We start from the raw sequence: 52,409 nt of genomic DNA, 5'->3' as shown, positions 1-52,409 counted from the left end.
TTCGCTCGCTTGCGTGCATGCTTGGCGTTCGGCCTATCTTCGTCGACATCATAGGGCAGGCCTATCGTCTCTGCCTCGCGCATGGCGTCACCAAGGCGCTGCAACTCTTCGTTTGTCAAAAAGCGTTCGCGCCCATCCTCCTTGAACTTGCGAACGCCCTTCACCGGATTGTCCATTTTAGCCCAGTTAAACACCGCAGACGCCACGGCAAGCGCGCGGTTAGCTATGTACTTCCCTCCCGTCTTGCCAATCGCACGGTGCATTGCGCCGATATCATCAGCGGTGATCGTGTTCGCGCGCTTACTGCCGATGTGCGGCGTAAGATGCTTGTCGATAACGTATGTGTAATAGTCAGCCGTAGCGGACTTGCGGTGGGTCCTCATGTGATCCTCCACGTAAGTCGCGGCCAGTTGCGAAAAAACCTGTGTGGCGCGCTCCTCCGCCTTTGCCTTGGCGGGATCCGCACCTAATTCCACACCGGCTAAAATCTTCTTCGCAGCCTCGCGCGCCTTGTCCGCCTCGAGCTTATCAAGCCGTCCAATTTTGACGCGCTTCTTCGCGACTCCTCGTCCGCCTGCACCAGGTCGGTATTCAACGATCCAGGTAGCGACACCGGAAGGCATGAAGCGCAAACCGAAGCCTTTTAGATCTTCATCCCAATAAAAAACCGGTGCCGCGCTACCTGGCTTTTCGATAGCTTCGACGTTCCGCTTGGTCAGCTTCAAAATCGGCATCTCACCCCTCCGTGTAACCACAATGTAGCCACCGTGTACGGGTTTGCCAAAATAAAATCAACGGGCCTTCAGTCACACATCATTGGATAGAGTTGCATTTATCATGGTAGTTCAATGTCTTAAAACCAGCTGCGTGCAACCATATGCAACGCAATATGTAGCCACGCAACGCAGATGATATGATTTGGGATCAGGGGGTCGCGTGTTCGAATCACGCCACTCCGACCAGTTTTCCTGAACATCCTAGAGCCCGCGCTTCGGGAACCCTGTCGGCCTTCAGAAGTTCTGTTGCCATGGCCGACACTCCAAGGACCCCCACCATCGCCCGCATCTGGCGCGGCAGGACCTTGCCGGAAAAAGCGGACGACTATGAAACTTACAATTACGAGACCGGCATCAAGCCACTCATCGAAAAGGCACTCGGCGTCCAGACATTTCGCGAGGACACGGCGACCCATTCCGAGTTCGTGACGATCTCCTATTGGGAGAGCATCGAGGCAATGGCGCGCTTCACCGGCGGCGGGCCGACCCAGGTCCACCACCTCGACCGCGACGCGGAATTCCTGATCGAGCTGCCGAAGAGCGTGCAAGTGCTGCGCTTGCTCACCAGCCATGGCAAGACGGGCTGAAGGTGTCCAGCATCGAGCAACAGGCCTTGATCTCTGAAGGGAGCCGTCGGCGTGGAACCGAGTAAACCCGCCGGGCGAGTCCCCAACAACCTCGAGCCCGGCGAGCCTACAACCCGATCTGCAATGTGACCGGGACCGGGATCAACCGGCGTCTTCCACGCTGCAAGATGGATGCCAGGGAAGTGGCTCGAAATGGGACAGCCACGATCGTCCCGCAACTCCGGACGGAAAACCGCTACGCGCTTTTCCCGGAGTTGCTCTAAACTCCGGGCAAACGGGGCAAGGGGGACTCTGGATGCCTATTCTCGAGGCGCTGCTGTCGCTGATCGGCCCGGCCTATTTGGCCTATTATGGCTTCGCGGTTCCGGTGGCGGTCGCCTGGGCAATCCTGTGCGCTGCTCTGTGGGTTTGGAACAACCGGCCGAGCAAGAGGCAGAATGGCAGCGTCGCCCGGTCGCGGATCGGCAGCCTTGTGTTCTTCGTCTTTGTCGCCGCATGCTACGTGGCAGCGCATACGGGAGTCTATCTGCTGGCTCGGCATCTGGCGGGATTATGGGCGTAGAGAGCGCACAATCCCGGAGCAGCCTTCCTCGACATCCTAAATATCGAACTCGCCCTGGCCCTCGTCCATGGCGCTGACGGTCTCGGCGGCGAGCGCTCGGGTGATCGGGGTCTTGCGCTCGAGAGCGGCGCGGTCGAGGCGCTCCACGACCCGCATGGCAGTCGCCAGCGAGCGTTCGATGCGCCGCACCAGATATTGCACGACATGCGGCTCGACCTCGACCTGGCGGTCGGCGAAGAGCTTGGTGATAACGCCGGCGAGCAGCAGGTCGTCCGGCTCGTGGATCTCGATGGTCGCCGCCGCTTTCAGCCGCGAGATGAGGTCCGGCAGCGCGACGCGCCAGGCCGAGGGAAAGCGCCGCGCCGTCAGAAGCAGCGTGGAGCCGGCGCCGCGCACGGTGTTGATCAGGTGGAACAGGCCTTGCTCGTCGATCGGGAGCTTGTCGATGTCGTCGATCAGCGCGGGGCTCGCGCCTAGCCCGCCAATGTGCTCGCCGATGTGATCGGGAGCGATGGCGACAGCGTGCGCATGCGCTTGCCAGATCTGGGCGAGATGCGTCTTGCCGGACCCGGGAGGGCCGGCGAGCACCACCACCGGCGCGGGCCAGTCCGGCCAGCGGTCGACCAGTGCTGCGGCCTGCGCGTTGGCCCCGGAGACGACGAGCTCGTCGCGCGAGTAGCCGGTACCGTGGCCGAGATCGAGCGGCAGCTGGCGCGGTGGACCGGTTCGTTCGCCAGCCATTTCAGCCACGCGGCGGTGAGCGGTGGCCGCCGCCGCGATCCGCCGGCAAAGGAGGTGCGGGCTCGGTGGCATGGCCGTTGTAGAGCGGCGATTCGAGGTAGCGGGCAATCGCAAAGCGCACCAGCACGGCAATGGCCGCCGAAGCCGGCACCGCAATCAGCAGGCCGACGAAGCCGAACAGCGCACCGAAGGCAAAGAGCGCGAACATCAGCCAAACCGGATGCAGTCCGACGCTTTTGCCGACCAGCCTCGGCTGCAGGATATTGCCCTCGATGAACTGGCCGACGAAGAACACGCAGGCCACCGCCACGATCATCGTCCAATCCGGCCAGAACTGGACGAAGGCGACGCCGACCGCCAGCACCAGCCCAGTCAGCGAGCCGACATAGGGGATGAAGGAGATCAGCCCGGCGAAGAAGCCGATGAGGATGGCGAAGTTCAGCCCCGTCAGCGTCAGGCCGGTGGCGTACATGGCGCCCAGCACAAGGCAGAGCGTGCCCTGCCCGCGCACGAAGCCGGCGGTGGCGGTGTTGATCTCGCGGGCAAGCGCCCTGACCGTCTCGACGTAGTCGCGCGGAACCCAGCTGTCGACCACGGCCACCATGCGGTCCCAGTCGAGCAGCATGTAGAAGGCCACGACCGGGGTGACGACGAAGAGGCTGACCACCGAAACCAGCGCCACGCCCGAGCTCCAGATCGAGGTGAAGACGGTGGTGAGCAGCCCGAAACCGGTGGTGAGCAGCGAGTTCAGTCCGTCGCGCAGGCTGGCCGCGTTGACGCCAAAACGCTGCTCCAGCCACTTCGGGTCGAAGCTGGTGATGAGCGACTGCAGGCGGGTGAGATATTCCGGCAGCTTGCGCGCGAAATCGGCCATCTGCGTGGCCAGCACAGGCACCAGGATAACGAAGGCGAGCACCACGACGACGACGAAGGCAATGAGGATCACCACCGTCGCCATCAGCCGGGAGAGGCCGAGCCGCTGCAGCCGATCGGCCACCGGATCGAGGAAATAAGCGAGTACCATGCCGGCGACGAAGGGCAAGAGGATGCCGGAGAAGACATAGAGGAACAGCGCCAGAAGCACGGCGACGATCAGCCAGAACGCGATCTGCCGGCGCAACGCGGTCGAGGCCGCGGCCGTCCAGGCTTCGCCGTCAGGTGTCCGTGCTGGAATTGCCCGACTTGGTGTTGCTCGTCCGGGAGCCTTCGCCATAGCCACTCATATGCCTTAGCCAGGCCACGAGATAGGCCGCGGCCGAAGCCACGGTCAAGACCCCGGAGAGCAATATGAGCGCCGGCCGGAGCGGATAGAGATGCATGGAAAAGGCAAGCTCGCCCAGCACAAGCGCCGCCAGCGCGATCTGCACGGCGGTGTTCACCTTGGAGACCAAGAGCGGCTTCATCTCGACCGGCTGCGCCATCACGCTGGACAAAAGCACGGCGCAGACGATCAGCGCGTCGCGCGAGACCATGGTCACGACAAGCCAGAGCGGCAGTTCCCTGGCATAACCCATGACGACGAAGACCGAGACCAGGAGAAGCTTGTCGGCGACCGGATCGAGATAAGCGCCGAGCCGCGAGAACAACCGGTAGCGGCGAGCGATGAAACCGTCGATGCCGTCGGAGATGCCGGCGACGAGGAAGCCGGCAAAGGCCCAGTCCCAGCGCGCCTGCAGCATGGCCAACACCACGGCCGGCACCAGCAGCAGCCGCATGATCGTGATCATGTTGGGTATGGTCACGTGATGTCCCGTCATGGGTTTTGTTGGAAGATAGTTGATGGAGATGAGAGGTGCGCGCAAGGGAGGAGTTGCTGATCTCCCCTCTCGAGGGGGAAGATGGCCGGCAGGCCAGTCGCCTCACGCGTCGATCGCCGACCTCCATTTCTGGCGCACAAGGCGCTGGAGCTCCACGCGAGGCGACCCCCCTCTGTCGCCTCCGGCGACATCTCCCCCCTCAAGGGGGGAGATTGGCTCTCACGCGCCTTGCCCCCCGAAACCATTCATGCGATGAGCCCGCAATGGAAACAGGGATGAGCCGAAGATGAGCAACGGCGACAAGGCCAAGCGCAAGAACGGGCTCACCTATGCCGAGGCGGGCGTCGATATCGATGCCGGCAATCTCATGGTCGAGAAGATCAAGCCGCTCGTGCGCGCGACGCGCCGGCCGGGTGCCGACGGCGAGATCGGCGGCTTCGGCGGCCTGTTCGATTTGAAAGCCGCCGGCTTCACCGATCCGGTGCTGGTCGCGGCCAATGACGGGGTCGGCACCAAGCTCAAGATCGCCATCGATTCCAGCAAGCACGACACCATCGGCATCGACCTCGTCGCCATGTGCGTCAACGATATCGTCGTGCAGGGCGCCGAGCCGCTGTTCTTCCTCGACTATTTCGCTACCGGCAAGCTCGATCCGGACCAGGGCGCGTCCATCGTCGGCGGCATCGCGCAAGGCTGCCGGCAGGCCGGCTGCGCGCTGATCGGCGGCGAGACCGCCGAGATGCCCGGCATGTATCACGACAAGGATTACGACCTTGCCGGCTTTGCCGTGGGCGCGGCCGAGCGCGGCCAGTTGCTGCCCACCGACGACATCGTCGAGGGCGACGTGCTGCTTGGCCTCGCGTCCTCCGGCCTCCACTCCAACGGCTTTTCGCTGGTGCGCCGCATCGTCGACGCCAGCGGGCTCGGCTGGAGCGATCCGGCGCCGTTCAACGATGAGCTCAGCCTCGCCGAGGCGCTGCTCGAGCCGACGCGCATCTATGTGAAGTCGATCCTGAAGGCGATCCGCAACACGCATGGCATCAAGGCGCTGGCTCATATCACCGGCGGCGGTTTTCCGGAAAACATTCCGCGCGTGCTGCCCAAGGATTTCTCCGCCGAGCTCGACCTCGAAGCGATCGACGTACCGCCTGTATTCTCGTGGCTCGCCAGGACCGGCGGCGTGGCGCCGCAAGAGATGATGCGCACCTTCAACTGCGGCATCGGCATGATCCTCGCCGTTGCTTCCGGCCAGGCGGCGCAGGTGGCAGCGGTGCTGCAGGAAGCCGGCGAGACGGTGACGCCGATCGGTCGCATCGTGCCGCGCCGCGACGCCGGCGTCATCTACCGGGGCTCGATCGAACTATGAGCAGGAAACGCACGGTCGTCCTGATCTCGGGTCGCGGCTCCAACATGACGGCGCTGATCGCGGCAGCCAGCGACCCGACCTATCCGACCGAGATCGTCGGCGTCATCTCGGATCGTGCGAACGCCGCGGGCCTCGGCCTCGCGCAGTCGCGCGGCATCGCCACCAAGGTGATTCAGCGCGCCGACCATCCGAGCAAGGACGCACATGACGCTGCGATCGATGCCGCGCTTACCGGCTTCGGCGCCGAGATCGTGGCTCTGGCCGGCTATATGCGCATCCTCGGCCGCGGCCTGGTCGAAAAATGGCAGGGGCGCATGGTCAACATCCACCCTGCCCTTCTGCCTGCCTTCAAGGGGCTGGACACGCATGCGCGGGCCATCCGCGCGGGCGTGCGCATCCATGGCTGCTCCGTGCATTTCGTCACGCCCGAGATGGATGACGGGCCGATCATCGCCCAGGCCGCCGTGCCGGTGATGGTCGGCGACAACGAGGACACTTTAGCCGCGCGGGTGCTGAAGGTGGAGCACCGGCTCTATCCGCTGGCGCTGGGGCTGGTCGCCGAAGGCAAGGCGCGCATGGAAAAGGGCCACACCGTGCTTGCCCATTTCGCCGACGACGCCGACAACGCCACTTCAGTGGTGATGGCGCCCGACCCGCTGCGCGAGGAAACCGACCTCGAACAGCTGGCGCGCATCACGCCGTAGGACTGCCATGGCGACGCCCAGACAACTCCTTGTGCTGCGCCATGCCAAGTCGAGCCGGGACGATCCCAAGCTCGCCGATTTCGACCGTCCGCTCGCCCCGCGCGGGCTGAAGACGGCACCGCTGATCGGGCGCGAGCTTTCGCGGCGCGGCTGGCTGCCGGATCTGGCACTGGTCTCGCCGGCGCTGCGCACCCGCGACACCTGGCGGCTGGTCGCCGCCGAATTGCCGAAGCATGGGCCGGCGGAATTCGCCGAGGAGCTCTACGAGGGGGCGCCGGCCGCCATCCTGGCGTGCGTGCGGCAGGCGAAAGCCACCAGCCTGGTCGTGATCGGCCACAATCCCGGCCTGCAGAATTTCGTGCTGCGGCTCGCCGGCACCGGATCGGACGAGGGTGTGTTCAAGAAAGTCGAAGCGAAGTTCCCGACGGCGGCACTGGCCCGGTTCACGGTGAAGGAGGATTGGGCGAAGCTCGACTTCGGCGGAGCGCGACTGACGCATTTCGTCAGGCCGAAGGATTTGGAATAGAGCGCCTCTGTGCGCAGCCGGGCCTATAGTCACGACACAAGCCGGCCCGCGGATAGCCGGCTCCAAAAACAGAGCGGCGGGACAAGCCCGCCGCTTTGAGATCCATCGAGGATCGACCGTCTAGTGGTTGCCGAACAGATCGCGGTCGGCGCCCTGGGTAACCGGCTTCTGGACGTTCGCATCAGACTTCTTGACCGAAGCGGTGTACGAGGTGTCGACCGAAGCAGCCGGCTGGTTGGCGTTGGCCGAACCGTAGTTGTCGGAGCCGGCGAAAGCGGCACCGGTGGCAACGAGAAGGGCGGCGGCGGTAAGAGCGATCTTGGTCATTTCAGTTACTCCGAAATTGAGGGGGGATGTTGGCAAGGTTGCCCTGACAGGCCGGTTAGTGGTTGCCGAACAGGTCGCGGTCGCTGCCCTGGGTGACGGGCTTCTGGACATTCGCATCAGACTTCTTGACCGAAGCGGTGTACGAGGTGTCGACCGAAGCAGCCGGCTGTTTGGCGTTGGCCGAACCGTAGTTGTCGGAGCCGGCGAAAGCGGCACCAGTGGCAACGAGAAGGGCAGCGGCGGTAAGAGCGATCTTGGTCATTTCAGTTACTCCAGATTTGAGAGTTGTGGTTCTGATCGGTTCGGGACGGAGGCCTAGCGGCCCCAAATGCCCTGGCCGGATTCCGGCTGGTTCTGATCGGGCGTGATCCTGAGATCGCGCTGCTCGAACTTGCGGATCGAACCGGTGATGCTGCGGTCGATGTTGTCGCCCGAGCGCGGCGCAACCGACTGGGTGACGGCCGGCTGGTTGACGTTGTCGGAACCGTAATGGTCGCTGCCGGCGAAGGCGCTGCCCGTGGCAACGAGAAGGACCGCGGCGGTAAGAGCAATCTTGTTCATTTTACGTACTCCAGATTTTCAAAATCCTGTCCGTCAAGTGGCGTGCCGTAATGGAAATTCGCGTCGCTCGGACCACCCCGAGATGGGTCGGTCCTGTTGCCATTTCCAATCACGAAGATGTGCAAATCGAACCGTTCGGTTCGACCTTGAAATCGCGTGAACAGCGCGGCTGCCACATTCTTTTGTTTGAATATCAACTACTTGCAGTATTAGCGGACGAGGTCTCACGGTCTGGACAGCGAGCCAGCGTTCACCTGAGTTACACGAACCGTCAACATAAATTGAACCGAACCGTTCGGTTTTATCCATCACGCGAGCGAATTGGGCCTCCAGGCCGACCGACGGAACCGATTTCAGCCGGCGTTTGCCTTGTCGGCGGATCGAGACTATCGATTGCTTTCAAACTTTCCGTTCGGACCGCCCGCCGCGCTTGCGAAAGCCCGGCGCCACCCGGATGGAGGCATTTGCCGAACAGCGATGGACGATGCGGCTCCTGCTTGTCGAAGACAATCGCGAACTGGCCGATTGGCTGAGCAAGACGCTGCGCCAGGCGAGCTACGTCGTCGACGTCGTGCATCACGGCGAAGACGTCGAGCATGCGCTGGCGGCCGGCGACCATGCGCTGATCATCCTCGACCTCGCCCTGCCGCGCATGGGCGGGATGGAGGTGCTGAAGCGGCTGAGGGCCCGCGGCAACCCGGTGCCGGTCATCGTGCTCACCGCCAATGCCAGTCTCGACGGCCGGGTGAAGGGCCTCAACGAGGGCGCCGACGACTATCTGGCAAAACCCTTCCAGATCGAGGAACTGGAAGCGCGCATCCGCGTGCAGCTGCGCCGCGCCAACGACCGGACAGCGCCCGTCATCTCCTGCGGCGACCTCGTCTTCGACACCAACACCAGGCTGTTCTCGCTCGGCGGCGCGGCGCTTTCGCTGACGCCGCGCGAACATGCGGTGCTGGAACAGCTGGTGGTCAAGGCGGGGCGCACGGTGAGCAAGGCGGCACTCTCGGCGGCGATCTACGACTTCGACACCGACGCCGATCCCAGCGCCATCGAGATCTACGTGCATCGGCTGCGCAAGAAGCTGGAAGGCTCGCGCGTGCAGATCGCCACCTTGCGCGGCCTGGGCTATCTGCTCCGTCATGAAGATTAGGGGCCATGAAGATTAGCAGCCTCCGCCTGCAATTGCTGGCATGGGTGGTGCTGCCGCTTGCCGCGCTGGTGACGGTCAATCTGTGGACCAGCCAGCGCAACGCGCTGGCGACGGCGGATCTGGTCACCGACCGGATGCTGGTCGGCTCGGCGCGCGCGATCGCCGAGCGGGTGGCGATGGCCGAAGGCGTGCTCGACGCCACCATTCCGCCGGCGGCGATCGAGATGTTCGACACCGGCGACCGCGACAGCGTCTACTACCGGGTCGAGACCGCCAACGGCCGGCTGCTGACCGGATATCCCGACCTCCCCCAGGCGTCGCAGAGCGGCAGCATCGAGGCTTCCTATCGCGATCGTCGGCTGCGTCTGACAACGCTCAGCCATGCCGTGATCGGCGCCGGCACGGATTCGCCGATCAGGGTCACGGTGGGCGTCACGCTCGCCGGCCATGACGCGATGGTGCAGCGGCTGTGGTTCAGCGCCTTTGCCCAGCAGCTGGCGCTGGTGGCGATCGCCGGCCTCTTCGTGCTGCTTGGCCTGCGCCGCGGGCTGGCGCCGCTGATGCGCCTGCGCGATACGGTGCGCTCGCCGGATCGCAGCGATCTCGACCCGGTCGAGGTGCCGGGCGCGCAAAGCGAGATCCGGCCGCTGATCGACGCGCTCAACGCCTATATGGAGCGCGTGCGGGCGCAGATGGCGGCGCAGCGCCGCTTCATCGCCAATGCCGCGCACCAGCTGCGCACGCCGCTGGCGCTCATGTCGACACAGGCGAGCTATGCGCTGCGCGAGAGCGCCACCGACCGGCGCGAGGAGGCGCTGGTGGCCCTACAGGCAGGCTCCGGCCGGCTGGCGCGGCTGGCCGAACAGCTGCTCACGCTGTCGCGCGCCGAGCCGGGCAGCCGCCGGCCGCGTGCCGACCGCATCGACCTCACCGAAGCCGCCCGCGAGGTGCTGGAAACACATGCGCCGAAGGCCGTCGAGCGCAACATCGATCTTGGGCTCGAGGAAGCCGGACCTGTTCCCGTCATCGGCGACGGCACCATGCTGCGCGAGATGATCGTCAACCTGGTCGACAACGCGCTGCGCTACACGCCAGCTGGCGGCACGGTGACCGTCAAGCTGGCCGCGATCGGTCGCGAGGGCGTGATGACGGTCACCGACACCGGTCCCGGCATTCCGGCCGAAGAGCGCGAGCAGGTCTTCGAGCGCTTCTATCGTATTGCCGGTGCTGCCGAGGAAGGCAGCGGGCTCGGACTCGCGATCGTACGCGAGGTGGTCGAGAATGCCGGCGGCAGCGTTGCGCTCGGCGAGGCCGCCGGCAGCGGGCTCAGGGTCGAGGTCCGGCTGCCGCTCGCCGCACCCCAGGACAGGCCGAGTGGAGCGGTCAGGTCCCCTGCTCGTTGAACGGCGCCGGGCGCCATTTGACGACGTAGTTCTCGAAGCGGGTGATGATGAACTCCACCACCAGCGCCATCACCGCCAGGATAATCATGGCGGCGAAGACGCCATTGGCGTTGAACGCGCCCTGGGCGGTCGAGATCAGCAAGCCCATGCCCTGCTTGGCGCCGAGGAACTCGCCGACCACGGCGCCGACCAGCGCGAAGCCAAAGCTGACATGCAGGCTCGCCAGGATCCAGCTCATGGCCGATGGAATGATGACTGTGGTGGTGATCTGGTAGGGCGAGGCGCCGAGGATCTGAGCGTTGGCGATCATCGCCCTGTCGGCCTCGCGCACGCCCTGGAAGGCGTTGGCGAAGACCACGAAGAACACCATGACGACGGCCAGCGCCACCTTGGAGGCCATGCCGAGGCCGAGCGCTATGATGAAGACCGAGCCCAGCACGACGCGCGGCACCGAGTTGGCGATCTTGATGTAGATCGAGAAGACATCCGCCAGGAGCTTGTTGCGGCCAAGGATGATGCCGGCGGCGATGCCGCCGACGGCGCCGATGGCGAAGCCGAGGAAGGTTTCCTCGAGCGTCACATAGATCTGCAGCCAGAGCGGCCCCTGCGAGGTGCCCTCGGTGACCCAGGACCAGATCTGCTCCCAGATGCCGGAGGGACTTGAGAAGAAGAACGGATCGATGACGCCGTGATCGGCGCCAAGTTCCCAAAGAGCGAGGAAGACGATCAGGATGGCGAGCCGCAGGCCGATAACCAGGGCATGGCGGCGGCGCAGCCGCGCCCTCGCCCGGGCTTCCGCGGCGACGATCGAGGTCGCGCGGGCGGCTTGGTGAGAGGCTGGAGAGATGGCGGTCATGGCAAGTCTCCTTTCAATGGCCGGTCTGCAGGCCGCGGCTCTGGCCGAGCTGCACTTCCTCGCGCAGGTCGTTCCAGATCACCTTGGCGATCTCGATGAATTTCGGATCGTAGCGGATGTCGGCCATGACACGCGGGCGCGGCAGGTCGATGCGGTAGACACTCTTCACCGTGCCCGGCCCGGCGGTGAGCACATAGACCTTGTCGGCCAGTGCCACCGCCTCCTCGAGATCGTGAGTGACGAAGACGACGGAGGATTTGAGTTCCGACCAGAGGCCGAGCAGCTCGTCCTGCATGGCGGTGCGGGTCTGCATGTCGAGCGCGCTGAACGGCTCGTCCATCAGCAGAATCTTCGGCTGGTTGATGAAGGTTTGCGCTAGCGCGACCCGCTTGCGCATGCCGCCAGAGAGCTGGTGCGGATAGTGTTTCTCGAAACGCGCAAGGCCGACGCGTGCGATCCAGTCGCGCGCCCGGTCATAGGCTTGCGCCTTCGGCGTGCCGCGATAGAGCGGGCCGGCGGCGACATTGTCGATGACGCTGCGCCACGGAAACAGCGCGTCCGCCTGGAAGACGAAACCGATGTCGCGGCTGATCTCGGTTACGGGATTGCCCATGACGCGGACATTGCCGGTCGTCGGCCTGAGCAGCCCGGTGACGAGGTTGAGCGTCGTCGATTTGCCGCAGCCGGTCGGGCCGACGACGCAGGCGAACTCGCCGCGCGCCACCGTCATGGTGAAATCGCGGATGGCCGTCATCATGTGGCCGTCGGGGGTGACGAAGCGCAGCGTCACATCGTCGATGGCGATCGCGGCATCGGCCGGCGCCGCGGCCGGAGACAATTTCTCGGCCGCCATGGTTTGCAACTGCATGGCACACTCCTGTAGCGATGGTGCGAGGATGGTTGGGGCTCGAGCCCATGGGCCCGCCGCGCCTCGGTATCCGGAAAGGCGCCGCTGCCGAATTGATTCAGGCAAGCGGCGCGACTTGTTGTTCTTCAACGACCGAGCCGGCAGGCCCGGCTCCCTGTCGGCGCTACTTGGCGGCGTCGACGAATGCCGTGGTATAGGTCTTCGACAGATCGATCTGCTTGCCCTGCAAGCTCTTCGAGAAGATCGACAGCACCTTCAGCACCGTCTCCGGGCCATCGGCGGGCATGCGGCCGTCAGGCGTGAACATCGCCTTGCCGCCGGCCAACCCTTGCACATAGAGGTCCTTGTTGCCGGCGTAATAATCCTTCGGCATCTGGTCCGCGATCTCTTCGGCCGAATGGCTGGCGATATACTTCATCGTCTTGACGAAAGCGTTGGCGAGCTTCTGCGCCTCGTCCTTATGGCTCTCGATCCAGGCGGACTGGACATAGAAGGATGCCGCCGGATAGTCGCCGCCCAGCGCTTCCCTGGTCTTTTCGGGCGTGCGCATATCGACCAGCACCTTGGCCTCGCCGGTCTGAAGCAGCTTGGCGATGGTCGGCTCGGTGGTCATGCCGGCCTGGATCTGGTCCTGCTTGACGGCAGCGATGAAAGTGTTGCCGGCGCCCACCGGCAGCAGCGTGTAGTCGCCCGGCTTAAGGCCGTTGCGCACGGCGAGATACTGCGTCAGGAAATCGGTCGAGGAGCCAAGACCGGTGACGCCGAGCGTGGCGCCCTTGAAGTCGGCCGGCGACTTGATTTCCGGATGCTTGGCCGAAACCAGCTCGACCTCGCCCGGCGCCTGGCTGAACTGGACGATCGACTGGATGTATTTGCCCTTCGACTGCAAGTCGACGGTGTGATCATAGAAGCCGACGACGCCCTGCACGGCACCGGCCAGCAACTCATTCTCGGCCTCGACGCCGGCGCGGGAGTTGACCAGCTCGACATCGAGCCCCTCATCCTTGAAGTAGCCGAGCTGCTGGGTGAGCACGGCCGGCAGATAGATCTGCTTTTCCATGCCGCCGACGATGATGGTGATCTTGTCGGCAGCCGATGCCGCCGTGGCGCCCGCGGCGACGATGGCAAACGAAAGCACCGCCGAACGCAAGACGCACTTCGAGATGAAACCGGTCACGTAACTTCCTCCACCTGGGCGGCGTGCCACCAGGCCACGCCGCATTTCCTCCTTGCCGGCCCGCTCCCGGACCGATCCCGCGGCGAACGCCGCAAAACTGTCATGGCATGGCCAAGCTTTCAGCTGGCTTTCAGTCATTTTAGCGGCCGAAAGAGCGAATTCCGCAGCTATGGCTGGTCACGAAGCGGCGAAGCCAAGCACATCGCGCATGCCGTATTCGCCTGGACACTGTCCGGCCACCCAGAGTGCCGCCGCGATGGCGCCGCGAGCAAACATCGAGCGGTCGCCAGCCGAGTGCGAGAGCGTCAGCGCCTCGCCCTCGGCGAGGAAGCTGACGGAATGCTCGCCGATGATGCTGCCGCCGCGCAGCACGGCGAAGCCGATCTTGCCGGCAGGGCGTGTGCCGACAATCCCGTTTCGAGCGCGCCGCGCCACTTCGTCCAGCCCGACGCCGCGTCCGCGCGCCGCCGCCTCGCCCAACATCAGCGCCGTTCCGGACGGCGCATCGACCTTGAAACGGTGGTGCGCTTCCAGGACATTGATGTCGCAATCGTCAGGCCCAAGCGCCCGCGCCGCCTGCTCCACCAGCCCGATCAGCATGTTGAGACCCAGCGAGTAGCTGCCGGAGCGCACGATCGCGATCGTCTTCGCCGCGTCGGCGATCGTCTCCAGCTCGGAACCATCGAAGCCGGTGGAGCCGATCACCAGCGCCGGACCGCCGCGCGCCGCGCATGCCTGTGCCAGTTCGACTGACGCCGCCGGCGTGGTGAAGTCGATGACGACGTCGGCAAGCGCCAGCGCCTCGTCGCGCGCGACCAGCCCCTCGCCCGTGCTGCCCGGTCGATGGAAGCGGGCGACAAGCACCAGCCGCGGATCTGCCTGCACCACCTCCGTCATCTGCCGGCCCATGCGGCCGAGCGCGCCGGCGATGGCTATTTTCAATGGTTGTCGCGGCAAGGGACACCTCGCCCGTCGCTTCGCTCCTTGCTCCGCGCCAGGGTGACGAAGCAACGGGCTTTTTCGGCTAATCTCCCGGGCATGTGACCTGCCGAGCTCGCGCCACAGACCATCACAGCGCGCGCAGCCAGACCTTGTTGTCGTGGAGGGCAGCACCGCCATAGGGCGCCGGGGCGTCGGCACCGGTCAGCACGTTGATGCCTTCGCCGCGCTCATGCGCACTGTTCGGCCAGATGCCTTCCGCAATCACCACGCCGCGCTTCACGCCGTCGAAGAACCTGGCATGCAGCACCACGTCGCCGCGCCGGTTGCCGATCTCAACGCGGCCGCCGTCCTCGATGCCAAGCGCCGCGGCATCTTCCGGGTGCAGCAAAAGCTCCGGCCTGCCTTCCTTGGCTTTCGACACCGGCGTCTCGGCAAAACTGGAATTGAGGAAGTTGCGCGCCGGCGAAGTTGCCAGCCGGAACGGATGCTCTTCGTCCGCGACCTCGATCAGCTCGACATGGTCGGGGAATTGGGGCAGACGCTCGACCGGTCCGAACAAGCCCATGCTCTTCGGCGGCCGGTTGGGCGCCGACTGCCCGGTCCAATTGGGCCGGAAGTGGAATTTCTTGTCGGCATGGCCGAAGCCGTTGATGAAATGCGCGTCGTCGAAATCGGGTTGCAGGTCGACCCACTTCTGTTCCTTCAGGCTGTCGAAGCTGCCTAGCCCGCGCTTGCCGAGGATGATGTCGATATGTTCCTTCTCGGTCAGGCCAAAGCCCGGCCGGTCGCCAACGCCCAGCCGTTTGCCGAGTTCTTCATTGACGTAGTGGTTGGTGCGCGGCCCCTCCGGCGGTTCGATCAGCTTGGGGCCGAGCGTGATGTGCTGGTTGCCGCCACCCTTGTAGATGTCGTCATGTTCCAGAAACATCGTCGCCGGCAGCACGACGTCGGCGAGCTTGGCCGTATCGGTCATGAACTGCTCGTGCACGCAGGTGAACAGGTCCTCCCGCAGGAAACCCTTTCTGACCAGCCGCTGCTCGGGCGCGACGTTGGCGGGATTGGTGTTCTGGATCAGCATCGCCGTCACCGGCGGGCCGCCGTAAAGCGCATCCTCGGCACCGGTCAGCACCGGGCCGATGCGCGAATGATCGAGATAGCGCACCTTCGGGTCGCGCATCGCGGTGCCTTCGAGCACGTCCTGGTTCAGCTTGAAGATCCCGGAATTGGAGTGAAAGGCGCCGCCGCCCTCATATTGCCAGGCGCCGGTAACCGCAGCGATGCATGAGGCGGCATGCATGTTGACCGAGCCGTTGCGCTGGCGCGCAAAACCGTAGCCGAGGCGGAAGTAGGTCTTCTTCGTTGTGCCGACCAGATGCGCGAAGGTCTCGATCTCGGTGACTGTCAGACCCGTGATTGCCGCCGCCCATTCGGGCGTGCGCGTCCTCAGATGTTCTTCCAGCCCGCGCGGATCGTCGGTGTATTTTTCCAGATAGGCGCGGTCGGCCATGCCGTCGCGAAACAAGATATGCATGACCGCGCAAGCCAGCGCGCCGTCGGTGCCGGGTTTTAACACCAGGCCGAGATCGGCCTGCTTCATGGTGGCGTTGTCGTAGATGTCGATGGCGACGATCTTGGCGCCGCGCTCTTTTCGCGCCTTGGTCGCATGGGTCATGACATTGACCTGGGTGACCACGGCATTGGTGCCCCAGATCACCACGCAGTCGGACTTCGCCATCTCGCGCGGATCGGGGCCGCGCAGAGCGCCCGCCCCCATCATCCAGCCGGTCCAGGCGAGATTCGTGCAGATCGAGCCGAAGAAGCCCGAATATCTCTTCGCGTGCCGCAGCCGCTCGATACCGTCGCGCTGCACCAACCCCATCGTGCCGGCGTAAAAATAGGGCCAGACCGTCTCCGAGCCGTATTTCTCTTCGGCCGCGATGAACTTCTCCGCGACGAGGTCAAGCGCCGCTTCCCAACTGGCTTCCTTCCAGGCACCCTCACCCTTTGCGCCCGCGCGCACCAGCGGCTTCAGCAGCCGGTCGGGGTGATGGACGCGGTCCGCATATCGCGCGACCTTGGCGCAAACGACTCCTGCCGTGTAGCTGTTCGCTTTCGCGCCGTGGACGCGGCCGATGCGGTTATTGTCGAGCAGCTCGACCTCGAGCGCGCAGGTGGAAGGACAGTCATGCGGACAGGCCGAATGGCCGATCCCGAGCTTGGCGTGCTGGTTCATGCGAGGCTGTGTAGCGGGTTTTGCGGGAGAGGTGTAGGGCCAGATGGGGCTCCTCCTTCTCCCCTTGTGGGAGAAGGTGGCCGAGCGAAGCTCGGTCGGATGAGGGGTGTTGGAAGGATCGCTACGACAAAGAAATGGGCGATCGAAGCAGCCTGTTCTTCGGCGCCTCACTCCGTCCAACACCCCTCATCGGTCTCGGCGCCTCGCGCCGATCCACCTCCTCCCACAAGGGGAGAAGGGGAAGCCGCCCTACTCCGCGATCCCCTCCTCATATTCCGCCGACATCGTCAGCCACTTGTCCTCGTTTAGGGCAAGTGTGTGGGCAAGCTGCGAGCGCTCCTTGGCCAGCCGCGTCGCGGTCGAGGGGTCTTTCTCGTAGATCGCCGGGTTGGCGAGCTCGTCCTCGATCAGGTCGATGCGCTTGCGGATGCGGTCCATCAGCGCCTCGGTGGCGCGGATCTCCTTGGCTAGAGGCTCGAGCGCCGAGCGCCGGGCGGCGGCCTCGCGGCGACGGTCGGCCTTGGATGCCTTGTCCGCCTCCTTCTGTTCCCGACGATTTGAGGAAACGCCGGTGACCAGCGTTTTGTAATCCTCCAGGTCGCCGTCGTAAGGATTGACCGCGCCATCCTTGACCAGCCACAGCCGGTCCGCCGTCGCCTCCAGAAGATGCCGGTCGTGCGAGATGAGGATCACCGCGCCAGGGAAATCGTTGAGCGCATGGATCAGTGACTCGCGGCTGTCGATGTCGAGGTGGTTGGTGGGCTCGTCGAGGATGAACAGGTTCGGCCCGTCGAAGGCCGAGAGCCCCATCAAGAGCCTCGCTTTCTCGCCACCGGACAGATCTTTCGCCGCGGTGTTCATCTTCTCGGTCGAGAGCCCGAACTGCGCGACGCGGGCGCGCACCTTGGCTTCCGGCGCATCCGGCATCAGCCGGCGCACATGCTCATAGGCGCTTTCCTCGGGACGCAGATCGTCGAGCTGGTGCTGCGCGAAGATCGCCACCTTCAGGCCCGGCGCCACCGTCATCGTGCCGGTCTCGGCTTTGAGGCGGCCGGCTAGCATCTTGGCGAACGTCGATTTGCCGTTGCCGTTGGCTCCGAGCAGCGCGATGCGATCGTCGGCATCGATGCGCAGCGTCATCTTCTTCAGCACCGGATTGCCCTCGGTGTAGCCGACATTGACGCCGTTGAGCGCCACGATCGGCGAGGCCACCGTCTTCACCGGCTCGGGGAAGGAGAACGGCCGCACCGTGTCGTTCACCACCGCGGCGATCGGCTTCATCTTCTCCAGCGCCTTCAGCCGCGATTGCGCCTGCCTGGCCTTCGAGGCCTTGGCGCGAAAACGCTCGACGAAGGATTCCATATGCTTGCGCTGCGCTTCCTGCTTGACGCGGCTCTTTTCCTGCAGCTCGCGCTGCTCGGTGAGCTGGCGCTCGAACTGGTCGTAGCCGCCGCGCCAGAAGGTCAGCTTCTTTTGGTCGAGATGGACGATCGAATTGACCGCGCGGTTGAGCAGGTCGCGATCGTGCGAGATGAGCAAAACCGTGTGCGGATACTTTGCGACATAGTTCTCGAGCCAGAGCGTGCCTTCGAGGTCGAGATAGTTGGTCGGCTCGTCGAGCAACAGAAGATCGGGTTCGGAGAACAGCACGGCGGCCAAGGCCACGCGCATGCGCCAGCCGCCGGAGAAGGACGAAGCCGGGCGCTTCTGCGCCGCATCGTCGAAGCCGAGGCCGGCAAGGATGGTGGCGGCGCGGGATTCGGCCGAATGCGCATCGATGTCGGCGAGCCGCGTGTGGATTTCCGCGATGCGGTGCGGATCGGTCGCGGTCTTCTCCTCTTCCAGCAAGGCCTGCCGCTCGACATCGGCTTTCAGCACGATGTCGATCAGCGGCTCCTCGGTGCCCGGCGCTTCCTGTGCGACCTGGCCGATGCGGGTGTTTTTCGGCAGGCTGATCGAGCCGGTCTCGGAGGGGAAATCGCCGGTGATTGCCTTGAACAGTGTCGTCTTGCCGGTGCCATTGCGGCCGACGAGACCGGCCTTGGTGCCGGCCGGCAGGGTCAGCGAGGCATGATCGAGAAGCAGGCGCCCCGCCATGCGCAGCGAGAGATCGTTGATGATAAGCATGGGCGGGCTTTTGCACCGGACGTCGGCGCTTCGCAAGAGCCGGGCCTGGAGGACGGCTCGCCGTGGTTCCGGGCGCCGGTCCCGAGCCCAATCAGGGAACCAGTTGCCGGCCGAAGCGTTGTGAGCCCCGTGATCCGCTATTTCGCCCTCGCCTTCATCTTCTTCCAGGTCGCCACGACCGCCGCGCTGGCGACACAAGTGGTGCTGTTTGAGGGCGAGACGGCTGCAGTGCTCCCCTTAACCGGCCCGGCAAGCGGGGCGCCGACGCTGCCAGTCTCCGCCCAAGTGGGGGAGATGACCGGCAGGCCAGAGGCGGACGCGACGAAACACCTGCTGATCCAAATTTATCCTGGAAAACAATCCCAGACGTTGCCTACGCAATAGACCGATAGGCCGGCGGCGCGGCGCCGCTCTGGCCTGCCGCGCGTCGAAAGCTTTTGGCCCAGGCCTGATGCTTTCCGAAAATTGACTTCAGTTTTGTCGTGACCCTGCGAATTTGGAATTGCGCTGTGAGTGGCGCGTAAGCGCCAAGAACGATCAAGAAGAACAACAACAATAACTTGGCTTGTTTAGGAGCTCACGATGGACAGGGCGGCAAACGATCTGCGCATGCTGAGATATGTGGCGGAGATCACGCGCAGGCTGGCGAAGATGCTTTCAAGCACGCGCTGTCAAATGCTTGTCTATTTCCTGGAAATGACCGCCGTCGAGGCGGACAGCCTCGCCGCCGACCAGGATCGAGGCACCGGGGCGGGCAAGCTGCCGCGCAATTGAAGGCGGCCCGGCGGGTCCGGCTTTGACAGGTACTAACGCTGAATACCGCTCCTCCCGGATTCCGGAAAACCGCTGCGCGGTTGTCCCGGAACCGCCTTGACCATGCGCCTTTTCAGCCGCCGACGATGCCGTCCAGGACCGCGAGGCATCTCAGCCGTCGCGCAGCGACGACCGGCCGGTCGTCATGCTCGACGATGGCGCGCTCGAAATTGTCGAGCGCGTCGAGCGCGGTACGCGGATCGATGCCCGGCAGGTCCAATGAAAACAGGACGCGCCGCGCCTTGACCCCCTCGCCGGCATCGGCGCAAGACTGGATGGCCACCCTGCGACGCAACGCGTCGAGCGCGGCAAAGCGGTCGGCCGACGGCGTGGCGCCGTCCGTTGCGGGCAGCATGACCTTCGGCTCAGGCCTTGGCTTTGCGCTTGCCCCTGCCGGAATCCGCGGCCGGCTTGCGGCCCAGGCCGGAAGACTTGGCGAGCGCCGAGCGAGTGGCCGAATAACTGGGCGCCACCATGGGATAGTCCGCCGGCAGGCCCCATTTCGCGCGATATTCGTCCGGCGTCAGCCCATGGTCGGTCGACAGGTGCCGCTTCAGCGACTTGAACTTCTTGCCGTCCTCGAGGCAGACGATGTAGTCGGGGAATACCGAACGCTTCGGATTGACGGCCGGCGTCTGCGGCGCGCTTTCCTTCACCGGGGCGCCCCCGGCGAGCTTGCGCACCGAAGCGCTGACGCTGGCGATCAGATCGGGCAAGCCGGATGCCGGAAGCGGGTTGTTGCCCACATAGGCCGAAACAATGTCGGCGGTCAGCTCGATTGCAGTCTTGTCGTCGATATTGGACAATTTTTTCACCTTCTGCTGGCTCTCAAATGACCAGCTGTTTTTAAGACCTTAGTCTAGGTATCTTATTGGACCTGTCCCCCAACGGACGTCCAGAGTCAGTAAACGTACGAGGCTCAATACCGAAGGTATGTTTTCACCGCGGGCCGCGACCGCGCAAGTTAGGAATTCTAATACCTACAACAAACACTTTACAGCACCGAAGCTCTGCACGGGCGAGTAAATGACGCAACAGCACTTCAATTTCTACGAGTAATTCCTGCAAAAATTGGAATTCTGGACGGAAAGCCAATAATTGCGAGCAGCGCTAGCTCTCCGATCATCGATCATGCCCGATTCGTTAGGGCAAGTCGCTTATTTCGCGGCAGCGCCGCGCCGGAGATCGGTCGGGCCGTCGGCCAGAATCTCCAGCACGCGTTTCCAGCGGGCGCAGCGGCCGAAATCCTTCTGCTCGATGGCCTTCTCAGCCTTCATGGCGGCATAGAGCTGCGCCTCGGCGCCGAATTCCTTGACCAGCCAATGCGCCTCCTGTCTGGCCCGGCGTTCGTCGTCGTCAAGCCCGCTCCCTGGCATCTTTCCTGGTACGATCCCTGGCATGGTCTTCAGCCCTCCGGACGTTCGATGCCGACAGCAATGCAACTGCCGATGACAAGGACGGCGCCAGCCATGGCCGTCATCGACAGGCTTTCGCCCGACAGCGCCAGCAGAAGCGTGGAAGCGATCGGCGTGAGATACGCCACGACCGCGAGCCGCCCATCCTGATCGAGGCCGAGCGCGCGCGACCAGAAATAATAGCCGAGCCCCATCGGCCCGGCGCCGAGATAGAGTCCGAGCAGCAGGTCCAAGCCGCCCAGGGCGGCGACGCCGTCATGCAGACACCATGCGAAGGTCAGCGCCACGCCGATCAGCGCCGAAGGCAGCAGAAGCCGATCCGGCGGCACGGCAAGGCGGCCGACGGCAAGCGAGTAGAAGGCCATGCAAAGTGCCGAGCCGAAGGCGGCGCAATACCCGGCGGGGCTGCCCGCGAACCAGGCACGCGCGTCTCCGCCGGAGATCACCAGCGCGACGCCGGCGAAGCCAAGCGCGGCGGTCAGTCCAAGCAGCATTGGCCGTCTCGGACGGCCGAGCACGATGACCGCGGCGGCGACCATCAGCGGCCAGGTGTAGGCAACGAGATTGGCCTCGATGACCGGCATCGAGGCGAAGGCGATGTATTGCAGCACCATGGTGCCGACCAGGCCGATGAAGCCGACGGCGCAGGCGAGCACGGTACTCCCCTTCTCCCCTTGTGGGAGAAGCTGGATCGGCGCAGAGCCCCGAGACGGATGAGGGATGTTGGAAGAAACTCCTGCGTCGGCGATCCGTCCCGCCCCCTTGATCCGATCTCGCTTGGCGAGGCCACTGCCCGGGCGCGAGCCACGGGTCTCGCCCCCTCCTTCGGACTTCACAAGGGGAGAAGGGAAGAACCTGATCAGCGCAAAGACCAGCGCGGCGCCTGAGAACTGCAGGAACTGCACCTCCGATACCGGGTGATTGGCAAGCAGCGTCTTGCCGACCAAAGCGTTGGTTGCCCAGAGCGCCACGGCGCCGAAGGCAAAGGCCAGCGCCACCGGGGGAGCGGCGCTGGAACGGTCCTTCCGCCTTCCGGCGGTGACCGGGCCCAGGCTTAGCGATGCTGAAGGCGGCTGGCGACCGGCCGGATCGTCAGCCACTACCACGATTCCCTGGCTCCGCCGGAGACCGGATCGACAGCCGGCTTCGGCACGGGATGTTCTTCGGCATGGCGGCGATAGGCCGGCAGCTGGTTCGTCCAGACGTCCTCGGCGAGTTCGTTCACCCAGCCGCGGTCCTGGTCGTTGTCGGCGGCGAGGTAGAACATGCGGTTGTCGTCGACATAGGGCTTCGCCACCGAACGCTGGTTGAGCACCAGGGTGACGCGCGAGCCGAGCTGGATCGGCGCGGTGCGATGGAGCACGCCGAGGAACTGGCCGAGCGTGGCGTAATTCATCTTGTGGTCGATGCGCATGACCCTGTTGCGCGGCAGGTCGCTGCCGGATTCGAGGATGGCACGCCCCGTCTCGGAATCGTCGCAATAGATTTCAAGATGGCCGCCGATCAGAGGATCGCTGATCGAGAGCGGAATGAGTTCCGTCACCGGAACGCCATCGCAGTGCCAGTCGACGGCGCCGTCCTTGGGGTTCATGAAGGTGACGGTCGAGCCGACGATAGACAGCGGATAGGGTTCGAGCTTGGTGCCCATCATGTCGGACAGCCGTTCCAGCCGCAGCTTGTCGTTGAGCAGTTCCTTGATCTCGGGAATGTAGCGGTCGGCGCCGGTGATGAAGGTGAGGTCGAGATGCTTGTGCACGGCGTGGCTGGCCTTGAGCTTGAGCGCCGCCTCCTCGATCGCGGCGAGCAGTTGCGGGTCGTAGCCGTGAAGATACTGGGCGACGCCGAAGCTCGACACTTTCCACGCCGTATCATGACCGATGATGGCTTCACGGCTCATCGCATAGCGCAGTTCGGGGATTGTATGGGCGTTCATTCTACTTCTCCAAGGTCGGGGCAACACTTGGTAAACAGTCGATTGAGCACCCTCCCCTGTAAATTTAGGAATGCTGGTGCTACTTTAAGCATAGCTAAAGGTCGAACCCCGTGCGTCTGCTCAGCCAGGTCAACTTAAACTCGCTGAAAATCGTGGAGAGCGCCGCCAGGCACCGCAACTTCACGCGCGCGGGCGAAGAGCAGTTCATCACCGCCTCCGCCGTCAGCCAGCGGGTGAAGAGCCTGGAGGACCAGCTGCGCTTCAAGATCTTCCAGCGCGGCGGCAACGCGGTGTCGCTGACGCCGGAAGGCGAGACCTACGTGGCGCGCGTGCGCGAGGCGCTGGAGCGGATCGTGGCTGCCAGCATGGAGGCGACCGGCCAATCCCAGGCGCATGTGCTGAAGATCTGCGTCTTGCCGACCTTCGCGGCGCGCTGGCTGTTTCCGCGGCTTTCCACCTTCCAGCGGCAGTATCCGGATATCGAGATGCGGGTCTCGACTTCCTATGCCACGCATGAATTCGCCACCTCCGAATACGATCTCGAGATCCGCTACGGCGATGGCAATTTCCCCGGCCTCAACTCCGCGCTGCTGTTCAAGGAGGACCTGACGCCGGTGTGCAGCCGCAAGCTGTTCCGCGAGGTGCTTGGCGACAAGCCGCTGTCCAAGGTGACGCCGGAGGACCTCAGGCACTTCACCCTGCTCCACTCCGACACCTGCACCCAGAACTGGCAGTCGTGGCTGGCTTTTGCCGGCGCGAGTTTCGTGCTTGGCGAGACCAAGAGCATCTATTTCGATTCCTGCATGATGTCCTACGAGGCGGCCAATGCCGGCATGGGCTTTGCCGTCGCCAACCGCGCCTATATGGCAAGCGACATCCGAGCCGAGCGGCTGGTGGCCCCCTTCGCGGTCCACCATCCCAACACCGCCGGCTGGTATTTCGTCAGCCCCATCAAGGCGCTCGGCGCCCGCAAGGTGGAGCTGTTCAAGCAGTGGATCATGGCCGAAGCGGCGCTGACGCAGCGCCAGCTGGACCTGGAGATCGCCAACGTGCCGCTGGCGCGCGCCGCGATGGCGTGACGCGCAAGCGACGCAAACACACCCCTGAGATTCTCCGATCTTTGAAGGCCGACAAAGCGTTTGGACGAATACCTGTAGCCGGCTAGCGCGATCGCCCCATGACGCGGCGGAGAGACTCAGCTATCTTTGATCCTGCGGCGGGCCTGATTTTCCCGCTTGGCCGGCGCTTTCCAGCTTCCTCCCAAGCAGCGCCGGCCTTCTTCTGCGGCGGCGCCGCTTCGCCTCCCGACAACACCGTCCGCTTTCATTGCTTCGGTGGCGTGCCGGGCTGGTCGCCGCCGGTGGTCGATTGCGGCACCGGGTTCTTGTCGACCTGCGGGTTTTTGTCGACAGTGTCGCTCGGCGCCTTGGTGGGCTGCACGCTGTTGTCGCAGGCGGCGAGCGCGAGCCCTGCCGCGAGTGCCAGCAGCACAGGAAGTTTCATCATGACGACCTCCTCTCGTTCGCCCCTTTCTTCGAAGCAAACGAGGCGGCGGCGGTTTGGTTGCGCCGTCCGGCGGGAACCAACGCGGCTGTCTCCGGTTGAACCTCGATAACTCACGAGGAGATGTCATGATCCGTCTGCTGCTCGTCGGCCTGTTCGGCTACACGGCCTATCGCGTCACGATGAGGATCATCGAGGAGGCGTCCGGCGAGCTCGCGCCGCCGGACGGTCGGCGGTCGCTGCGGCGCCAGTCCGCGGCGATGGGTGTCGAGCCGAAAAGATAGATCGGCCAATCTCCCGCTTGTTGGGAAGATGGCCGGCCTATCCAGCACATGCCGGCGCGTGCATCGTCCCCTCTGCCCTGCCGGGCATCGCCCCCCACTTGGGCGCCTGTCGGGAGATCAGCTGTATTGCGAACAAAGCGGAAACGATGCTTGATGGGCGATGAACATCGCCGCCCGTGATTCGTCCTTCGAAACTCCTGCCTATCTTGCCCGGCTGAACGACGAGCAGCGGCTGGCGGTGGTGCATGGCGACGGCAAGGTGGCCGCGCCGCTGCTGGTGATCGCCGGCGCCGGCTCCGGCAAGACCAGCACGCTGGCGCATCGCGTGGCGCACCTCATCGTCAAGGGCGCCGATCCGCGCCGCATCCTTTTGATGACCTTTTCGCGCCGCGCCGCGGCTGAAATGGCAAAGCGTGTCGAGCGCATCGCCGGCGAGGTGCTGGGCCGCGATGCCGCGATCATCGCCGATGCGCTCTCCTGGGCCGGTACTTTCCACGGTATCGGCGCCAGACTCTTGCGCGACTATGCCGAGCAGATCGGCCTCGATCCGGCTTTCACCATCCACGATCGCGAGGATTCGGCCGACCTGATGAACCTTGCCCGGCACGAGCTCGGTTTTTCCAAGACCGAAAGCCGCTTCCCGACCAAAGCCACCTGCCTGCAGATCTATTCGCGGGCGGTGAACGCGCAGGCGCCGCTCGGCGAGGTGCTGGGCTCGGCCTTTCCCTGGTGCTCAGGATGGGCGGAACAACTGAAGGAGCTGTTCGCGGCTTATGTCGAGGCCAAGCAGGCGCAGAACGTGCTCGATTACGACGACCTTTTGCTCTACTGGGCGCAGATGGCGGCCGAGCCGGAGATCGCCGCTCACCTTGGCTCCCGCTTCGACCACGTGCTGGTCGACGAATATCAGGACACCAACAGGCTGCAGGCCTCTATTCTGTTGGCGCTGAAGCCGGACGGCGCGGGCTTGACCGTGGTGGGCGATGACGCACAGTCGATCTATTCCTTCCGGGCCGCGGAAGTGCGCAACATTCTCGATTTCCCAAAACAGTTCGCGCAAGGCGCCGAGATCGTCATGCTGGAGCGCAATTACCGCTCGACCGAGCCGATCCTGGCCGCCGCCAACAAAGTGATCGGAGAGGCAAGCGAGCGTTTCACCAAGAATCTCTGGACCGAACGCCGGTCGTCGCACAAGCCGCAACTGGTAAGCGTGCGCGACGAGGCTGAGCAGGCCAATTATGTCTGCCAGGCGATCCTTGCCGAGCGCGAGGCCGGCACGGCGCTCAAGGCGCAAGCCGTGCTCTTCCGCGCCTCGCATCACAGCGGGCCGCTGGAGGTGGAGCTCACGCGGCGCAACATCCCCTTCGTCAAATTCGGCGGGCTGAAATTCCTCGATGCCGCGCACGTGAAAGACATGCTGGCGATGCTGCGCTTTGCCGAGAACCCGCGCGACAGGGTCGCCGGCTTCCGGGTGCTGCAGTTGATGCCCGGCATCGGCCCTTCGGCCGCCTCGCAGATCGTCGAGGCGATGGCGACGTCGCTCGACGAGACGCTGGGCCTTGCCCGCTTCCGGCCGCCGCAGCGCGCGGCCGCAGACTGGCCGGTTTTTCTCGACATCTACAGCGGACTGCGCGCCGGCGCCAAATGGCCGGCCGACCTCGAGCGGATCAGGCTCTGGTACGAGCCGCATCTGGAGCGTATCCACGAGGACGCCATCACGCGCCGGGCCGACCTGTTGCAGCTCGAGCAGATCGCGTCGGGCTATCCCTCGCGCGAGCGTTTCCTGACCGAGCTGACGCTCGACCCGCCCGACGCCACCAGCGACCAGGCCGGCCCGCCGCATCGCGACGAGGATTACCTGATCCTGTCCACGATCCATTCGGCCAAGGGCCAGGAGTGGAAGAACGTCTTCGTGCTCAACACGGTCGACGGCTGCATCCCGGCCGATCTCGGCGTCGGCACTAAGGAGGATATCGAGGAGGAGCGGCGGCTGCTCTATGTGGCGATGACGCGCGCCAAGGACAGCCTGCACCTGGTGGTGCCGCAGCGCTTTTATCCGCACAACCAGCCGGCGCGCGGCGACCGTCACGTCTATGCCTCTCGCACCCGCTTCATCCCGGCTTCGATGCTTTCGGCTTTCGAACAGTCATCCTGGGCGAGCGCGGCGATCACGGACGATCCGCGCCAAAAGCCGGGCGTTAAGGTCGATCTCGGCGCGCGCATGCGCGGCATGTGGAAATAGGCGCCTACCCAAAGGCGGGGACGACGCTCCACTCAACCAGAACCACTGGTGAGGGCGCTCCGTTTCCTGCAGCGCGGGTTCGTTCAGTGGAAGGTGCCGGCGGCCTCGCCGGATAGCCTGCTGCGCGGGCTTTCGAAGCTCACCTGGTCGCGTCCGTTCGACTTCGCCTTGTAGAGATGCCTGTCCGCGACTTGAAACATGTGGTGATAGGTGGTGGGCCCGCTGAAGGCGACGCCGCCAATGCTGACCGAAAGCGGGCACGGCTGCCCGCCTGGAGCGAACTCGGCCTCGCGGATACGCAGCCTGATCGACTCGGCGACCAGGAAGGAGCGCGTCGCGTCGGCGCCCGGAAGGAAGACCGCGAATTCCTCGCCGCCGATGCGTCCGACGATGTCGGCGCCGTGGAGCTGGCTCCGGATCGTGCTCGCGATCAGCTTCAGCGCCTGATCGCCGCAATCGTGGCCGAGCCGGTCGTTGATCGACTTGAAATGGTCGGCATCGACGATCAGCAGCGCGCCGGCTTCGGCCACCGCATGGCTGCGAGCCTTGTCGAGATAGGCCTCGACCAGCATCGAGAAAGCGCCGCGGTTGAAGACCGCCGTCAGGCTGTCGGTCGCGGCAATGATGCTGAGCTCCTTCTGGGCGATGGCCAGCTGGCGCATCTTCCACATCAGGAAGAACAGGAAGGAGCCGCCAAGGATGAGCGGCAGGAACAGGTCGGTGAGCTTGGCCCAGAGCAGCGCTTCGGGTGACAGCGAGGGAAAGTTGAAGGAATCGACAAAGAAGGCCGCGGCAATGAAGAATGCCGTGCCGGCAACGGTAACCAGCGCGACCCTGCCCCAACTGGTGGGGGACAAATCGATGCGCATGGCATTGCTCCCACTACAACTGGCATATTGTGGAGCGCGAGCGCAAACGAAGTCCTAATATATTGGCTTCAATGGGAATGTGGTTAACCAGGCGTCGAGCGCGCCGCACCGCGATACCAGCTGAAGAAGGCCCGCCGACGCAGCGGCGGGCTTTGCGATTGGCCGGAGGCGCTCGTCAGCGCGCCGTCAACGACGCGAAATCATCAGGCAGAGCGCCCTCAGATCACGATCATAGGTGCCCTCGCTGCTGAGCACATCGACGCAGCGCTTCTTCATCCGCGACAACTGGCTGCTCGACATCTGGGCGACGGCGGAGGACAGGTTCGTCGTTCCCGGCGGCGTCGCGCCGACGGTTCCAGGAACGGTGGCGCCCGCGCCGAGGGCGACGCCAGCGCCGCTCGTGCCGCCCGTCGTCACGTTGAGCGTGCTATTGGTGCCGTTGCCCAAAGTCGCATTGGCTCCAGCCCCGTTGGTGCCGCCGATCGATGCCGTTGCGGTGGAACTGCTGCCGCCGATGGTGGCGGTTCCGGTGCCGCCGCTTGCGCCGCCGATCGAAGCCCTGGCGCTGGTGTTGCTGCCGCCGAAGGATGCATTTGCGTCAGCCCCATTTGGGCCGCCCGCATTGGCGTCGGCGCTATTGCTGCCTACGGATGCGCCGCCGAGGCCACCGAGCCCGACGCTCTGGGCGTTCGCCGGCATGGCAAGAGCAACGACGATTGCACCACTCGCCAATGTGCTGGCGAATCTTTTTACGATACTGGCCATGACACTCTCCATGTGGTTTGTATTTCCGCCTTGCATCATTTGTTGCGCTTTTCTAGCGCGCGTAGCTTTTGAGACAGAAATACGCCGAGAGTGCCCTTTCGGTTTCTTTAGCTATTGCGCATATGACGAATCCTAGTTTTCAAAAACGATACTTCTGCTTTAAAAATATAGACGAAATTGAAGTGTTTTTTAGTTTTCCGGAATTGGCCAACCGGAATCCCGCAAGCTTCAGGCGTAGGCGCGGCCTTCTTCGGAGCGCTGGAACTGCATCAGGTCAAGCGGCACCGAGGGCCTGCCGAGGACGGTAAGGCACATATGCGCCTGGCCGCGATGGTGGGTCTGGTGATTGAAGAGATGGCTGAGCGCCGGCGCCAGCCGCTGCGAAACGGTGCGCATGTCAGTGGTCATATAGGAAAATCGCCCGGTGAGCGCCTTATCGGTCATGCCGTCCATCCAGTCGACGATCCTCCTGTCCTCGGCCTCGCGTGCCAGGCGCAAGCCCGGGAAGGCGCGATAGAGGATCGTCGCAAGGTTTGAGGGCGCGTCCCCCTCGCCGGTAAAGCGCTTCATCCAGACGCGGTCGGTGACGAGCAGGTGATTGAGCGTGCCCAGCATCGAGCCGAAGAAGGCGCCGACATCGCGGCCGAGTTCCTCTTCGCTGAGATCGGCGGCGGCATCATAGATGCGCGTGTTGGCCCATTGATTGTAGGCCGCAAACATCATGAAATGCTGTTTCATTCTTCCACCCGGCTCGCAACGAATCCCGGCTCTTCGTAACCCGCAGGAACCGTAATGACCATTCTGTTCTATGATCTCGTCGGCCACGACGCAAAACGCCCCTTCAGTCCGCATTGCTGGAAGACGAAGATGGCGCTGGCCCACAAAGGGATCGACGCCACCAAGGTGCCGACGCGCTTCCTGGAAGTCCCCAAGGTGGAAGGCGGCGTGTCGAAGACGGTGCCGGTGATCCGCGATGGCGAGCGCGTGGTGGCCGATTCCTTCGCCATCGCACTCTATCTCGACGAAGCCTATCCCGAGCGGCCGACGTTGTTCGGCGGCGAAGGCGGCAAGGCGACGGCGCGCTTCATCGAACGCTGGTCGCAGCTCACCATCCATCCTTACCTCACGACGGTGCTGCTCACCGATCTGCACAGCATGCAGGACGAGGCGAACCGCGCCTATTTCCGCGAGAGCCGCGAGCAGCGGCTCGGCAAGCGGCTCGAAGAGGTGGTGGCCGGCCGCGACACGGGGCTTGCCGGCTTTCGTGCCTCGCTCGAGCCGCTGCGCTCGATGCTCATCTACCAGCCTTTCATCGGCGGGACATCGCCGCTGTTTGCCGATTACATCGTGTTCGGGGCGCTGCAATGGGCGCGCGTCGCCTCGCCCTACCAACTGCTCGAGACGGGCGACGGCGTTGCCGAATGGTTCGAACGCTGCCTCGACCTGCATGGCGGAATCGGCCGGCAGGTCGCCGCGGCGGCGTAAGCGCTAATCTTCCTCTTGTGGGAAGATGTCGCCGAAGGTGACAGAGTGGGCGCCTCAACAGCTGCGGTGCCTACTTGAGAGAGAAGAAGTCGGCGTTTCACGCGCGGCGCCCCGCTCTGGCCTGCCGGCCATCTCCCCCTCAAGGCGGGAATTTTCCGGCTTCATCCTTTTCGACCAGCCTGACGCAGATCGGATCGCCCTCTCCCATGCGGGCGCATTGCCATTCCGGGCCGAAGCCGAAATTCTGCTGTCCGGTTTGTGGAAAGAACAGCAGGACGAAGACGATCACGGCAAGAACCACGGCCGTCAAGAAAATGCCGGCGACATCGTCGCGTCTGAGGTAGAGCCGGTTCATCGCCTCCTGCTCCGCTGCCGCGGTGCTCCGGACTGCACGCGAAGCGCGCTCTCAGCCGTCTAATTATCCCGCAAACAGCCGGCCTTGACCAGAAGCCGCCTCCCCTTGGCAAGCCGCCAAGCGGCTTGTATAGAGCCCGCCACTCCAATTTCCATTCCCAGAACAAGGACGACCCAATGGCGATCGAACGCACCTTCTCCATGATCAAGCCGGATGCCACCAAGCGCAATCTGACCGGCGCCATCACCAAGATGCTGGAAGACGCGGGCCTCAGCGTCGTCGCGTCGCGTCGCGTATGGATGAGCCGCCGCGAGGCCGAAGGCTTCTACGCCGTCCACAAGGATCGTCCTTTCTTCGGCGAGCTGGTCGAATTCATGTCGTCGGGCCCGGCCGTCGTGCAGGTTCTGGAAGGGGACAACGCCATTGCCAAGAACCGCGAAGTGATGGGCGCCACCAACCCGGCCAATGCGGCCGAGGGCACCATCCGCAAGGTGCATGCGCTGTCGATCGGCGAAAATTCGGTGCACGGCTCGGACGCGCCGGAGACCGCCGCGCAGGAGATCAGGTACTGGTTCTCCGACACCGAGATCGTCGGCTGAGACGCTTCGGTCCTGGCAATGAAGGCGGCTCTCGGGCCGCCTTTTTGTTGGAGCGGGCGGCCGGGCAGGCTTTAGGAACGGGCGATTGCCCGCGGCAGCGCCGGAGGCCTCCGAGCCGGCGAGAAGTGCCATGCTCTCCTCCCTGATCACCTGGTGATCGGCAAGCGGTTGAACCTGGCCGCCATGAGATGGCCGAGCCAGGCCGACGCAAGCGACAGCACCACCACACTGACAAGATAGGTCGCCGCAAGGCCGAGGTCGCCCTCGAGAAGCAGAATGAAGGTGTCGAGGCTCATCGACGAAAAAGTGGTGAGACCGCCGCAGAAGCCGCCGGTCACGAACTGGCGGCCGGCCGGGCCGATCATCAGGCGTCCATCCGGCCGGGTCAGCGTGGAAAAGAACATGATGACCCAGGAGCCGACGACGTTGACGAACGCCGTTGCAAGCAGCGCGCTCCAGCCCAGCAGGGAGACGACGACGTAGCCGCACAGGAAGCGCGCCAGCGAACCGATGGCCGCGCCGCAGCCCACCGCCAGATAAAGCCGCATGGCTGTCTGTCTATCGTTTCCAAGCATAGGCCCTACCCTGCCATCCGCTCGACGGTCCAAAAGCCAAAGGCGACGGCAAGCACGCAGAGCGCCGCCGAGGCGACGACGTTGAGAGCGGCGAGCCGCCTCTCGTCGTCGAGCGCGAGGTTCAGCGTCTGTAGGCAGAAGGACGAAACCGTGGTGTAGCCGCCGAACAGCCCGACCACGATCAGGTCGCGCACGAGTTCGGCGGAAAAGATGCCGCCGACGGCCCGCGCCGCGCCGGCGAAGGCGCCGATGGCAAGCGCGCCGGAGACGTTGACCACCAGCGTGCCCCAGGGAAAGGTCTCGCCGACGCTGCGGCCGACAAGGTCCGACAGGAAGAAGCGGGAAATACCGCCGAGGAAGCCGCCGATCAGGACCAGGGCGCAGGCCGCAAGGCTCATCGCTTCATTGCCTTTCCACAAAGCGATTCCTCGCGGGAATCGCGCCATCAAGACAGGCATGTGCGAGCGGAAAAAACAAATCCTGCCGCGCGAAAGCACGCCTGGCAGGAGTCATCAGCCCGAATGCGAAAAGCTCGGGCGGTTTCGGGGGAACCCCATCCCCATTTGACGAGGGAAACTAGGTGGTCGCGGGGTCGCGGTCAATCGGGGCAACTATGGTTGCGCCGCGTTCCTTTCGCGCCCCCTTAACATTTGCCGAATCCGCTATGGTGGCGGACGAGAGACCGGAACTCCAGGGGCGGCCGCTGACGCAGAAGCAGCCGCGATCCCTCGTCTCTATGCGTTTCCGGCGTGTCGGGAATCTTGCGAACCAAGCCAGGTTACGACGTGACCTTCTTCAGCACGATGGTCTGTGGCTTGCCGTCCAGCGGATCGACCTGGTGGCGAGTGTCGGTGACGAAGATCAGCCGGTCATCGACCGTTATGCGGGCCTGCAGAGCGTAGGTCCTGCCGGGCTGGATCGCCTTGGGATCGAAGCCGATCTCGAATTTGATCGGCACTTGGCCGGCCAGCACGATCTTGCGCTGGCCGAGGAGCGTCGCCGGCGCGTCGGCCAGCGAGATGTCGGCGAGCTCGACCGAAAGCACGGCATTGGGCGGCAGCGCGATGCGCTCGCGATAGGTCACCTCGCCGGCAATCGTCTTTTCGGCGGCACTGGTGAACTCCGGTACGGCAAGCACGCCGACCACCAGCGGCACAAGGCCGAAGATGAAAAATTCCGCAATCCTGTCCAGCATAAGATTGCTCCCGCCCAGCAAATCAAACCGATTTGCAAGGTCGGGAAGGATTGCGGTCGTTCGATGGCCTTGGGGAGGAAATTTCGCCGGCTTGTCCCTCAGGCGGATTGCCAACCGAAATTGCGAAGAGCAGTTCGGGGCGACCCTCTTCTCCCCAAGGGGAGAAGGTGCTGCGAAGCGCGCCAGATGGGGCGATCGCCAAGGCAATGCCGTCCTGGCTTACTTGTCCGGGGTCTTCCAACGATCCGCGGCTTCGTCGTCGGCTTCCTTGGCCTCGACCCAGCCGCCTTCGGAGCCGTCGGCACGGTGCTCCTTCTTCCAGAAGGGCGCACGCGACTTCAGGTAATCCATCAGGAAATTCGCCGCCTCGAAGGCCGCCTGGCGATGCGCGGAGGCCGCGACCACCAGCACGATGTTTTCGCCCGGCGTGATTTTTCCATGGCGGTGTACGACGGTGAGCCCCTGCAGCGGCCAACGCCCGATGGCCTCAGTGGCGATGCGGCCGATCTCGGCCTCGGCCATGCCGGGATAGTGCTCGAGCTCGAGCGCGGCGAGCGCGCCTTTTTCGTCACGGCAGAGGCCGGAGAAGGTGACCACGGCGCCGATATCGGCGCGGCCCTCGGTCAGCGCGGCAATCTCGGCGGCGACGTCGAAATCCTCGCGCTGGACGCGGATGGCCGGCACGACCGTGCTCGCCATCTCAGCCCCCGGTCATCGGCGGAAACAGCGCGATCTCGCGCGCGCCCGCGATTTTCTCGCGGTGGCCGACATGTTCCTGGTTGATGGCGACGCGAATGACGTCCGGATATTGCAGCGCGTTTTCGTATTCCTCGCCGCGCGACTTCAGCCAGCGCAACAGGTCGGCAACGGTCTCGACGCCGGCGGGCAGCTCGACATGCTCTTCCGGCTTGCCGATGCGCTCGCGCACCCAGGCGAAATAAATAAGCTTGGTCGACATCTCACTCGTCCATGATGTGCTTCAGGCCGGCGCGGAAATAGTCGTAACCGGTGTAGAGGGTGACAAGTGCCGCGATCCACAAGAGCACCAGGCCGATTTGGGTGGTCAGCGGGAAGATCTTGTCGCCGGCCGGGCCGACGAGCAGGAAGGCGATGGCGACCATCTGGATGGTCGTCTTCCATTTGGCGAGCTGCGTCACCGGCACCGAGACCTTCAGCGCCGCCAGATATTCGCGCAGGCCCGAGACAAGAATCTCGCGGCACAGGATGATGATCGCCGCCCAGAGCGACCAGCCGGCAATGCCGGCATGGCGGTCGGTGTCGGCCGCGAGCAAGAGCAGGCAGGTGGCGACCAGGAGCTTGTCGGCGATCGGGTCCAGCATCTTGCCGATGTTGGAGGTCTGCTGCCAGGCGCGCGCGAAATAGCCGTCGAAATAGTCGGTGATGGAGGCGAGCAGGAAGATGGCGAGCGCCGACCAGCGGGCGAAGTCGGAGGACTTCAGATGGCCTTCGAGAAAAAAGCACAGCACCACCAGCGGCACCGCGATGATGCGGGCGTAGGTGAGGATGTTCGGCAGGTTGAAAGCGCGCTGGGCCATATCTGATCGGGATCTCTCTCCGCCTGCCTACTCAAATCAGAAGCCAATGTGGGGGGTCAACAGGCGAGATTCGATTGGTCAACCCAAAATAGGCGCAAGAATGGTCAGCTGTCATGAAAATGGTTGTAGACCAGCTTCGCCACGTGCTCGGAGATGCCGTCGACCTTGACCAGGTCCTCGACCGCGGCGCGGCTGACCGCCTTGGCGGTGCCGAAATGGTGAAGCAGCGCCCGCTTGCGGCCGGGGCCGATGCCGGCGATCTCGTCGAGCGGACTCTTGACCATCTCCTTCTTGCGGCGGGCGCGGTGTGAGCCGATGGCGAAGCGATGCACCTCGTCGCGCAGGCGCTGGACGAAATAGAGCACCGGGTCGCGCACCGCCAGCGTGAAAGAGTCCCTGCCCTTGACGAAGAAGCGCTCGCGCCCGGCGTCGCGGTCCTGGCCCTTGGCGATGCCGATGGCGACGACCCGGTCCTCGATGCCGAGATCGGAGAGGATCTTGCGCACCGCCGTCATCTGGCCCTGGCCGCCGTCAATCAGGATGACGTCCGGCCATGCCGGGAAGCTGCCGTTTCCCTCGACAAGATCCTCGGCCGCATCGTCCTCGGCCTCCGCGCCCGCTCCGATTGAAGGCTGGACGTCGCCATGCTCCCTGAGCAGCCGCGAGAAGCGGCGCTCCATCACCTCCCGCATCATGCCGAAATCGTCACCGGGCGTGATCTCGGTCGAGCGGATGTTGAACTTTCGGTACTGGTTCTTCACAAAACCTTCCGGCCCCGCGACGACCATGGCGCCGACCGCATTGGTGCCCATGATGTGCGAGTTGTCGTAGACCTCGATGCGCACTGGCGGCCTTGCGAGGCCGAAGGTCTCGGCAAAGCCTTGCAATAGCCGCGCCTGCGTCGACGTTTCCGCCAGCCTGCGGCCGAGCGCCTCACGCGCGTTCTGCAGCGCGTGATCGGTGAGATCCTTCTTCTCGCCGCGCTGCGGCACCGAGATCGCTATCCTGCGCCCGGCGCGGGTTGACAGCGCCTCGGCGAGCAGCTCCTGCTCCTGCACCGGCTGGGAAAGAAGCAGCGTACGCGCCGGCAGCTTGTCGTCATAGAACTGCGCGAGGAAGGAGCCCAGCACCTCGGCCGGCTCCAGCGCCGGATCGGCCTTGGGAAAATAGGCGCGGTTGCCCCAGTTCTGGCCGGTGCGGAAGAAGAACACCTGGATGCAGGTCTGGCCGCCTTCCTGGTGGATGGCAAAGACATCCGCCTCCTCCACCGTCTGCGGGTTGATGCCCTGATGCGCCTGCACATGCGACAGCGCCGCGAGGCGATCCCGGTAGATAGCGGCCCGCTCGAAATCGAGCTCTTCGGAGGCTTGTTGCATGGCGGCCGAGATCTCGGTCTTCACCTTCTGACTGCGGCCGGAGAGAAAATCCTTCGCCTCGGCAACCAGCTCGGCATAGCCCCGATGCGATATCTCGCCGGTGCAGGGACCGGCGCAACGCTTGATCTGGTAGAGCAGGCAAGGTCGCGTGCGGTTCTCGTAGAAGGAATCCGTGCAGCTTCGCAGCAGAAAGGCGCGCTGCAGCGAATTGATGGTGCGCCCGACCGCGCCGGCGGAAGCGAAGGGCCCAAAATAGTCGCCCTTGCGCGAGCGCGCGCCGCGATGCTTGTAGATGCCGGGCGAGACATGGTCGCCAGTAAGCAGGATGTAAGGGAACGACTTGTCGTCCCGCATCAGCACGTTGAAGCGGGGCCTCAGCCGCTTGATGAGGTTGGCCTCGAGCAGCAGCGCCTCGATCTCGGTGCGAGTGACGACGAATTCCATCGTCGCCGTCTCGCGCACCATGCGGCCGATGCGGGCGGTGTGGAAGCGCCCCTGCGCATAGTTGGTGACGCGCTTCTTCAGGCTGCGCGCCTTGCCGACATAGAGCACGTCGCCGGCGGCATTCATCATTCGGTAGACGCCCGGCTGGTTGGGCAGCCGCTTGACCAAGGTCTGGATCACCTCGGCACCGACCATGCCGTCGGCGTCGCCGGCATGCGGCGTCCAGTCGATCGCGGTGAAAGCAACGTCGGGACCGGCGACAACCGCCTCCGGCTCGACGATCTCCTCCGACGCCTCGTCCTCGATATCGAGATCGGGCGGCAAATCATCGCCGGCGCCGATGGGGCTGTGTTTTTGGGCAGGACTCATTCCACCATGCCTGTCACATCGGGCGTCTGCCATGCAAGATGCTGGCCGCCGTCGAGCGCGATCATCTGCCCGGTGACGGAGCGCGCCTCCCAGAGATAGCGGATGGTGGCGCCGAATTCCGGCAATTGCGGGCCGCGCTTCAGAATCAGTCCTTCGACCTGCCTGCCGAAATCTTCGTCGTCCTGGCGCTTGTTCTTCAGTGTCGGGCCGGGGCCGATGGCATTGACGCGAATGCGCGGCCCCAGCGCCTGCGCCAGCATCTGGGTCTGTGTCCACAGGGCCGATTTCGACAGCGCGTAAGAGAAATAACGCGGCGTCGGCCGCCAGACACGCTGGTCGATGACGTTGACGATCAGTCCCTCCGCGCCTTCCGGCAAGGCGCGAGCAAAGTTCTGCGCCAGCAGCGCCGGCGTCTTCAGATGAATGGCGAAGTGGCGGTCCCAGGCCTGCCAGTCGAAATCCTCGATACGGTCGTCGACGAACAAGGAGGCGTTGTTGACGAGCAGCGTGACCGGGCCAAGGGCAGCCTCGGAGCGGCCGACGAGATCGCCGACGGCTTTCATATCGGTGAGGTCGGCAACGAGCACGGCGGCACGGCCGCCCTGGTTCCTGATGCGGCTGGCCAGCGCCTCGGCTTCGGCTCCGGAACGATTGGCATGGATGGCCACGGCAAAGCCATGCGCGGCAAGGTCTTCGACGATCGCCTTGCCGATCCTTTTCGCTCCACCCGTCACCAGCACCACGCCAAAGGCTTCTTTCATGTCGTCAATCCTCTATCGGCTTCACGATTCCGGGAAGCCGGCACAATATGACGGGCCAAGCGTTAAATGCCATTTCTACCTGGGGCAGGAATGTGGCGAAGCGGCCCGTACGCACGCTGCCGACCCGGATTGCGGAAGTTTCATAATGCAATATATGTCCCCGAACCCCTTGAACCAAGCGGTGTGCAGCGCAACATGATTAGCGTGCTGACATTCGCTGTTGCGAAGATGCAACGTCACCTTTTGGCCTCATTCGCGCCAGGGAATGACCCAAGTTCAGGTTCGCTTCAGCCGTATTTCAGCACGACATTTGGAACCGTTGAACGCCAGGCCCGTTTATCCCCCCGGACGGGCCGGGGGCATTCATGAACATAAAAAGCCTCGTGTCTTGTGGCTTAAGGAGTAAACAACAATGCAAGCTAATCTCAAGTTTGCGCGGCCGCTGGCGGTTGCGCTCGGGCTCTTCGCCCTCGGTGGTACCGCTTATGCTGCAGACGCCGTCACCGAAGAGCCGCCGGCACCGGCCCCGGTCGCCGAACTCCCCGTCGCTTCCTGGGCCGGCCCCTATGCCGGTATCAGCCTCGGCTACGGCTTCAGCGGCCATGCCGACGCCCGCGACATCGGCGTCAATGTGAAGACCAAGGGCTTCATCGGCGGCGTCTTCGGCGGCTACCAGTGGCAGCAGGACAACTTCGTCTACGGCGCTGAAGCCGATCTCGGCTACAATGGCGTCAAGGGCGACAGCGCGGGCATCGATGCGAAGGGCGGCCTCGAAGGCTCGCTGCGCGCTCGCCTCGGCTATGCCGTGACCCCGGAAATCCTGCTTTATGGCACCGGCGGTCTCGCCGCCAAGAACCAGAAGATCGACGATGGCGTCAGCAGCGACAGCAAGGCGATGCTGGGCTGGACGGCCGGTGTCGGCACCGACATCAAGATCACCGACAACGTGTTCGGTCGTGTCGAGTACCGCTACACCGACTACGGCGACAAGAATTTCGACAATGTCGGCAACGTCAAGTCGAAGGACAACCGCGTCCTCTTCGGCGTCGGTATGAAGTTCTAAGTCGTCCAAGCCACGACACGGAAAAAGCCGGGCCGCGCGCCCGGCTTTTTTTGTGGCTGGCGTTGCCCCAGGCCGACACGTTTGGCCGCGCCTTCAACGCAACCCGGTGAATGGCGCCTGCTGGAAATCCTCATGGGCTGAAATCGACTGCAGCTGGTCGAGCCAATTCGCGCGCGAGCGCACGAAGACCTGGGCGTCCGGACGGTAGTCGGCCGGGTCGGTCATGGTCGCGGCGTGAACGTGGATCTCGTCGGGCCATCTGTCGGAGCGGAAGTAGAGCCTGGTGCCGCAGGACGGGCAGAACCCGCGAAAGGTGTTCGGGCTGCTTTCATAGCGCCTGATGACGCCGGCCCAGTTCAGCTGCTCCGGCCTCATGCCGAGGAAAGCAGTGAAGGGAGCGGACGTGGCGCGCTGGCAATCGGCGCAGTGACAGACAAGATTTCGCGTGAGCTCCCCGGAATAGATCCAGGTGACCGCGCCGCACATGCAACGTCCCGCCAGAGATGCCATCGCTTCCTCCGCCGACTGCGTGCCCGGGCCGACCCCGCCGACACGGCCGATGTGAAGGATAGGCGGCGCGATCTGTTCAGGCTGGCCGCTTTGCGACCTTGGCGGGTTTGACCTTCGGCGGCAGTGTCTCGACGAAAGCCAGCGCACGATCGATCCACTCGGCGAAATCTGCCTCGGTTGCAGTGCCTTCCGGCGCGACATGGACATAGCCTTCCATGGAACGCCCGCCCATTTCCATCGGCCGCGCATGGGGCCGTGCGGCTGCGGCCGCGTGCCCTTCCTTGCCGACACGCACAAGCAAACCGCGCTTCGATGTGCCGATCAGCATATTGCCGTTGATCATGAAGCAGGTGCCGCCGAACATTTTCTGTTCCGTGAAAGCGCGCCGGCCAAGGGCCGCGCGAAGTCGCTCGACCATCGGATCGGGGGCGACGGTTGTTTTGGTGACCGACTTCGCCATGCGAACCACTTTGTAATTGCACGACCTATGCAATCACGAATCCGGGCGACAATTCAATATGGGGAGGCGCGGCGGCGAGGCTGCCGATCTCCCCCACAAGGGTGGAGATGAGCTGTTCACCCCGGCACGCAGCCCTTCAGTTCCGGAAACTTCTCGTCGAAGCGTGTCGCCCAGCGGACCAGCCGGCCGCGGCCCTTTTCCCACTGGCCGCCGAAACGCAGCGCGAGATAGCCGAGAGTGGCACGCAGCGCCAGCTGGCCGGCGGTGATCTTCTTGGGCAGTTTCGGCGGGTTGGCGTTGAGCAGGTCGAGCGCGGCGGTGATCTTCGCCCACTGGCGGTCGAGCCAAGGCTGATAGACCATGGCGTCCGGGCGCGTGCGCCGCTCATAGACCATCGACAGCGCGCAGTCGCAGATGCCGTCGGCCAGCGCCTCCAGCACCTCGGCCTCGAGCCGCTTGTCGGGGTTGCGCGGGAACAGCACGTTCTTCGACAGCCGGTTGAGATGCTGGGTGATCGCCCGGCTGTCGTGGATCGTGCGGCCGTCCTCCAGCACCAGCACCGGGATCTTGCCCAGCGGATTGGCCGAGATCAGCTCCGCCGGCTTGTCCTCCGTCTTGACCGGCACGAGGTCGATGGCGATGCCGGCATAAGCGGCGGCCATGCGGACCTTCGAACTATAGGGAGAGGTGGAGGCGTAGAGCAGCTTCGGCATGGATCGGGTTCCTGATTGTCCGCGCGCACTGTTGACCGAATGCTATTGCCAGAGCAACGGCCAGCGCCGCCAAAACCTACCGCCAGTTGGCCGCACCTTGTTCGAGCGGCGCGTGCCGCCGCTACTTCAGGGACCGCTCCATGATGATGGTTCGTTCGTCGTCGTGGAAGCTGTCCCGGAGCGCGCAGAAGCCAAGTCTGAGATAAAATCGCTCCGCGGTGACCGAGGACGGCACCGTCAGCACCGTCGCGCCGTTTGCCCGCGCTGCCTCCTCGATCTCCAGCATCAGCCGGCTGCCGACGCCGCGTCCCTGAAATTCAGGATCGACGAACACAGATCGAACCGTTGTTCCGTCCAGCCCCGCGGTACCGACAATTTTGTCGCCGCAAATGGCGACAAAGACTTGGCGCTTCTTGAAAAGTTGCAGCACGGCCGAGGGGCTGAAGCTCTGCTCAACGCGGGCGATGATTTGCGGCCCGTACTCCCTGGCGTTGTTTTTCCGCAGAGCGGCAACAATGACCCGGCTTACCGCTTCGGCATCGCCCTCGCCTGCCCGTCGAATTCCAAGCCACAAAGCCATGATCAACCCTTTCTACCTGATCGACGTGCGGCAGCAGCCGACATCGCCGGACCAGAACGGATCGTGACGATGCGAGCCGGTCGCGCAATAAAAAAGCTCCCGGAAGTTTGCCGGGCGGCAAATTTCCAGGAGCTTTCAGGACAGGCCTTTGCCATCCACTTCGCCCGCTGTCACGCCGAACTGGCGAGAGGGGCGCCTCGACGGCACCCACCCTCGCCTGTTCAGGCTCGCGAGCGAAGTTACGCGATTACTTCTTGGCCGGCGCCTTCTTGGCAGGCGCTGCCTTCTTCACGGCTGCCGTCGACTTGGCGGCTGCTGCTTTCATCGGCGCCTTGGCGGCGGGCTTGGCCGCTGCCTTCGCTGCCGGCTTCTTGGCGGCGGGCTTCGCTGCCGCCTTCGCGGCGGGCTTGGCTGCCGCCTTCGCGGCCGGCTTAGCCGCAGTCTTCGCCGCAGGCTTTGCCGCTGCCTTGGCCGGAGCCTTGGCGGCTGCCTTCGGTGCCGCTGCCTTCTTCGTTGCTGCAGGTTTCGCGGCAGCCTTCGGTGCCGCTTTCTTTGCCGGCGCTTTCGCCGCCGGCGCCTTGGTTGTCGTCTTTGCCATGCGATGCCCCTTGCGTTTTGCCCAAGGTCGTGAGTGACCCGGCGTGCTCATGCATATCTGACTCGCGGCTATCTAGCCAGCGAAGCAACACAATGAATTTCAGTTATTGAATTTTGGTTACGCAAGACGCGTTGACAAGGGCATCGGCGAAAAAAACGACAGAGAATCTTTGCCCTTCGAAGTGAAAATGCGCCGTCGAGAATTCCCGATGCTCTCTATCGCCGGATCATCCAGACATCTTGATGCCGCGCAGAGCGTAGAATGTGAGCGTATTGCTCATAATGGACAACGCACACCATACAAAGCACCTCATCTTGTCCAGCGGAAAGATTTACAAGTCAAGGCGGAGCAGAACCGAACCGGCGAAGGGGCAAAGCTTGCGCGGCAAAAAGCGAGCTTACCGCTCACATTCAAAATCTGCCGCTGGAGAGCTTGATCCGCTCAGGCTCCGCTGCGGACGGCGTGAGGATTCCGCCCGTTGCATGCCCCTCGCAAGTTCCGGGGAGAAAACCGTTGCGCACAATCCTGGAATTGCTGTTCTTCGTTGGTCGCAATTCCGGACGGAAAACCGCTTCGCACTTTTCCTGGAATTGCTCTCCGGCCAAATGTGAGTATTCTGCTTATATTCTCGGGAGGCAGGTTGGGGATGTCTACTCGCATTGCAAAGCCAGCCCCGCGCATGCGCAAGGAGCCGCGCCAGGCGCGCTCGGTCGCCACCGTCGAGGCGATAGTCGAAGCAGGTGCCCGCGTTCTAAGCGATATCGGCTGGGCGGGCTTCAGCACCAACAAGGTGGCCGAGACCGCGGGCGTGAGCATCGGGTCACTCTACCAATATTTCCCCGACAAGCTTGCGCTGGTCGACGCCATCCGACGCCGCCACTTCGACCATGTGCTGTCCGTCATTCGCGAAGCCGCGGCCGAGGAGAAGCCGCTCAGGCAATTCGCGCGCGAACTGGTGCGCGGCATGATCGCCGCGCACAGCATTCACCCGACGCTGCATCAGGTGCTGCTCGACGAGACGCCGGGCGACCGCGGCTCGCGCGCCGCGCATGCCTCGTTCCAGGCCCGCTATCTCGAGCACTATGCGGCGGCCGTCGCGCAATACCGCCGGCGCCTGAAGAATACCGAGACCGTGGCGCGCGTGCTCTCCTCAGCCGTCGAGGGCGTGATCCACAATGCGGCGCGCCGCAACATGCTCGATGCGCCGGAGCTGCAGAAGCAACTCGGCGAGCTGATCTGCGCCTATCTGTCCGGCCAGGGCGCGCGAGCGTGACGATCGCGAGACCGACGCCGTCAGGGTCGGTAGCCGAAGAAGATCGCGCCCAGCGCGACGACGGCACAGGCTCCGATACGGCGCGGCGTCAACTGCTCGCCGAGGAAGAAGCGGCCGATGAAGGCCGCGAAGACGACACTGGTCTCACGGATGGCGGTGATCGGCCCGGCCGGCCCCAGCGCGAAGGCGGCGACCACCGCGCCATAGGCCAGCAGCGCGAATAGGCCGCCGCTCAAGGCCTTGCGTGTTTCCGGCGCACGCAGGTCGACAATGAGCCTGCCGCGCAGGCCGACGAAAGCCGCCGGCAGCAGGGCACCGTAGATCAGCAGCACCCAGGCGGTGTAGGCGGCGCTGTCGCCGGCGACGCGCACGCCGATCGCGTCGACCGTCGCATAGGCCGCGATGATGACGCCGGTGGCCAACGCGTAGAGGATCGATGTCACTGAGGCCCTGCCCCGCCCGACTGACAGACCCATAATGCCGCAGGCGACCAGCGCGACGCCGATGAGTTCCGGCGCGGCGAGCCGCTGGCCGGCCAGCAGGAAGCCGCCGAGCGCCACCAGCAGCGGCACGCTGCCGCGCACGATCGGATAAACCTGCCCGAGCTCGCCATAGCGGTAGGCGGCAACCAGGAACACGCTGTAGCCGACCTGAAGGACGGCCGATAGCACGACATAGGGCCAGGCAGCCGCAGCCGGCAGCGGATGGAAGAGCGCCAGGACAATAGCAGCGGCAGTGCTCGAGAAGCTCATGACTGTGACCGTCCACAGCCTGTCGGCCCCGGTCCGTAGGAAGGCGTTCCAGCTGGCATGCAAAATGGCCGCAGACAGCGCGAGCCCAACGACCGTCGCGTTCATTGGGGGACCCGCGCGCCGGCGAGGATGGCGGAAGCCGCCTTGCGCGCATTGGCGATGGCGGCATCAGCCTCCCCCATCTGGGCCAGCAGCGTCGCGCCCTCGATCAGCATCAGCAGCGCCGTGGCGACGCCCTCGGCCCGCTCCGGCGGCATCTCTTCTTCCAGGATGGCGCGCAGGCGCGCCCGCAAACCCTTCTTCTGGCGGCTGGCTGCCTTGAACACCGGATGATCGGGATCGCCGAACTCGGCGAGCGCGTGCGCGAACAGGCAGCCGTGGAAATCCGGATCGCGAAACCAGCGTTCGTGCCAGTCCAGTATCGTGAAGATCTTCGCTTCCGCCGTGTCCGCCGACGCGGCCAGCCGGTCGAGCTGGCGTTCGAAACGCGCCGCGCGGTGCTCCAGCACCGCGACGATTAGATCGTCCTTCGCCGGGAAGTGGCGGTACATCGTCATCTTGGCGATGTCGGCCTCGGCGATAATGCGGTCGATGCCGGTGGCGTGGAAGCCGTCACGCTTGAACAGCGAATACGCGGTGTCGACGACATGCTGGCGTTTGGCGGAAGGCGATGAGGGCATTATACCGCTGTGTGATGAGACAGGTCTGTCTCTTTTTAGGCGACAGTTCGACAGTTGTCAATCGGCAGCCGATTAGCCGATTTGCCTTCCGGGATGGCCGGCAAGCTCACAATATTCGCGATGGGACTGATGCCGTCGACGGGCCGAACGGAGTGGCCTGCGACCTGAAGGCCGCAGGCCAGGGAATGGATCAGCGGCTTCTTACCGAAGCACGCGGCAGCGGCCGTTATAAACCATCCAGCGGTCGAAGCCGGAGACGCAGAACTCGACATTGTCGCCGATCGAGGCGAAGCCCTGGCCTTCCTCGATCAGGTAGAAGATCGAGCGGTCGCGGCCGTCCGACAGGCTGACGGTGGCGCGGCAATAGTGCCGGCCGATCGGCCATCTCTCGGTCGACGGCAGATAACGATGCAGGCGGATGTTATGGAAATCGGTGATCGCGACATCCGGCAGGTGCGGCACATGATGAACCTGATAGCTGAAGCGATCGGTGATCTTGCTCAGCACCCAGGCCTCGCCGCAGACGCTGCCGTCATCCTCGGTTAAAACGGCAAGGTCGGCGGCCTGCGCTGCCTGGGTGAAACCAAGCGACGTGCCAAGCGGCGTCAGAAGCGAAATCAGCGCGGCAAGGGCGGAATGGGCGAAGCGAGTCATGACAGCCTCTCAAGGTCGGTTGCACGCACTGTGCGGATTCGCTTGACGGCGGTCAAGCGGTTGTGAAGACAATGGTTTCCCAAATCATCGTTCCAGATGCGGTCCGGCTGTCAGACGGTTCCCGCCACCAGCAGTCCGCCGACGACGGCTAGGTTGATCAGGAAGGCGTTGCGCAGCACCTGCCGCTCCAGCTCTTCGGACTCCCAGAAGCGCAGCAGCGCGACGTTCGTCGACAGCGTGAACAGCACAAGCGCACCTGCGGCGAAAGGCACGGCACGGCCGAGCGCAAGCATCAGACCGGCGACGACCTCGAGGGCTGAGCCGGCTGCCAGCATGACAGCGGGAGCCGGAAACTTCCGGCTCGCCAGATAGTCGCACATAGCCTTGAATTTCAGGAAGTGCTCGATGCCGGCGAAGACGAACACGCCGCCGATGAGAAGCGCGCCTATCGCCTGAATGGTATCGATCGACATGTCGACCTCTTGCAGGTTTCCGGGTCAATCCTTCGGGATGAAAGCGGGGTTGTAGACGACTTCCCAGAGATGATCGTCGGGATCCTGGAAATAGCCGGCATAGCCGCCCCAGAAGGTCTTTTGCGCCGGCTTGGCCACGCGCGCGCCGGCCTTGACGGCCTCGGCCATGGTCGCGTCGACCTCGGCCTCGCTCGCCACGTTGTGGCCGATGGTGAACCCGGTCGGACTGCGGCCGCTCTGCGGCACGGTGGCGTCGAGGGCGATGTTCGCGCGCTCGAAGATCGCGAATTTCAAGCCGCCGGCAAGCTCGAAGAAGGCGACGGCGCCATGCTCGAACTCGCGGCCGATGATGCCTTCGGTCGGCAGGCCGAGGCCGTCACGGTAGAATTTGAGCGACGCCTCCAGATCGTCGACGCCAAGGGTGAAGACGGTGATGCGAGCTTTCATTTCTGTCACTCCCTTCTATATTCGTGACCACATCCGCGACCGGATGCGGCGCAGTGAAGGCGCTGGACGCGCCAAGAGGCTGCATCTGTTTTGCCACGGCGGAAGCGACCCGCATTGAAGATTTCGGCCAAAATGGCCGAAGCGGACCCGCCAGAGGACGCCGAAGCAGATCGGAGAAGATATGGAAGCGGTCCTGGCGCAGACCACCGGCTTCTTTCGGGAACGGCCCGCCCCGCGAGGCCTGGCCGGCGCCTTCTCCGCCGTCTGGGTGCATCGCATGGCGAAGCAGGACGTCCCGCCAATCGTCATCACGCCGGACGCGACCATCGATCTGCAATGGATCGAAGGTCGCTTCCGCGTGGCCGGACCGGACAAGGAGCCGCAGATCGAGCGCCTTCCCCCCGGGTCGGTGATCATCGGCTTCCGCTTCCGGCCGGGCGCGGCCGCCGGCTGGCTCGGCGTGCCGGCCGGCGAGATCGTCGGCGGGCGGCTGAGCCTCCAGGACTTATGGGGTACGCGTGCCCGCGAACTGTCGGATCGCGTCAAGGCCGCGCCCGACCTCGCCGGCATGGTGCGGCAGTTGGAAAATGAAGTCGGCGCGCATACAGAGGGGCGCGATGCGCTCGATGCGCTGATGGGCAGGGCCTTCGACCTCATTGATGAAGGCCTGTCGCCGGAGACGCCGCTGGTTCCCTGTCTGCTCAACCGCCTCAACATGAGCGAGCGGACGCTGCGCCGGCGTTTCGAGGACGCTTTCGGCTATGGTCCGAAGACGCTCGACCGCATCCTGCGCTTCCACCGCTTCCGGCGCCTGCAGCGACGGCATGGCGATGCCTCGACCGCGCTGCTCGCCATCGAGGCCGGCTATGCCGACCAGGCGCATCTGATCCGCGAAGCCCGGCGGCTGACCGGCGTGACACCCTCGGCGCTGGCGTAGCTCAATCTTCGGCTGGTCCCGGTCTCACTCACCGGCCAGCCATTCGATCGTCCAGCGCGACGGCTGTTCGACGGCAAGCGCTCCATGCAAGGCCGGCAGCATCACCCGCAATTCGGCCTCCAGCGTGAAGGGCGGGTTCACCACCACAAGGCCGCTGCCGTCGAGGCTCGGTTCGCTCGAGGCAGGCCGGATCTCGAAGCCGATGTCGAGCAGTTTTGGAATGCCTGTCTCCTTCAGCGCGGCGCGGAAGGCGGCGACCGCCTTGCGATCCTTGATCGGATACCAGAGCGCGTAGATGCCGCCCGGCCAGCGCCGGTGCGCTCGGCGCAGGTTCTCGACGAGACGCTGGAACTCGCCCTCCTCCTCGAAGGGCGGATCGACAAGCACGAGCCCGCGCTTTTCCTTCGGCGGCAGATGCGCGCCGAGCGCCAACCAGCCGTCGAGCTCGATCACCCTGGTCTGGATGTCGCCGGCGAAGATGGCTTTGAGCCGCGCAGCGTCCTCGGAATGCAACTCGATCGCCGTAAGCCGATCCTGCTTGCGCAGGAGATGGCGCACGATCAGCGGTGAGCCGGGATAGCGGCGGAGACCGCCGTCGGGATTTTCCAAGCGCACCGCTTCCAGATAGGGCTGAAGCAGCGCCGCCGTCCGAGGCTCGAGCGCGGCCTCGGACAGCCGGCCGATGCCGCCCTGCCATTCACCCGTCTTGCCGGCTTCCACCGACGCGAGATCGTAGCGGCCGATGCCGGCGTGAGTGTCGATAACGCGAAAGGCCTTGTCCTTCTGCTTCAGATACTCGACCAGCCGGCTGAGCACCGCGTGCTTGACGACATCGGCGAAATTGCCGGCGTGGTAGGCGTGGCGATAATTCATGCCGCCTTCACCTTTGCGAACCGCCGCGGCCCCAGCGCGGCGGCGGGGGCTGCGAGTTGGGATTCTGCGGCGGCTTGTTGCCACGCCCAAAGACCAGCGAAAGCACCAGCCCAGCCAAGCCGACGCCCATCAGCGTGTAACCGGCCGGCTTCGCGCGTTCGTCGACCGAGCCGGTGCCGGCACGCAAGATCAGGTCGACGGCGCGCATGTCGATGCCGTCCGCATCGCCCGGACCGACAGTGAAGACGTAAGCGCCCGGCGTGACCGTCTCTATCACGCCGGCCTCGTCGCGAAAGATCTTGTCGGGCAGCTGCGGGCTCACCTGGCGTGGATTGTCGGCGTGGTTGAAGGAGAGCGTCGAGGCGAGTGCCGTGCGGCCGCCGCTTGCCGCGGTCAGTGTCAGCACCGTGTGCTGCTGCGAGGCGACGCGCTCGGCACGCGCGGTGAGGTCGACCAGCACGCGGACAGGCGCGTCGCGCGCAGCGAGCCGCACGGTCGCCGGCCGGAAGCGGCCGCCCTCGTAGACGCGCCAGGTGCCGATCGCATGGCCGGAGAAATTGCTCACCGCCCAGGGATAGAAGACCCCGATGGCAGCGCCGGCGATGAGGACAAGAACCGAGAGGAAGCGCATTGAAAGCCCTGGTTAGAGTTTCTTGCGGGCGCGATCGCCACTTTTGGCGGCCTCGTCCCGGGCAGCGTCGCGAATCCGCTCCATCTCGTCCAGAAACATCTCCAGGCCAAGCTCGAAAGTCTTGTCGAAACCGCTTGTGCCAAAATAAGCCGCGGCCGCCACGACACTGGGATAGTCGCGCTGCAATTCTTCGTCGCTGACCGTGGTGACCGCCGACGGCCCCTTGGCGTAGCCGGCGGTCTCGTCGAGGATCGCGCCCATCAGATAATAACCGGCGGCGCGGAACAGACGGGCGCTGAGCTCAGGTCCGAAGCCGCCATCCTCGAACAGGCCGATGATGGCGTTCAACTTGGCGAGGCAGGGCGGCGAGTTCATGCGATAGACGACGATGAACGGCGCGAAGGCCGGATGCTCCGTCGCCACACGCCGGAATTCCTGCATACCGATGCGCGCCCGCTCACGCCAAGGAAGGCTGTCATCGGGGATCACGAGCCCGCTCATCTGGCGATCGACCAGCGCCTCGTAGAGATGCGCCTGCGAGGGAAAGTGATGGTAGATGCTCATCGCCTCGCAGCCGAGCCTGGCGGCGAGCTTGCGCATCGAGAAGCCGGAGAGCCCTTCCCGCTCGATTACCGCAAAGGCCGCGTCCTCGATCATCTCGCGGGACAATTTTCCGCGGGTTCGGATTTTCTTGCTCGGTGAGTCCATGGCGCCGCTTGACAACTTACACTGTAAGGTTCATGTCCAGATCACCTTACACCGTAAGGCTAACAAAAACCAGAGGAGAACACCATGCCTGTCATTCGCATCATCTCAAGCGCGCATTCCTACCTTCGTTCCGCCTCGCTGCTCGCCGCTATCGCGTTCACCGCGCCCTTGACCATGCCTGCCGGCGCGGACGACTACGACGCCGCCATCAAGGACATCCAGTCGACCGTTGGGGGCGTGCCCGGCTTCATGAAGCAGTTCCCGAAAGCCGCTCTGCCCGGCGCGTGGGCAGAGGTCAAGGCCATCGAGCTCAGCGACAAGACGGCGCTGCCGCCGAAGGTGAAGTCGCTGATCTCGCTGCGGTCGCGGCGCAAATCCCCTGCAATTATTGTGTCTGGTCGGACACCGAGAACGCCAAACGCGCCGGCGCCACCGACGAGGAGATCCAGGAGGCAGTCGCCTTGGCGGCCTTGACCCGCCACTGGAGCACCATCTTCTACGGCATGCAGGTCGACTTCGCCCAGTTCAAGAAGGAGATGGGCGGAGAATAAGGAGGGGCAATGAGGAGTAGAAGCGGGAATGCACGGCGTCCAGTTGTCCAACCTGCGCTACTCCTTGTTGATGCACCTCAGAGTGGTGGCGATGCCGGGAGGCCATCTCGGCGTGCCGGACAGCACGGCTGCGGAACCGTCGTCACCACGGCCGCCTAGCCCCGATCAATCCGGAAAGCGCTCGCCAGATCTACCTGTTGGCGAACTAAGATATACTTGCGCAATTTTCTAGCCCGAAAGACCGGCCGCAAGAAATGCCAGAGCCCGAGAGACGACGCCAGACGCGTTCCTTGTCCTTCACCTTGAAGCCTTCCGCCCCAACACTCGACAAGCTTTGCGTAGGCCGCGGCACGCGGTGCTTTACCGCGGGAAAACCGGCCGGAACCGACCCCTTCTATGACGCAAAAGGCGCGCCTGCCTACGCTTACAGTTAACCAACCGCAAAAGACTGAAGTTAATGAATCCCTAAATTAGTTGACTATGCCGCGCACAGGTATATCTTTCCATACGTTGGGTGTGCAATTTGGGCGAGCAGTCCGCGGTGGTGGCAACCATGTTCGTGGATCGCGACTTAGGGGCAATGGGAAGCTGAGCGGCAGCACATAAGCCGTACGGCAACGACCCCGCTTACTCAGACAAAACACATCGTGTTTTTTGGCGACTTCGCGCATGCGGAGGGGATCGCCATGATTTCACCTGGTCGGGCAACGCTGTTGCCCCGGCCCGGAACGACGATGCGTGGGTGTGTGCGAGTGTGAGGTCGCCATGGGTAGGGTCATCAAAGTTCTGAAGCTGGACACCAAGCCGGGACGGAGGCGTGCCGATCAAGGACGCGCGCTGGTCGCCGGCGGAGCAGGATTTCTGGGTTCTCATCTGTGCCAAAGGCTGCTTGCCGATGGATATGAAGTCATCGCGCTGGACAATTTCCACACGGGCAAGCGCTACAACCTGTCAGCGATAGCGCGTGACGCGACTTTCGCCTGCATCAGGCACGACATCGTCGAGGAACTGCCGACGGACCTTGCTGTCGACGAGATCTACAATCTCGCCTGCCCGGCTTCTCCGCCGCATTATCAGGCCGATCCGATCCACACCTTCAAGACCAGCGTGCTCGGCTCGATCAACCTTCTGGAGCTCGCGCGGCGACACAACGCCAAGATCTTCCAGGCCTCGACTTCGGAGGTCTATGGCGATCCGCTGGTGCATCCGCAGCCCGAAGGTTACTTCGGCAATGTCAACACGCACGGTCCGCGCTCCTGCTACGACGAGGGCAAGCGCTCGGCCGAGACGCTGTTCTTCGATTACTCGCGGACATACGGCATCGATGTCCGCGTCGCGCGCATCTTCAACACCTACGGTCCGCGCATGCGGCCCGACGACGGCCGCGTGGTGTCGAACTTCATCGTCCAGGCGCTGCGCGGCGACGACATCACCGTCTACGGCAGCGGCGGGCAGACGCGCTCCTTCTGCTTCGTCGACGACCTGATCGAAGGCTTCGTGCGCCTGATGAACGCCGGCGTGGCCCCCCAGCACCCGGTCAATCTCGGCAACCCCGTCGAGTTCACCGTCATGGAATTGGCCGAGCTGGTCATCGACTATACGAATTCACGCTCGCGCATCGTGCACCGGCCGCTGCCGGTCGACGACCCCAGGCAGCGCAAGCCCGATATCTCGTTTGCCAGGCAGCATCTCGGCTGGGAGCCGAAGGTTGCGCTGAGCGAAGGCCTCGCCCACACCGCCGCCTATTTCGACGCCGTCCTGGGCGGACGCCGGTTCATCGCCCCGCGCACGGTCCAGGCATCGACCGCCAGGGAGGCAACGGCATGATGACCCGCCGCCCCGTTCTGGTGACGGGTGGCGCCGGCTTCATCGGCAGCCATGCCTGCAAGCTGCTGTCGGCGGCGGGCTACTTGCCGGTGGTCTACGACAATTTGAGCCGCGGCAACGAGAAAGCCGTCGCCTGGGGGCCACTGGTCGTCGGCGACATCCGCGACCCCGAAGCGTTGCGGCGGGCGATCGAGACTTACAGACCACAAGCGATCATCCATTTCGCCGCCCTTGCCTATGTCGGCGAGTCGGTCAGCGCGCCGGCGGATTACTATGCGACCAATGTCGGCGGCACCATCGCCGTACTGGACGCCGCGCGGGCAAGCGGCATCGACAAGGTGATCTTTTCCTCGAGCTGCGCGACCTATGGCGTGCCGGAAGCATTGCCGGTGAGCGAGGCCTCGCCGCAGAAGCCGATCAGCCCCTATGGCCGCAGCAAGCTGATGGGCGAAGAAATCATCAGGGACTATGCCGCTGCCTATGGAACGAGATACGCGATCCTTCGCTACTTCAACGCCTGCGGCGCCGATCCCGAAGGCGAGCTTGGCGAATGGCATACTCCCGAAACCCACCTCATTCCGAGGGTGCTGATGGCGGCGTCCGGCATGATCGAGGCGATCGAGGTCTTCGGCGCCGATTACGAGACGGCGGACGGCACATGCGTGCGCGACTACATCCACGTCAGCGACCTCGCGCGCGCGCATCTCATGGCATTGATGCATCTCGAGGCGGGCGGCGACAGCCTGTCCGTCAATCTCGGCACCGGCCGAGGCATCTCGATAAAGGAGATCCTCGAGGCCGTCGGCCGCGTCACCGGCCGGACGGTCCCGGTCGCCTATAAACCGCGCCGGCCCGGCGACCCGGCCGGGCTGTTCGCCGATCCCAGCCTTGCACAAGAGCAGTTGGGCTTTGTGGCGGAACTTTCCGATCTAGACACCATCGTCAGGACGGCAGCGCCCTTCTTCGGGCTCCGACCGGCCCTGAAGCCGAAGGTTTTCAAAGCGTCCGCCGGCGTCTCGCGCGCGAAGCGCGCGCCGCGCGGCATGAACGCCGCGGAAAAACGCCAGCCTGCACGGCTGGCAGTCGTCCCTGTGAGTACTGTGTCGGGGCGTGGGCTCGCTGAGCTGGGTTGAGGGCTTGTCTCAGCGAGCCTCTTAGATTTGATCCGCCGGGACAATTCCGAGCGGAAACTGCTAGAGCAATTCCAGGACGTGCGCAGCGGCTTCCGTCCGGAATTGCGTGAGCAAAGAGATAGAGCGGTTCGGCGTTTCCGTGAAACGGCCAGCCGCTCTAGAGCGGCGGATTTTCATGTGAGTCCATAGCCTGCGGCAGTGAAGTAGTTTCTGCATTCTGTTGGGGAGAACAGATTGCAGATATCGCCGATGGCCTGCCACAGGGCGTCGATGGTTCTGATGGCCTTTGCGCGCAGATGCGCCTTGAGCTTGGCGAAGGCCATTTCGATCGGGTTGAGATC

The 52,409-nt window shown here is 64.2% G+C and carries 64 protein-coding genes, 2 pseudogenes and 1 riboswitch (1 of these 67 running past the window's edge); of the genes and pseudogenes, 21 read left to right on the top strand and 45 right to left on the bottom strand.

The features are described 5' to 3' along the window. A protein-coding gene (locus tag CK224_RS29070) for a site-specific integrase (protein WP_095784166.1) crosses the window boundary here: on the bottom strand, window positions 1–734 show its 5' portion. Its footprint begins 514 nt before the window's first position; the window shows 734 of its 1,248 coding nt (coding positions 1–734); the start codon lies at window positions 732–734; the stop codon falls past the left edge of the window. Window positions 735–1,027: 293 nt separating this feature from the next. On the opposite strand from CK224_RS29070, the gene CK224_RS29065 reads away from it, so the two are divergent. Beyond that, window positions 1,028–1,363, top strand: a complete 336-nt coding sequence (locus CK224_RS29065) for a hypothetical protein (RefSeq protein ID WP_095784165.1) — start codon at window positions 1,028–1,030, stop codon at window positions 1,361–1,363. Window positions 1,364–1,658: 295 nt separating this feature from the next. Continuing rightward, entirely contained in the window at window positions 1,659–1,925 is a 267-nt protein-coding gene (locus tag CK224_RS29060) for a hypothetical protein (protein WP_095784164.1), read from the top strand. Between the two features lie 36 nt (window positions 1,926–1,961). Here the strand turns inward: CK224_RS29060 and hdaA are convergent, their stop codons facing one another. Genes hdaA through CK224_RS29045 form a run of 3 tightly spaced genes read right to left on the bottom strand, consistent with a single transcriptional unit; the run spans window position 1,962 to window position 4,408 of the window. After that, complete coding sequence (gene hdaA, locus CK224_RS29055) at window positions 1,962–2,666, bottom strand: DnaA regulatory inactivator HdaA (RefSeq protein ID WP_066995872.1); 705 nt, start codon at window positions 2,664–2,666, stop codon at window positions 1,962–1,964. Between the two features lies 1 nt (window position 2,667). Further along, window positions 2,668–3,879, bottom strand: a complete 1,212-nt coding sequence (locus CK224_RS29050) for an AI-2E family transporter (protein WP_066995869.1) — start codon at window positions 3,877–3,879, stop codon at window positions 2,668–2,670. Continuing rightward, complete coding sequence (locus CK224_RS29045) at window positions 3,821–4,408, bottom strand: CDP-alcohol phosphatidyltransferase family protein (protein WP_095784233.1); 588 nt, start codon at window positions 4,406–4,408, stop codon at window positions 3,821–3,823. Before CK224_RS29045 ends, CK224_RS29050 begins: the two co-directional genes overlap by 59 nt. A 301-nt stretch (window positions 4,409–4,709) precedes the next feature. On the opposite strand from CK224_RS29045, the gene purM reads away from it, so the two are divergent. Genes purM through CK224_RS29030 form a run of 3 tightly spaced genes read left to right on the top strand, consistent with a single transcriptional unit; the run spans window position 4,710 to window position 7,019 of the window. After that, window positions 4,710–5,789 carry a phosphoribosylformylglycinamidine cyclo-ligase gene (gene purM, locus CK224_RS29040; RefSeq protein WP_066995866.1) on the top strand — a complete coding sequence of 360 codons (1,080 nt, stop codon included), beginning with the start codon at window positions 4,710–4,712 and terminating at the stop codon, window positions 5,787–5,789. After that, entirely contained in the window at window positions 5,786–6,493 is a 708-nt protein-coding gene (gene purN, locus CK224_RS29035) for a phosphoribosylglycinamide formyltransferase (RefSeq protein ID WP_066995863.1), read from the top strand. The genes purM and purN overlap by 4 nt, the downstream gene beginning before the upstream one ends. 7 nt (window positions 6,494–6,500) lie before the next feature. Continuing rightward, window positions 6,501–7,019, top strand: a complete 519-nt coding sequence (locus CK224_RS29030) for a histidine phosphatase family protein (protein ID WP_066995860.1) — start codon at window positions 6,501–6,503, stop codon at window positions 7,017–7,019. A gap of 120 nt (window positions 7,020–7,139) precedes the next feature. On the opposite strand, the gene CK224_RS29025 is transcribed toward CK224_RS29030, so the two are convergent. From CK224_RS29025 to CK224_RS29015, 3 genes are read right to left on the bottom strand one after another with little or no spacing between them, the layout of a single operon-like run. Continuing rightward, on the bottom strand, window positions 7,140–7,346 hold the full coding sequence (locus CK224_RS29025; RefSeq protein WP_095784163.1) for a DUF680 domain-containing protein: 207 nt from the start codon (window positions 7,344–7,346) through the stop codon (window positions 7,140–7,142). 55 nt (window positions 7,347–7,401) lie between these two features. Further along, window positions 7,402–7,608 (bottom strand): DUF680 domain-containing protein, encoded by a 207-nt coding sequence (locus CK224_RS29020; protein ID WP_095779133.1) that lies wholly within the window; start codon window positions 7,606–7,608, stop codon window positions 7,402–7,404. 53 nt (window positions 7,609–7,661) lie between these two features. Beyond that, on the bottom strand, window positions 7,662–7,907 hold the full coding sequence (locus CK224_RS29015) for a DUF680 domain-containing protein (protein WP_066995852.1): 246 nt from the start codon (window positions 7,905–7,907) through the stop codon (window positions 7,662–7,664). A gap of 484 nt (window positions 7,908–8,391) precedes the next feature. Here CK224_RS29015 and CK224_RS29010 point away from each other — a divergent pair, with 484 nt between their 5' ends. Next, window positions 8,392–9,060 carry a response regulator gene (locus CK224_RS29010; protein WP_095784232.1) on the top strand — a complete coding sequence of 223 codons (669 nt, stop codon included), beginning with the start codon at window positions 8,392–8,394 and terminating at the stop codon, window positions 9,058–9,060. 5 nt (window positions 9,061–9,065) lie between these two features. After that, a complete protein-coding gene (locus CK224_RS29005; protein WP_095784162.1) occupies window positions 9,066–10,463 on the top strand; it encodes a sensor histidine kinase in 1,398 nt (465 codons plus the stop codon). Here CK224_RS29005 and CK224_RS29000 read toward each other — a convergent pair. The 6 genes from CK224_RS29000 to CK224_RS28975 all read right to left on the bottom strand — a co-directional run bounded on the left by CK224_RS29000 (window position 10,444) and on the right by CK224_RS28975 (window position 18,666). Further along, window positions 10,444–11,319, bottom strand: a complete 876-nt coding sequence (locus tag CK224_RS29000) for an ABC transporter permease (RefSeq protein ID WP_095779135.1) — start codon at window positions 11,317–11,319, stop codon at window positions 10,444–10,446. The two genes, CK224_RS29005 and CK224_RS29000, sit on opposite strands and share 20 nt — an antisense overlap. Window positions 11,320–11,332: 13 nt before the next feature. Next, window positions 11,333–12,187: an ABC transporter ATP-binding protein gene (locus CK224_RS28995; protein ID WP_095784161.1), complete on the bottom strand. Its 855-nt coding sequence runs from the start codon at window positions 12,185–12,187 to the stop codon at window positions 11,333–11,335. A 163-nt stretch (window positions 12,188–12,350) separates the two neighbouring features. Further along, window positions 12,351–13,364, bottom strand: coding sequence for an ABC transporter substrate-binding protein (locus tag CK224_RS28990; RefSeq protein WP_095784160.1), 1,014 nt, complete (start codon window positions 13,362–13,364; stop codon window positions 12,351–12,353). A 177-nt stretch (window positions 13,365–13,541) separates the two neighbouring features. After that, window positions 13,542–14,321, bottom strand: coding sequence for a 4-hydroxy-tetrahydrodipicolinate reductase (gene dapB, locus CK224_RS28985; RefSeq protein WP_095784159.1), 780 nt, complete (start codon window positions 14,319–14,321; stop codon window positions 13,542–13,544). 112 nt (window positions 14,322–14,433) lie between these two features. Beyond that, a complete protein-coding gene (locus CK224_RS28980) occupies window positions 14,434–16,539 on the bottom strand; it encodes a molybdopterin oxidoreductase family protein (RefSeq protein ID WP_095784158.1) in 2,106 nt (701 codons plus the stop codon). 249 nt (window positions 16,540–16,788) lie between these two features. Beyond that, the gene (locus CK224_RS28975) at window positions 16,789–18,666 is read right to left on the bottom strand and encodes an ABC-F family ATP-binding cassette domain-containing protein (protein ID WP_095784157.1); all 1,878 of its coding nucleotides are present in this window, start codon (window positions 18,664–18,666) and stop codon (window positions 16,789–16,791) included. Window positions 18,667–18,795: 129 nt separating this feature from the next. On the opposite strand from CK224_RS28975, the gene CK224_RS28970 reads away from it, so the two are divergent. Further along, on the top strand, window positions 18,796–19,050 hold the full coding sequence (locus CK224_RS28970) for a hypothetical protein (protein WP_141245891.1): 255 nt from the start codon (window positions 18,796–18,798) through the stop codon (window positions 19,048–19,050). Window positions 19,051–19,248: 198 nt separating this feature from the next. After that, on the top strand, window positions 19,249–19,440 hold the full coding sequence (locus tag CK224_RS28965; RefSeq protein ID WP_095784155.1) for a hypothetical protein: 192 nt from the start codon (window positions 19,249–19,251) through the stop codon (window positions 19,438–19,440). A gap of 112 nt (window positions 19,441–19,552) precedes the next feature. On the opposite strand, the gene CK224_RS28960 is transcribed toward CK224_RS28965, so the two are convergent. From CK224_RS28960 to CK224_RS31575, 5 genes are all read right to left on the bottom strand, one after another. After that, window positions 19,553–19,834, bottom strand: a complete 282-nt coding sequence (locus CK224_RS28960) for a hypothetical protein (RefSeq protein WP_095784154.1) — start codon at window positions 19,832–19,834, stop codon at window positions 19,553–19,555. Window positions 19,835–19,844: 10 nt separating this feature from the next. Continuing rightward, window positions 19,845–20,285, bottom strand: a complete 441-nt coding sequence (locus tag CK224_RS28955; RefSeq protein ID WP_066995912.1) for a MucR family transcriptional regulator — start codon at window positions 20,283–20,285, stop codon at window positions 19,845–19,847. 351 nt (window positions 20,286–20,636) lie between these two features. Beyond that, the gene (locus CK224_RS28950) at window positions 20,637–20,879 is read right to left on the bottom strand and encodes a hypothetical protein (RefSeq protein WP_245299618.1); all 243 of its coding nucleotides are present in this window, start codon (window positions 20,877–20,879) and stop codon (window positions 20,637–20,639) included. Window positions 20,880–20,884: 5 nt separating this feature from the next. Beyond that, entirely contained in the window at window positions 20,885–21,946 is a 1,062-nt protein-coding gene (locus CK224_RS32155; RefSeq protein WP_245299619.1) for an EamA family transporter, read from the bottom strand. Window positions 21,947–21,993: 47 nt separating this feature from the next. Beyond that, on the bottom strand, window positions 21,994–22,827 hold the full coding sequence (locus CK224_RS31575) for a hypothetical protein (RefSeq protein ID WP_066995820.1): 834 nt from the start codon (window positions 22,825–22,827) through the stop codon (window positions 21,994–21,996). Window positions 22,828–22,937: 110 nt separating this feature from the next. Here CK224_RS31575 and CK224_RS28925 point away from each other — a divergent pair, with 110 nt between their 5' ends. Then, on the top strand, window positions 22,938–23,906 hold the full coding sequence (locus tag CK224_RS28925; protein WP_066995818.1) for a LysR substrate-binding domain-containing protein: 969 nt from the start codon (window positions 22,938–22,940) through the stop codon (window positions 23,904–23,906). A gap of 244 nt (window positions 23,907–24,150) precedes the next feature. Here the strand turns inward: CK224_RS28925 and CK224_RS28920 are convergent, their stop codons facing one another. Further along, window positions 24,151–24,333, bottom strand: coding sequence for a hypothetical protein (locus CK224_RS28920; RefSeq protein WP_066995816.1), 183 nt, complete (start codon window positions 24,331–24,333; stop codon window positions 24,151–24,153). A gap of 125 nt (window positions 24,334–24,458) precedes the next feature. On the opposite strand from CK224_RS28920, the gene CK224_RS31570 reads away from it, so the two are divergent. After that, entirely contained in the window at window positions 24,459–24,614 is a 156-nt protein-coding gene (locus tag CK224_RS31570) for a hypothetical protein (RefSeq protein ID WP_082980499.1), read from the top strand. A gap of 160 nt (window positions 24,615–24,774) precedes the next feature. Beyond that, a complete protein-coding gene (locus tag CK224_RS28910) occupies window positions 24,775–26,856 on the top strand; it encodes an ATP-dependent helicase (RefSeq protein ID WP_095779144.1) in 2,082 nt (693 codons plus the stop codon). Window positions 26,857–26,939: 83 nt separating this feature from the next. Here the strand turns inward: CK224_RS28910 and CK224_RS28905 are convergent, their stop codons facing one another. From CK224_RS28905 to CK224_RS28895, 3 genes are all read right to left on the bottom strand, one after another. Next, the gene (locus tag CK224_RS28905) at window positions 26,940–27,725 is read right to left on the bottom strand and encodes a GGDEF domain-containing protein (protein WP_066995812.1); all 786 of its coding nucleotides are present in this window, start codon (window positions 27,723–27,725) and stop codon (window positions 26,940–26,942) included. 186 nt (window positions 27,726–27,911) lie between these two features. Beyond that, complete coding sequence (locus CK224_RS28900) at window positions 27,912–28,529, bottom strand: hypothetical protein (RefSeq protein ID WP_245299617.1); 618 nt, start codon at window positions 28,527–28,529, stop codon at window positions 27,912–27,914. Window positions 28,530–28,718: 189 nt separating this feature from the next. Beyond that, complete coding sequence (locus CK224_RS28895; protein ID WP_066995808.1) at window positions 28,719–29,228, bottom strand: DinB family protein; 510 nt, start codon at window positions 29,226–29,228, stop codon at window positions 28,719–28,721. A 54-nt stretch (window positions 29,229–29,282) separates the two neighbouring features. Here CK224_RS28895 and CK224_RS28890 point away from each other — a divergent pair, with 54 nt between their 5' ends. Further along, window positions 29,283–29,975: a glutathione S-transferase family protein gene (locus tag CK224_RS28890; protein ID WP_095784153.1), complete on the top strand. Its 693-nt coding sequence runs from the start codon at window positions 29,283–29,285 to the stop codon at window positions 29,973–29,975. 139 nt (window positions 29,976–30,114) lie between these two features. Here CK224_RS28890 and CK224_RS28885 read toward each other — a convergent pair whose 3' ends face one another. Next, the gene (locus tag CK224_RS28885) at window positions 30,115–30,330 is read right to left on the bottom strand and encodes a hypothetical protein (RefSeq protein WP_095784152.1); all 216 of its coding nucleotides are present in this window, start codon (window positions 30,328–30,330) and stop codon (window positions 30,115–30,117) included. A 176-nt stretch (window positions 30,331–30,506) separates the two neighbouring features. Here CK224_RS28885 and ndk point away from each other — a divergent pair, with 176 nt between their 5' ends. Next, complete coding sequence (gene ndk, locus CK224_RS28880; RefSeq protein ID WP_095784151.1) at window positions 30,507–30,929, top strand: nucleoside-diphosphate kinase; 423 nt, start codon at window positions 30,507–30,509, stop codon at window positions 30,927–30,929. 146 nt (window positions 30,930–31,075) lie between these two features. Here the strand turns inward: ndk and crcB (CK224_RS28875) are convergent, their stop codons facing one another. The 8 genes from crcB (CK224_RS28875) to CK224_RS28840 form a co-directional block, all read right to left on the bottom strand. Beyond that, window positions 31,076–31,477: a fluoride efflux transporter CrcB gene (gene crcB, locus CK224_RS28875; RefSeq protein ID WP_245299616.1), complete on the bottom strand. Its 402-nt coding sequence runs from the start codon at window positions 31,475–31,477 to the stop codon at window positions 31,076–31,078. Window positions 31,478–31,509: 32 nt separating this feature from the next. Beyond that, window positions 31,510–31,902: a fluoride efflux transporter CrcB gene (gene crcB / locus CK224_RS28870; protein ID WP_095784150.1), complete on the bottom strand. Its 393-nt coding sequence runs from the start codon at window positions 31,900–31,902 to the stop codon at window positions 31,510–31,512. 98 nt (window positions 31,903–32,000) lie between these two features. After that, a riboswitch (Fluoride riboswitch) is annotated at window positions 32,001–32,074 on the bottom strand. A gap of 208 nt (window positions 32,075–32,282) precedes the next feature. Beyond that, on the bottom strand, window positions 32,283–32,699 hold the full coding sequence (locus tag CK224_RS28865) for a YbaY family lipoprotein (protein ID WP_082980498.1): 417 nt from the start codon (window positions 32,697–32,699) through the stop codon (window positions 32,283–32,285). Window positions 32,700–32,918: 219 nt separating this feature from the next. After that, the gene (locus tag CK224_RS28860) at window positions 32,919–33,398 is read right to left on the bottom strand and encodes a molybdenum cofactor biosynthesis protein MoaE (protein ID WP_095784149.1); all 480 of its coding nucleotides are present in this window, start codon (window positions 33,396–33,398) and stop codon (window positions 32,919–32,921) included. A 1-nt stretch (window position 33,399) separates the two neighbouring features. Then, window positions 33,400–33,657 carry a molybdopterin converting factor subunit 1 gene (gene moaD, locus CK224_RS28855; protein ID WP_067330385.1) on the bottom strand — a complete coding sequence of 86 codons (258 nt, stop codon included), beginning with the start codon at window positions 33,655–33,657 and terminating at the stop codon, window positions 33,400–33,402. A 1-nt stretch (window position 33,658) separates the two neighbouring features. Beyond that, complete coding sequence (gene pgsA / locus CK224_RS28850; RefSeq protein WP_067330383.1) at window positions 33,659–34,255, bottom strand: CDP-diacylglycerol--glycerol-3-phosphate 3-phosphatidyltransferase; 597 nt, start codon at window positions 34,253–34,255, stop codon at window positions 33,659–33,661. Window positions 34,256–34,359: 104 nt separating this feature from the next. Beyond that, complete coding sequence (uvrC, locus tag CK224_RS28845) at window positions 34,360–36,444, bottom strand: excinuclease ABC subunit UvrC (RefSeq protein WP_095784148.1); 2,085 nt, start codon at window positions 36,442–36,444, stop codon at window positions 34,360–34,362. After that, on the bottom strand, window positions 36,441–37,205 hold the full coding sequence (locus CK224_RS28840; RefSeq protein ID WP_066995786.1) for an SDR family oxidoreductase: 765 nt from the start codon (window positions 37,203–37,205) through the stop codon (window positions 36,441–36,443). The genes uvrC and CK224_RS28840 overlap by 4 nt, the downstream gene beginning before the upstream one ends. Window positions 37,206–37,617: 412 nt before the next feature. On the opposite strand from CK224_RS28840, the gene CK224_RS28835 reads away from it, so the two are divergent. Continuing rightward, window positions 37,618–38,268, top strand: a complete 651-nt coding sequence (locus tag CK224_RS28835) for an outer membrane protein (protein WP_066995784.1) — start codon at window positions 37,618–37,620, stop codon at window positions 38,266–38,268. 93 nt (window positions 38,269–38,361) lie between these two features. Here CK224_RS28835 and CK224_RS28830 read toward each other — a convergent pair whose 3' ends face one another. The 5 genes from CK224_RS28830 to CK224_RS28810 form a co-directional block, all read right to left on the bottom strand. Continuing rightward, the gene (locus CK224_RS28830; protein ID WP_095784147.1) at window positions 38,362–38,778 is read right to left on the bottom strand and encodes a GFA family protein; all 417 of its coding nucleotides are present in this window, start codon (window positions 38,776–38,778) and stop codon (window positions 38,362–38,364) included. A 76-nt stretch (window positions 38,779–38,854) separates the two neighbouring features. Further along, on the bottom strand, window positions 38,855–39,238 hold the full coding sequence (locus CK224_RS28825) for a TfoX/Sxy family protein (protein ID WP_245426300.1): 384 nt from the start codon (window positions 39,236–39,238) through the stop codon (window positions 38,855–38,857). A 116-nt stretch (window positions 39,239–39,354) separates the two neighbouring features. Further along, complete coding sequence (locus CK224_RS28820; protein WP_066995777.1) at window positions 39,355–39,951, bottom strand: glutathione S-transferase; 597 nt, start codon at window positions 39,949–39,951, stop codon at window positions 39,355–39,357. Between the two features lie 121 nt (window positions 39,952–40,072). Further along, window positions 40,073–40,531 (bottom strand): GNAT family N-acetyltransferase, encoded by a 459-nt coding sequence (locus CK224_RS28815; protein ID WP_176478048.1) that lies wholly within the window; start codon window positions 40,529–40,531, stop codon window positions 40,073–40,075. Window positions 40,532–40,778: 247 nt separating this feature from the next. Beyond that, window positions 40,779–41,129, bottom strand: a complete 351-nt coding sequence (locus tag CK224_RS28810; RefSeq protein WP_095784145.1) for a histone — start codon at window positions 41,127–41,129, stop codon at window positions 40,779–40,781. A 106-nt stretch (window positions 41,130–41,235) separates the two neighbouring features. Here CK224_RS28810 and CK224_RS31045 point away from each other — a divergent pair, with 106 nt between their 5' ends. Together CK224_RS31045 and CK224_RS28805 are read left to right on the top strand one after the other, a co-directional pair. Beyond that, window positions 41,236–41,565, top strand: a complete 330-nt coding sequence (locus tag CK224_RS31045; RefSeq protein WP_141245890.1) for a hypothetical protein — start codon at window positions 41,236–41,238, stop codon at window positions 41,563–41,565. A gap of 243 nt (window positions 41,566–41,808) precedes the next feature. Further along, on the top strand, window positions 41,809–42,402 hold the full coding sequence (locus CK224_RS28805) for a TetR/AcrR family transcriptional regulator (RefSeq protein ID WP_095784144.1): 594 nt from the start codon (window positions 41,809–41,811) through the stop codon (window positions 42,400–42,402). A 20-nt stretch (window positions 42,403–42,422) separates the two neighbouring features. On the opposite strand, the gene CK224_RS28800 is transcribed toward CK224_RS28805, so the two are convergent. The 5 genes from CK224_RS28800 to CK224_RS28780 all read right to left on the bottom strand — a co-directional run bounded on the left by CK224_RS28800 (window position 42,423) and on the right by CK224_RS28780 (window position 45,408). Then, entirely contained in the window at window positions 42,423–43,259 is an 837-nt protein-coding gene (locus tag CK224_RS28800; RefSeq protein ID WP_095784143.1) for a DMT family transporter, read from the bottom strand. Continuing rightward, window positions 43,256–43,834, bottom strand: a complete 579-nt coding sequence (locus tag CK224_RS28795; protein WP_095784142.1) for a TetR/AcrR family transcriptional regulator — start codon at window positions 43,832–43,834, stop codon at window positions 43,256–43,258. The genes CK224_RS28800 and CK224_RS28795 overlap by 4 nt, the downstream gene beginning before the upstream one ends. Window positions 43,835–44,035: 201 nt before the next feature. Next, on the bottom strand, window positions 44,036–44,488 hold the full coding sequence (locus tag CK224_RS28790) for a hypothetical protein (protein WP_066995767.1): 453 nt from the start codon (window positions 44,486–44,488) through the stop codon (window positions 44,036–44,038). 110 nt (window positions 44,489–44,598) lie between these two features. Continuing rightward, window positions 44,599–44,961 carry a DoxX family protein gene (locus tag CK224_RS28785; protein WP_095784141.1) on the bottom strand — a complete coding sequence of 121 codons (363 nt, stop codon included), beginning with the start codon at window positions 44,959–44,961 and terminating at the stop codon, window positions 44,599–44,601. 24 nt (window positions 44,962–44,985) lie between these two features. Next, window positions 44,986–45,408, bottom strand: coding sequence for a VOC family protein (locus CK224_RS28780; protein ID WP_095784140.1), 423 nt, complete (start codon window positions 45,406–45,408; stop codon window positions 44,986–44,988). Between the two features lie 181 nt (window positions 45,409–45,589). Between CK224_RS28780 and CK224_RS28775 the strand changes: the two genes are divergently transcribed. Further along, window positions 45,590–46,345 (top strand): helix-turn-helix domain-containing protein, encoded by a 756-nt coding sequence (locus tag CK224_RS28775; RefSeq protein WP_095784139.1) that lies wholly within the window; start codon window positions 45,590–45,592, stop codon window positions 46,343–46,345. Between the two features lie 24 nt (window positions 46,346–46,369). On the opposite strand, the gene CK224_RS28770 is transcribed toward CK224_RS28775, so the two are convergent. The 3 genes from CK224_RS28770 to CK224_RS28760 are packed head-to-tail and all read right to left on the bottom strand — an operon-like array spanning window position 46,370 to window position 48,506. Next, window positions 46,370–47,218 carry a 23S rRNA (adenine(2030)-N(6))-methyltransferase RlmJ gene (locus CK224_RS28770; protein WP_095784138.1) on the bottom strand — a complete coding sequence of 283 codons (849 nt, stop codon included), beginning with the start codon at window positions 47,216–47,218 and terminating at the stop codon, window positions 46,370–46,372. A 7-nt stretch (window positions 47,219–47,225) separates the two neighbouring features. Further along, window positions 47,226–47,849, bottom strand: coding sequence for a hypothetical protein (locus CK224_RS28765; RefSeq protein WP_095784137.1), 624 nt, complete (start codon window positions 47,847–47,849; stop codon window positions 47,226–47,228). Between the two features lie 12 nt (window positions 47,850–47,861). Continuing rightward, window positions 47,862–48,506, bottom strand: a complete 645-nt coding sequence (locus CK224_RS28760; protein WP_245426298.1) for a TetR/AcrR family transcriptional regulator — start codon at window positions 48,504–48,506, stop codon at window positions 47,862–47,864. A gap of 83 nt (window positions 48,507–48,589) precedes the next feature. Between CK224_RS28760 and CK224_RS28755 the strand changes: the two are divergent. The 3 genes and pseudogenes from CK224_RS28755 to galE form a co-directional block, all read left to right on the top strand. Further along, window positions 48,590–49,006 (top strand): annotated as a pseudogene (locus tag CK224_RS28755) (hypothetical protein); the annotation flags it as partial. Window positions 49,007–49,873: 867 nt separating this feature from the next. After that, window positions 49,874–50,935 carry a UDP-glucuronic acid decarboxylase family protein gene (locus CK224_RS28750; RefSeq protein ID WP_095784135.1) on the top strand — a complete coding sequence of 354 codons (1,062 nt, stop codon included), beginning with the start codon at window positions 49,874–49,876 and terminating at the stop codon, window positions 50,933–50,935. Further along, window positions 50,935–52,068: a UDP-glucose 4-epimerase GalE gene (galE, locus tag CK224_RS28745; RefSeq protein ID WP_095784230.1), complete on the top strand. Its 1,134-nt coding sequence runs from the start codon at window positions 50,935–50,937 to the stop codon at window positions 52,066–52,068. The genes CK224_RS28750 and galE overlap by 1 nt, the downstream gene beginning before the upstream one ends. 173 nt (window positions 52,069–52,241) lie before the next feature. Here galE and CK224_RS28740 read toward each other — a convergent pair. Further along, a pseudogene (locus CK224_RS28740) lies at window positions 52,242–52,409 on the bottom strand (IS630 family transposase); the annotation flags it as partial.

Source organism: Mesorhizobium sp. WSM3862, from assembly GCF_002294985.1.
Taxonomy (GTDB): domain Bacteria; phylum Pseudomonadota; class Alphaproteobacteria; order Rhizobiales; family Rhizobiaceae; genus Mesorhizobium.
Note: the sequence above shows the minus strand (reverse complement) of the source record. Positions and strands in the feature narration are given on the sequence as shown.

What these genes read in the sequence shown, in the direction of transcription:
- CK224_RS28760 (WP_245426298.1), bottom strand. Translation starts at nt 48,506, where the DNA reads ATGATCGAGGACGCGGCCTTTGCGGTAATCGAGCGGGAAGGGCTCTCC.
- CK224_RS28800 (WP_095784143.1), bottom strand. Translation starts at nt 43,259, where the DNA reads ATGAACGCGACGGTCGTTGGGCTCGCGCTGTCTGCGGCCATTTTGCAT.
- hdaA (WP_066995872.1), bottom strand. Translation starts at nt 2,666, where the DNA reads ATGGCTGGCGAACGAACCGGTCCACCGCGCCAGCTGCCGCTCGATCTC.
- CK224_RS28770 (WP_095784138.1), bottom strand. Translation starts at nt 47,218, where the DNA reads ATGAATTATCGCCACGCCTACCACGCCGGCAATTTCGCCGATGTCGTC.
- CK224_RS28830 (WP_095784147.1), bottom strand. Translation starts at nt 38,778, where the DNA reads ATGGCATCTCTGGCGGGACGTTGCATGTGCGGCGCGGTCACCTGGATC.
- CK224_RS28835 (WP_066995784.1), top strand. Translation starts at nt 37,618, where the DNA reads ATGCAAGCTAATCTCAAGTTTGCGCGGCCGCTGGCGGTTGCGCTCGGG.
- CK224_RS28775 (WP_095784139.1), top strand. Translation starts at nt 45,590, where the DNA reads ATGGAAGCGGTCCTGGCGCAGACCACCGGCTTCTTTCGGGAACGGCCC.
- CK224_RS28980 (WP_095784158.1), bottom strand. Translation starts at nt 16,539, where the DNA reads ATGAACCAGCACGCCAAGCTCGGGATCGGCCATTCGGCCTGTCCGCAT.
- CK224_RS28765 (WP_095784137.1), bottom strand. Translation starts at nt 47,849, where the DNA reads ATGCGCTTCCTCTCGGTTCTTGTCCTCATCGCCGGCGCTGCCATCGGG.
- CK224_RS28865 (WP_082980498.1), bottom strand. Translation starts at nt 32,699, where the DNA reads ATGCTGGACAGGATTGCGGAATTTTTCATCTTCGGCCTTGTGCCGCTG.
- crcB (WP_245299616.1), bottom strand. Translation starts at nt 31,477, where the DNA reads ATGCGGCTTTATCTGGCGGTGGGCTGCGGCGCGGCCATCGGTTCGCTG.
- CK224_RS28965 (WP_095784155.1), top strand. Translation starts at nt 19,249, where the DNA reads ATGGACAGGGCGGCAAACGATCTGCGCATGCTGAGATATGTGGCGGAG.
- CK224_RS28960 (WP_095784154.1), bottom strand. Translation starts at nt 19,834, where the DNA reads ATGCTGCCCGCAACGGACGGCGCCACGCCGTCGGCCGACCGCTTTGCC.
- moaD (WP_067330385.1), bottom strand. Translation starts at nt 33,657, where the DNA reads ATGTCGACCAAGCTTATTTATTTCGCCTGGGTGCGCGAGCGCATCGGC.
- CK224_RS28885 (WP_095784152.1), bottom strand. Translation starts at nt 30,330, where the DNA reads ATGAACCGGCTCTACCTCAGACGCGACGATGTCGCCGGCATTTTCTTG.
- CK224_RS28795 (WP_095784142.1), bottom strand. Translation starts at nt 43,834, where the DNA reads ATGCCCTCATCGCCTTCCGCCAAACGCCAGCATGTCGTCGACACCGCG.
- CK224_RS28920 (WP_066995816.1), bottom strand. Translation starts at nt 24,333, where the DNA reads ATGATGAAACTTCCTGTGCTGCTGGCACTCGCGGCAGGGCTCGCGCTC.
- CK224_RS29015 (WP_066995852.1), bottom strand. Translation starts at nt 7,907, where the DNA reads ATGAACAAGATTGCTCTTACCGCCGCGGTCCTTCTCGTTGCCACGGGC.
- CK224_RS29005 (WP_095784162.1), top strand. Translation starts at nt 9,066, where the DNA reads ATGAAGATTAGCAGCCTCCGCCTGCAATTGCTGGCATGGGTGGTGCTG.
- CK224_RS29000 (WP_095779135.1), bottom strand. Translation starts at nt 11,319, where the DNA reads ATGACCGCCATCTCTCCAGCCTCTCACCAAGCCGCCCGCGCGACCTCG.
- CK224_RS28900 (WP_245299617.1), bottom strand. Translation starts at nt 28,529, where the DNA reads ATGATGCAAGGCGGAAATACAAACCACATGGAGAGTGTCATGGCCAGT.
- CK224_RS28950 (WP_245299618.1), bottom strand. Translation starts at nt 20,879, where the DNA reads ATGCCAGGGATCGTACCAGGAAAGATGCCAGGGAGCGGGCTTGACGAC.
- purM (WP_066995866.1), top strand. Translation starts at nt 4,710, where the DNA reads ATGAGCAACGGCGACAAGGCCAAGCGCAAGAACGGGCTCACCTATGCC.
- crcB (WP_095784150.1), bottom strand. Translation starts at nt 31,902, where the DNA reads ATGAGCCTTGCGGCCTGCGCCCTGGTCCTGATCGGCGGCTTCCTCGGC.
- pgsA (WP_067330383.1), bottom strand. Translation starts at nt 34,255, where the DNA reads ATGGCCCAGCGCGCTTTCAACCTGCCGAACATCCTCACCTACGCCCGC.
- CK224_RS28860 (WP_095784149.1), bottom strand. Translation starts at nt 33,398, where the DNA reads ATGGCGAGCACGGTCGTGCCGGCCATCCGCGTCCAGCGCGAGGATTTC.
- CK224_RS28790 (WP_066995767.1), bottom strand. Translation starts at nt 44,488, where the DNA reads ATGACTCGCTTCGCCCATTCCGCCCTTGCCGCGCTGATTTCGCTTCTG.
- CK224_RS28895 (WP_066995808.1), bottom strand. Translation starts at nt 29,228, where the DNA reads ATGAAACAGCATTTCATGATGTTTGCGGCCTACAATCAATGGGCCAAC.
- CK224_RS31570 (WP_082980499.1), top strand. Translation starts at nt 24,459, where the DNA reads ATGATCCGTCTGCTGCTCGTCGGCCTGTTCGGCTACACGGCCTATCGC.
- CK224_RS29020 (WP_095779133.1), bottom strand. Translation starts at nt 7,608, where the DNA reads ATGACCAAGATCGCTCTTACCGCCGCTGCCCTTCTCGTTGCCACTGGT.
- CK224_RS28975 (WP_095784157.1), bottom strand. Translation starts at nt 18,666, where the DNA reads ATGCTTATCATCAACGATCTCTCGCTGCGCATGGCGGGGCGCCTGCTT.
- CK224_RS29025 (WP_095784163.1), bottom strand. Translation starts at nt 7,346, where the DNA reads ATGACCAAGATCGCTCTTACCGCCGCCGCCCTTCTCGTTGCCACCGGT.
- CK224_RS29060 (WP_095784164.1), top strand. Translation starts at nt 1,659, where the DNA reads ATGCCTATTCTCGAGGCGCTGCTGTCGCTGATCGGCCCGGCCTATTTG.
- CK224_RS29030 (WP_066995860.1), top strand. Translation starts at nt 6,501, where the DNA reads ATGGCGACGCCCAGACAACTCCTTGTGCTGCGCCATGCCAAGTCGAGC.
- CK224_RS28805 (WP_095784144.1), top strand. Translation starts at nt 41,809, where the DNA reads ATGCGCAAGGAGCCGCGCCAGGCGCGCTCGGTCGCCACCGTCGAGGCG.
- CK224_RS31575 (WP_066995820.1), bottom strand. Translation starts at nt 22,827, where the DNA reads ATGAACGCCCATACAATCCCCGAACTGCGCTATGCGATGAGCCGTGAA.
- CK224_RS28780 (WP_095784140.1), bottom strand. Translation starts at nt 45,408, where the DNA reads ATGAAAGCTCGCATCACCGTCTTCACCCTTGGCGTCGACGATCTGGAG.
- CK224_RS28905 (WP_066995812.1), bottom strand. Translation starts at nt 27,725, where the DNA reads ATGCGCATCGATTTGTCCCCCACCAGTTGGGGCAGGGTCGCGCTGGTT.
- galE (WP_095784230.1), top strand. Translation starts at nt 50,935, where the DNA reads ATGACCCGCCGCCCCGTTCTGGTGACGGGTGGCGCCGGCTTCATCGGC.
- CK224_RS28825 (WP_245426300.1), bottom strand. Translation starts at nt 39,238, where the DNA reads ATGGCGAAGTCGGTCACCAAAACAACCGTCGCCCCCGATCCGATGGTC.
- CK224_RS29050 (WP_066995869.1), bottom strand. Translation starts at nt 3,879, where the DNA reads ATGGCGAAGGCTCCCGGACGAGCAACACCAAGTCGGGCAATTCCAGCA.
- purN (WP_066995863.1), top strand. Translation starts at nt 5,786, where the DNA reads ATGAGCAGGAAACGCACGGTCGTCCTGATCTCGGGTCGCGGCTCCAAC.
- CK224_RS29010 (WP_095784232.1), top strand. Translation starts at nt 8,392, where the DNA reads ATGCGGCTCCTGCTTGTCGAAGACAATCGCGAACTGGCCGATTGGCTG.
- CK224_RS28785 (WP_095784141.1), bottom strand. Translation starts at nt 44,961, where the DNA reads ATGTCGATCGATACCATTCAGGCGATAGGCGCGCTTCTCATCGGCGGC.
- CK224_RS28890 (WP_095784153.1), top strand. Translation starts at nt 29,283, where the DNA reads ATGACCATTCTGTTCTATGATCTCGTCGGCCACGACGCAAAACGCCCC.
- uvrC (WP_095784148.1), bottom strand. Translation starts at nt 36,444, where the DNA reads ATGAGTCCTGCCCAAAAACACAGCCCCATCGGCGCCGGCGATGATTTG.
- CK224_RS29065 (WP_095784165.1), top strand. Translation starts at nt 1,028, where the DNA reads ATGGCCGACACTCCAAGGACCCCCACCATCGCCCGCATCTGGCGCGGC.
- CK224_RS28840 (WP_066995786.1), bottom strand. Translation starts at nt 37,205, where the DNA reads ATGAAAGAAGCCTTTGGCGTGGTGCTGGTGACGGGTGGAGCGAAAAGG.
- CK224_RS28820 (WP_066995777.1), bottom strand. Translation starts at nt 39,951, where the DNA reads ATGCCGAAGCTGCTCTACGCCTCCACCTCTCCCTATAGTTCGAAGGTC.
- CK224_RS28995 (WP_095784161.1), bottom strand. Translation starts at nt 12,187, where the DNA reads ATGCAGTTGCAAACCATGGCGGCCGAGAAATTGTCTCCGGCCGCGGCG.
- CK224_RS28810 (WP_095784145.1), bottom strand. Translation starts at nt 41,129, where the DNA reads ATGGCAAAGACGACAACCAAGGCGCCGGCGGCGAAAGCGCCGGCAAAG.
- CK224_RS28750 (WP_095784135.1), top strand. Translation starts at nt 49,874, where the DNA reads ATGGGTAGGGTCATCAAAGTTCTGAAGCTGGACACCAAGCCGGGACGG.
- ndk (WP_095784151.1), top strand. Translation starts at nt 30,507, where the DNA reads ATGGCGATCGAACGCACCTTCTCCATGATCAAGCCGGATGCCACCAAG.
- CK224_RS28910 (WP_095779144.1), top strand. Translation starts at nt 24,775, where the DNA reads ATGAACATCGCCGCCCGTGATTCGTCCTTCGAAACTCCTGCCTATCTT.
- CK224_RS28815 (WP_176478048.1), bottom strand. Translation starts at nt 40,531, where the DNA reads ATGGCTTTGTGGCTTGGAATTCGACGGGCAGGCGAGGGCGATGCCGAA.